At 38.7% G+C, this 57,671-nt stretch carries 55 protein-coding genes and 2 pseudogenes (1 of these 57 running past the window's edge); 16 read left to right on the top strand and 41 right to left on the bottom strand.

Translation table 11 applies throughout. From position 1 onward, the window contains the following. On the top strand, positions 1-728 hold the 3' portion of the coding sequence (nreB, locus tag RFX69_RS03950; RefSeq protein ID WP_289332492.1) for a nickel resistance MFS transporter NreB. Its footprint begins 523 nt before the window's first position; only the last 728 of its 1,251 coding nucleotides appear in the window; its start codon lies off the left edge, out of view; its stop codon occupies positions 726-728. A 40-nt stretch (positions 729-768) separates the two neighbouring features. Here nreB and RFX69_RS03945 read toward each other — a convergent pair whose 3' ends face one another. From RFX69_RS03945 to thrS, 4 genes are all read right to left on the bottom strand, one after another. Then, entirely contained in the window at positions 769-1,197 is a 429-nt protein-coding gene (locus RFX69_RS03945) for a YqaA family protein (protein WP_000954155.1), read from the bottom strand. 52 nt (positions 1,198-1,249) lie between these two features. Beyond that, entirely contained in the window at positions 1,250-1,870 is a 621-nt protein-coding gene (locus RFX69_RS03940; protein WP_000566578.1) for a glutathione S-transferase N-terminal domain-containing protein, read from the bottom strand. 205 nt (positions 1,871-2,075) lie between these two features. Next, positions 2,076-2,627 (bottom strand): translation initiation factor IF-3, encoded by a 552-nt coding sequence (gene infC / locus RFX69_RS03935; RefSeq protein ID WP_012297364.1) that lies wholly within the window; start codon positions 2,625-2,627, stop codon positions 2,076-2,078. A gap of 5 nt (positions 2,628-2,632) precedes the next feature. After that, entirely contained in the window at positions 2,633-4,555 is a 1,923-nt protein-coding gene (thrS, locus tag RFX69_RS03930) for a threonine--tRNA ligase (protein ID WP_289332493.1), read from the bottom strand. A 410-nt stretch (positions 4,556-4,965) separates the two neighbouring features. On the opposite strand from thrS, the gene RFX69_RS03925 reads away from it, so the two are divergent. Continuing rightward, entirely contained in the window at positions 4,966-6,594 is a 1,629-nt protein-coding gene (locus RFX69_RS03925) for an acyl-CoA synthetase (protein ID WP_000253045.1), read from the top strand. A gap of 61 nt (positions 6,595-6,655) precedes the next feature. Here the strand turns inward: RFX69_RS03925 and yjgA are convergent, their stop codons facing one another. The 9 genes from yjgA to mazG form a co-directional block, all read right to left on the bottom strand. Next, positions 6,656-7,192 carry a ribosome biogenesis factor YjgA gene (gene yjgA, locus RFX69_RS03920; protein ID WP_272234706.1) on the bottom strand — a complete coding sequence of 179 codons (537 nt, stop codon included), beginning with the start codon at positions 7,190-7,192 and terminating at the stop codon, positions 6,656-6,658. Between the two features lie 2 nt (positions 7,193-7,194). Continuing rightward, positions 7,195-7,464, bottom strand: coding sequence for an HPr family phosphocarrier protein (locus tag RFX69_RS03915; RefSeq protein ID WP_000567533.1), 270 nt, complete (start codon positions 7,462-7,464; stop codon positions 7,195-7,197). Further along, complete coding sequence (gene rapZ, locus RFX69_RS03910; protein WP_000821671.1) at positions 7,461-8,312, bottom strand: RNase adapter RapZ; 852 nt, start codon at positions 8,310-8,312, stop codon at positions 7,461-7,463. The genes RFX69_RS03915 and rapZ overlap by 4 nt, the downstream gene beginning before the upstream one ends. Positions 8,313-8,334: 22 nt before the next feature. Then, positions 8,335-9,183, bottom strand: a complete 849-nt coding sequence (gene panC / locus RFX69_RS03905; RefSeq protein WP_000846362.1) for a pantoate--beta-alanine ligase — start codon at positions 9,181-9,183, stop codon at positions 8,335-8,337. Positions 9,184-9,186: 3 nt separating this feature from the next. After that, positions 9,187-9,996, bottom strand: a complete 810-nt coding sequence (gene panB / locus RFX69_RS03900; protein WP_000624763.1) for a 3-methyl-2-oxobutanoate hydroxymethyltransferase — start codon at positions 9,994-9,996, stop codon at positions 9,187-9,189. A gap of 45 nt (positions 9,997-10,041) precedes the next feature. Then, positions 10,042-10,524, bottom strand: coding sequence for a 2-amino-4-hydroxy-6-hydroxymethyldihydropteridine diphosphokinase (gene folK, locus RFX69_RS03895; protein ID WP_289332494.1), 483 nt, complete (start codon positions 10,522-10,524; stop codon positions 10,042-10,044). Then, positions 10,521-11,984, bottom strand: coding sequence for a polynucleotide adenylyltransferase PcnB (gene pcnB / locus RFX69_RS03890; RefSeq protein ID WP_001194201.1), 1,464 nt, complete (start codon positions 11,982-11,984; stop codon positions 10,521-10,523). The genes folK and pcnB overlap by 4 nt, the downstream gene beginning before the upstream one ends. A 124-nt stretch (positions 11,985-12,108) precedes the next feature. Continuing rightward, positions 12,109-12,519, bottom strand: coding sequence for a ComEA family DNA-binding protein (locus tag RFX69_RS03885; RefSeq protein WP_025464588.1), 411 nt, complete (start codon positions 12,517-12,519; stop codon positions 12,109-12,111). Beyond that, positions 12,488-13,294: a nucleoside triphosphate pyrophosphohydrolase gene (mazG, locus tag RFX69_RS03880; RefSeq protein ID WP_000359489.1), complete on the bottom strand. Its 807-nt coding sequence runs from the start codon at positions 13,292-13,294 to the stop codon at positions 12,488-12,490. The genes RFX69_RS03885 and mazG overlap by 32 nt, the downstream gene beginning before the upstream one ends. 111 nt (positions 13,295-13,405) lie before the next feature. Between mazG and RFX69_RS03875 the strand changes: the two genes are divergently transcribed. Next, complete coding sequence (locus tag RFX69_RS03875; protein WP_289332495.1) at positions 13,406-14,179, top strand: SDR family oxidoreductase; 774 nt, start codon at positions 13,406-13,408, stop codon at positions 14,177-14,179. A gap of 44 nt (positions 14,180-14,223) precedes the next feature. Here the strand turns inward: RFX69_RS03875 and RFX69_RS03870 are convergent, their stop codons facing one another. From RFX69_RS03870 to cysM, 4 genes are read right to left on the bottom strand one after another with little or no spacing between them, the layout of a single operon-like run. Next, entirely contained in the window at positions 14,224-16,530 is a 2,307-nt protein-coding gene (locus RFX69_RS03870; RefSeq protein ID WP_000259109.1) for a bifunctional (p)ppGpp synthetase/guanosine-3',5'-bis(diphosphate) 3'-pyrophosphohydrolase, read from the bottom strand. Positions 16,531-16,560: 30 nt separating this feature from the next. Continuing rightward, positions 16,561-17,952 carry a 23S rRNA (uracil(1939)-C(5))-methyltransferase RlmD gene (rlmD, locus tag RFX69_RS03865; protein ID WP_289332496.1) on the bottom strand — a complete coding sequence of 464 codons (1,392 nt, stop codon included), beginning with the start codon at positions 17,950-17,952 and terminating at the stop codon, positions 16,561-16,563. Between the two features lie 9 nt (positions 17,953-17,961). Beyond that, a complete protein-coding gene (locus tag RFX69_RS03860; protein ID WP_001212165.1) occupies positions 17,962-18,780 on the bottom strand; it encodes a 3'-5' exonuclease in 819 nt (272 codons plus the stop codon). Positions 18,781-18,802: 22 nt separating this feature from the next. Beyond that, complete coding sequence (gene cysM / locus RFX69_RS03855; RefSeq protein ID WP_000072604.1) at positions 18,803-19,717, bottom strand: cysteine synthase CysM; 915 nt, start codon at positions 19,715-19,717, stop codon at positions 18,803-18,805. A gap of 172 nt (positions 19,718-19,889) precedes the next feature. Here cysM and RFX69_RS03850 point away from each other — a divergent pair, with 172 nt between their 5' ends. From RFX69_RS03850 to RFX69_RS03825, 6 genes are all read left to right on the top strand, one after another. Further along, positions 19,890-22,697, top strand: a complete 2,808-nt coding sequence (locus RFX69_RS03850; protein ID WP_000064534.1) for an ATP-binding protein — start codon at positions 19,890-19,892, stop codon at positions 22,695-22,697. A 96-nt stretch (positions 22,698-22,793) separates the two neighbouring features. Continuing rightward, positions 22,794-23,582, top strand: coding sequence for a crotonase/enoyl-CoA hydratase family protein (locus RFX69_RS03845; RefSeq protein WP_272353596.1), 789 nt, complete (start codon positions 22,794-22,796; stop codon positions 23,580-23,582). 10 nt (positions 23,583-23,592) lie between these two features. Beyond that, complete coding sequence (locus RFX69_RS03840; RefSeq protein ID WP_272411379.1) at positions 23,593-24,459, top strand: NAD(P)-dependent oxidoreductase; 867 nt, start codon at positions 23,593-23,595, stop codon at positions 24,457-24,459. Positions 24,460-24,475: 16 nt separating this feature from the next. Next, entirely contained in the window at positions 24,476-25,270 is a 795-nt protein-coding gene (locus RFX69_RS03835) for a hydroxypyruvate isomerase family protein (protein WP_272330075.1), read from the top strand. Between the two features lie 81 nt (positions 25,271-25,351). Continuing rightward, the gene (rsfS, locus tag RFX69_RS03830) at positions 25,352-25,753 is read left to right on the top strand and encodes a ribosome silencing factor (protein ID WP_001047580.1); all 402 of its coding nucleotides are present in this window, start codon (positions 25,352-25,354) and stop codon (positions 25,751-25,753) included. 251 nt (positions 25,754-26,004) lie between these two features. Further along, entirely contained in the window at positions 26,005-26,826 is an 822-nt protein-coding gene (locus RFX69_RS03825) for an SDR family NAD(P)-dependent oxidoreductase (protein ID WP_271056249.1), read from the top strand. Positions 26,827-26,878: 52 nt separating this feature from the next. Here the strand turns inward: RFX69_RS03825 and RFX69_RS03820 are convergent, their stop codons facing one another. From RFX69_RS03820 to RFX69_RS03810, 3 genes are read right to left on the bottom strand one after another with little or no spacing between them, the layout of a single operon-like run. Next, a complete protein-coding gene (locus RFX69_RS03820) occupies positions 26,879-28,333 on the bottom strand; it encodes an NAD(P)(+) transhydrogenase (Re/Si-specific) subunit beta (protein ID WP_000394402.1) in 1,455 nt (484 codons plus the stop codon). A 12-nt stretch (positions 28,334-28,345) separates the two neighbouring features. Continuing rightward, positions 28,346-28,660 (bottom strand): proton-translocating transhydrogenase family protein, encoded by a 315-nt coding sequence (locus tag RFX69_RS03815; RefSeq protein WP_000230434.1) that lies wholly within the window; start codon positions 28,658-28,660, stop codon positions 28,346-28,348. Positions 28,661-28,671: 11 nt separating this feature from the next. After that, positions 28,672-29,799: a Re/Si-specific NAD(P)(+) transhydrogenase subunit alpha gene (locus RFX69_RS03810; RefSeq protein ID WP_001165468.1), complete on the bottom strand. Its 1,128-nt coding sequence runs from the start codon at positions 29,797-29,799 to the stop codon at positions 28,672-28,674. Positions 29,800-30,037: 238 nt separating this feature from the next. Between RFX69_RS03810 and RFX69_RS03805 the strand changes: the two genes are divergently transcribed. The 3 genes from RFX69_RS03805 to RFX69_RS03795 all read left to right on the top strand — a co-directional run bounded on the left by RFX69_RS03805 (position 30,038) and on the right by RFX69_RS03795 (position 32,642). Beyond that, positions 30,038-30,964 carry a DMT family transporter gene (locus tag RFX69_RS03805; protein ID WP_000703575.1) on the top strand — a complete coding sequence of 309 codons (927 nt, stop codon included), beginning with the start codon at positions 30,038-30,040 and terminating at the stop codon, positions 30,962-30,964. A gap of 67 nt (positions 30,965-31,031) precedes the next feature. Then, the gene (locus RFX69_RS03800; protein WP_086267226.1) at positions 31,032-31,439 is read left to right on the top strand and encodes a RidA family protein; all 408 of its coding nucleotides are present in this window, start codon (positions 31,032-31,034) and stop codon (positions 31,437-31,439) included. A gap of 18 nt (positions 31,440-31,457) precedes the next feature. Continuing rightward, positions 31,458-32,642 (top strand): MFS transporter, encoded by a 1,185-nt coding sequence (locus tag RFX69_RS03795; RefSeq protein ID WP_000106687.1) that lies wholly within the window; start codon positions 31,458-31,460, stop codon positions 32,640-32,642. Positions 32,643-32,729: 87 nt separating this feature from the next. On the opposite strand, the gene RFX69_RS03790 is transcribed toward RFX69_RS03795, so the two are convergent. The 11 genes from RFX69_RS03790 to RFX69_RS03740 all read right to left on the bottom strand — a co-directional run bounded on the left by RFX69_RS03790 (position 32,730) and on the right by RFX69_RS03740 (position 43,099). Beyond that, a complete protein-coding gene (locus tag RFX69_RS03790; protein ID WP_005129655.1) occupies positions 32,730-33,308 on the bottom strand; it encodes a TerD family protein in 579 nt (192 codons plus the stop codon). A 47-nt stretch (positions 33,309-33,355) separates the two neighbouring features. After that, positions 33,356-34,069 carry a TIGR00266 family protein gene (locus RFX69_RS03785; RefSeq protein WP_005129657.1) on the bottom strand — a complete coding sequence of 238 codons (714 nt, stop codon included), beginning with the start codon at positions 34,067-34,069 and terminating at the stop codon, positions 33,356-33,358. 14 nt (positions 34,070-34,083) lie between these two features. After that, on the bottom strand, positions 34,084-35,379 hold the full coding sequence (locus RFX69_RS03780) for a VWA domain-containing protein (RefSeq protein WP_289332497.1): 1,296 nt from the start codon (positions 35,377-35,379) through the stop codon (positions 34,084-34,086). Between the two features lie 78 nt (positions 35,380-35,457). Continuing rightward, positions 35,458-36,033, bottom strand: a complete 576-nt coding sequence (locus tag RFX69_RS03775) for a TerD family protein (RefSeq protein ID WP_005129659.1) — start codon at positions 36,031-36,033, stop codon at positions 35,458-35,460. Between the two features lie 88 nt (positions 36,034-36,121). Beyond that, positions 36,122-37,186: a DUF475 domain-containing protein gene (locus RFX69_RS03770; protein ID WP_289332498.1), complete on the bottom strand. Its 1,065-nt coding sequence runs from the start codon at positions 37,184-37,186 to the stop codon at positions 36,122-36,124. A 59-nt stretch (positions 37,187-37,245) separates the two neighbouring features. Continuing rightward, the gene (locus RFX69_RS03765; protein ID WP_005129662.1) at positions 37,246-37,824 is read right to left on the bottom strand and encodes a TerD family protein; all 579 of its coding nucleotides are present in this window, start codon (positions 37,822-37,824) and stop codon (positions 37,246-37,248) included. A 93-nt stretch (positions 37,825-37,917) separates the two neighbouring features. Next, the gene (locus tag RFX69_RS03760) at positions 37,918-39,102 is read right to left on the bottom strand and encodes a TerD family protein (RefSeq protein ID WP_005129663.1); all 1,185 of its coding nucleotides are present in this window, start codon (positions 39,100-39,102) and stop codon (positions 37,918-37,920) included. A 22-nt stretch (positions 39,103-39,124) separates the two neighbouring features. After that, a complete protein-coding gene (locus RFX69_RS03755; protein WP_005129665.1) occupies positions 39,125-40,006 on the bottom strand; it encodes an HpcH/HpaI aldolase/citrate lyase family protein in 882 nt (293 codons plus the stop codon). A gap of 4 nt (positions 40,007-40,010) precedes the next feature. After that, positions 40,011-41,162 (bottom strand): cysteine protease StiP, encoded by a 1,152-nt coding sequence (gene stiP, locus RFX69_RS03750; RefSeq protein ID WP_005129667.1) that lies wholly within the window; start codon positions 41,160-41,162, stop codon positions 40,011-40,013. Continuing rightward, entirely contained in the window at positions 41,146-41,967 is an 822-nt protein-coding gene (locus RFX69_RS03745) for an HAD hydrolase family protein (RefSeq protein ID WP_025470094.1), read from the bottom strand. Before RFX69_RS03745 ends, stiP begins: the two co-directional genes overlap by 17 nt. Further along, positions 41,960-43,099, bottom strand: coding sequence for a phosphoribosyltransferase domain-containing protein (locus tag RFX69_RS03740; RefSeq protein WP_005129669.1), 1,140 nt, complete (start codon positions 43,097-43,099; stop codon positions 41,960-41,962). Before RFX69_RS03740 ends, RFX69_RS03745 begins: the two co-directional genes overlap by 8 nt. 1,040 nt (positions 43,100-44,139) lie before the next feature. Between RFX69_RS03740 and RFX69_RS03735 the strand changes: the two genes are divergently transcribed. Continuing rightward, the gene (locus RFX69_RS03735; RefSeq protein ID WP_001019261.1) at positions 44,140-46,827 is read left to right on the top strand and encodes a restriction endonuclease; all 2,688 of its coding nucleotides are present in this window, start codon (positions 44,140-44,142) and stop codon (positions 46,825-46,827) included. A gap of 144 nt (positions 46,828-46,971) precedes the next feature. Here the strand turns inward: RFX69_RS03735 and RFX69_RS03730 are convergent, their stop codons facing one another. From RFX69_RS03730 to cadR, 8 genes are all read right to left on the bottom strand, one after another. After that, the gene (locus tag RFX69_RS03730; protein ID WP_000080827.1) at positions 46,972-48,039 is read right to left on the bottom strand and encodes an ArsO family NAD(P)H-dependent flavin-containing monooxygenase; all 1,068 of its coding nucleotides are present in this window, start codon (positions 48,037-48,039) and stop codon (positions 46,972-46,974) included. 104 nt (positions 48,040-48,143) lie between these two features. Next, entirely contained in the window at positions 48,144-49,097 is a 954-nt protein-coding gene (gene trxB, locus RFX69_RS03725) for a thioredoxin-disulfide reductase (RefSeq protein WP_001191832.1), read from the bottom strand. Positions 49,098-49,115: 18 nt separating this feature from the next. Next, positions 49,116-49,820, bottom strand: a complete 705-nt coding sequence (gene arsH / locus RFX69_RS03720) for an arsenical resistance protein ArsH (protein WP_001052988.1) — start codon at positions 49,818-49,820, stop codon at positions 49,116-49,118. A gap of 4 nt (positions 49,821-49,824) precedes the next feature. Next, the gene (gene arsB, locus RFX69_RS03715) at positions 49,825-50,865 is read right to left on the bottom strand and encodes an ACR3 family arsenite efflux transporter (protein WP_000068658.1); all 1,041 of its coding nucleotides are present in this window, start codon (positions 50,863-50,865) and stop codon (positions 49,825-49,827) included. A 7-nt stretch (positions 50,866-50,872) separates the two neighbouring features. Beyond that, entirely contained in the window at positions 50,873-51,346 is a 474-nt protein-coding gene (locus tag RFX69_RS03710; RefSeq protein ID WP_000670223.1) for an arsenate reductase ArsC, read from the bottom strand. 6 nt (positions 51,347-51,352) lie between these two features. Then, the gene (locus RFX69_RS03705; RefSeq protein ID WP_000373080.1) at positions 51,353-51,676 is read right to left on the bottom strand and encodes a metalloregulator ArsR/SmtB family transcription factor; all 324 of its coding nucleotides are present in this window, start codon (positions 51,674-51,676) and stop codon (positions 51,353-51,355) included. Positions 51,677-51,731: 55 nt separating this feature from the next. Further along, complete coding sequence (gene arsC, locus RFX69_RS03700) at positions 51,732-52,166, bottom strand: arsenate reductase (glutaredoxin) (protein WP_000213577.1); 435 nt, start codon at positions 52,164-52,166, stop codon at positions 51,732-51,734. A gap of 224 nt (positions 52,167-52,390) precedes the next feature. Continuing rightward, positions 52,391-52,783, bottom strand: coding sequence for a Cd(II)/Pb(II)-responsive transcriptional regulator (cadR, locus tag RFX69_RS03695; protein ID WP_000480874.1), 393 nt, complete (start codon positions 52,781-52,783; stop codon positions 52,391-52,393). Positions 52,784-52,858: 75 nt separating this feature from the next. Between cadR and RFX69_RS03690 the strand changes: the two genes are divergently transcribed. Genes RFX69_RS03690 through RFX69_RS03680 form a run of 3 tightly spaced genes read left to right on the top strand, consistent with a single transcriptional unit; the run spans position 52,859 to position 56,257 of the window. After that, positions 52,859-54,166 (top strand): cation transporter, encoded by a 1,308-nt coding sequence (locus RFX69_RS03690; RefSeq protein WP_000537300.1) that lies wholly within the window; start codon positions 52,859-52,861, stop codon positions 54,164-54,166. 11 nt (positions 54,167-54,177) lie between these two features. Beyond that, positions 54,178-54,438: a FeoA family protein gene (locus tag RFX69_RS03685; RefSeq protein ID WP_001048218.1), complete on the top strand. Its 261-nt coding sequence runs from the start codon at positions 54,178-54,180 to the stop codon at positions 54,436-54,438. After that, positions 54,428-56,257, top strand: coding sequence for a ferrous iron transporter B (locus tag RFX69_RS03680; RefSeq protein WP_001086233.1), 1,830 nt, complete (start codon positions 54,428-54,430; stop codon positions 56,255-56,257). The genes RFX69_RS03685 and RFX69_RS03680 overlap by 11 nt, the downstream gene beginning before the upstream one ends. Positions 56,258-56,390: 133 nt before the next feature. Here RFX69_RS03680 and RFX69_RS03675 read toward each other — a convergent pair. Next, positions 56,391-57,239: pseudogene (locus RFX69_RS03675) on the bottom strand (TolC family protein); the annotation flags it as partial. Positions 57,240-57,319: 80 nt separating this feature from the next. Next, a pseudogene (locus RFX69_RS03670) lies at positions 57,320-57,511 on the bottom strand (hypothetical protein); the annotation flags it as partial. Between the last annotated feature and the right edge of the window lie 160 nt (positions 57,512-57,671).

The raw sequence follows: 57,671 nt of genomic DNA, 5'->3' as shown, positions 1-57,671 counted from the left end.
ATTTAGGCAAAGAAACCAGTCTTTTTAGTGTTGCCGGCCTACTTAGTATCTGCTTTATTCTCATTAATTTATTACATAAACGTAGCTTTCCTAAAATTGAAACTGCCAATGTTCTAGAAAGCTTAGGCGATGGCTTTCGCTTTATTTGGAAAACCAAAATAGTTCTTTGGGCAATTTCTTTAGATCTTGCCTCTGTTTTATTTGGTGGTGTAATCGCTCTACTCCCTATTTTTGCCGAAGATATTTTAAAAGTAGGACCAGAAGGCTTAGGTTACTTGCGTGCGGCTCCTTCTATTGGTGCGCTCATTACCATGATTGCTTTGACGCGTTTTCCGCCAACTCAGCACGCATGGCGTAATATGCTACTTGCAGTTGCAGGGTTTGGTGTATTTACAATCCTTTTCGCTTTCTCAAACAATATGTGGTTATCCCTATTTGCTCTGGCGATGACGGGCGCTTGCGACAGTATTTCGGTGGTAGTTAGACAAACCATTTTGCAAATATTTCCGCCAGAAAATATGCGTGGTCGCGTAGCGGCTGTAAATGGAATGTTTGTCTCATCAAGTAATGAGCTGGGTGCATTTGAATCAGGCTTGGCTGCCAAATATTTGGGAACTATTGCAGCGACTATTTTTGGTGGTTGTATGACTCTTGCAGTGGTGACATTCTGTTGGCTAAAAACCAATGATCTTTTTAAAGTCGATATTACTAAAAGCTCAGAAGATTAGTTAAATCATTTTAATAAAAGCATCTTCGGATGCTTTTATTTTAAATAAAACCTGTAATTACCCAATAAATGAAGATATAACGCCCAGCCTTAGCGATAAGGACCATAAATAAAAAGCGCCAAAAATTTTCTTTGAATAAGCCAGCAACCAAAGTAATAGGGTCACCAATCACAGGTGTCCAACTTAAAAGCAGCGAATAAAAGCCATATTTATGATAAAAGCGTTGGGCTTGTTCTAAACGTTTTTCAGAAACTGGGAACCATTTTTTATGTTTAAACTGTTCTATTTTTAAACCTAACCACCAGTTTATACATGAGCCCAATACATTTCCGAAAGTAGCAATCAGAATGAGAAGAAAAGCTGAATGTTGATTTTTTAATAATAAAGCAGCAAGTACAGCTTCTGATTGTAGCGGTAATAAGGTAGCCGCCCCAAAAGCACTCAGAAAAAGTAAAAAGTAACTTAGCATATTAAATTAGACCAAATCACCTTTCACCTTATTCATTACCCTACCAATAAACTTAGATGACTTTAATTGATAATGCTTTTTGTACTGCAGGGCGTGCTGTTAAGCGAACAATGTATTCTTGTACATACGGGTAATCCTCTAATTGAATCCCCTGCCATTCATAACGCAAAATCCAAGGTAGAATTGCCATATCAGCAATTGAGTATTCCCCTGCAACAAACTTCTGACCAATGAGCTGTTTATTCAACACACCATATAAACGCTTAGTCTCATTTACATATCGGTCTATAGCATAGGGAATTTTCTCTGGCGCAAAGCGGTTAAAATGATGATTTTGTCCCAACATAGGACCTAAGCCACCCATTTGCCACATAAGCCATTGTTCCACTTCAACTCGCTCTTGCTCGTCTGTTGGGTAGAACAATCCAGTTTTTCGCCCTAAATACTGTAAGATCGCGCCTGATTCAAATACTGAAATTGACTCACCACGTGGACCATCTTGGTCAACAATGGCAGGAATTTTATTATTCGGAGAAATTTTCAGGAAGTCTGGTTGAAATTGATCATTTTCTAAAATATTAATTGGGTAAAGGGTGTAATCCAGTCCCATTTCTTCTAAGGCAATTGTGATTTTATGTCCATTGGGTGTGCCCCAATAATATAGATCAATCATTCTATTTTCCTATTCATCGTTATCATGACTGCGTCTTGCGTTATATCATGTTTTGGGCAATACAATGATATTTCCAACACCAAAAAACACATAAAATTTGAGAATAACTTTGGATTAAAACGATATTAAACGTCAGTTTAAGAAAATAGAGCTAAAAGATGAGAGGCATAAAAAAGCACTGCTTTTGCAGTGCTTTTTTTGAGTGTTACTTTTTCTTTTTCGGTCCAAGTAACATACCCATTTGTCGACCTTCCATTTTCGGTGCTTGCTCTACAACCCCTAACTCAGCTACGTCTGCTTCAATTTTTTGCAATTGAGCTAAACCAAGTTGTTGGTGAGCCATTTCACGACCACGGAAACGTAAGGTGATCTTAACTTTGTTGCCTTCTTCAAGGAACTTCAGAATAGCACGAAGCTTAACTTGATAATCACCTACATCAGTTGCTGGGCGTAGTTTGATTTCCTTCACTTGCACTTGATGCTGTTTTTTCTTGGCATCTTTTTGCTTCTGTTTCAGGTCAAACAAGTGCTTGTTGTAATCCATGATTTTACAAACAGGCGGCTCAGCGTTTGCGACAATCTCAACAAGGTCAAGATCTGCATCCTCAGCAGCACGCAGTGCTTCATTTAATGAAACAATTCCTTTTTGCTCACCATCAGCACCGACAAGGCGTACTTCTTTTGCACGGATCTCATCATTAATTGCTGGACGGTTACTCTTTGCACCTTGTTGTTGGTTACGGTCAGGCTGTTTAATCTTTCTTACTCCACAATATACCGGCCACGTTCGGCGACGGCAGATTTCACTAAGTCAATGAAAGCATCCACTGACATAGTACCTAAATTTTTTCCTGAGCGAGTACGTACATTCACTGTACCTTCTTCAACTTCTCGATCACCAAGAACTAACAGGTAAGGAATGCGCTCTAGAGTACGCTCACGAATCTTAAATCCGATTTTTTCATTTCTCAAGTCAGAAATAGCACGAAGACCATTTTCCTTGAGTTTTGCCACAACTTGCTCACTTGCTTCAGCTTGAGAATCAGTGATATTCATGACACATGCTTGTACAGGTGATAGCCAAGGTGGCATAAAACCAGCGTAGTGTTCAATTAGTATACCAATAAAACGCTCAAAACTACCAAGAATTGCACGGTGCAACATGACAGGTTGATCACGCTCGTTTTCTTCAGTTACATAAGAAGCATCTAAACGAACTGGCAAGTTGAAGTCACATTGAATGGTACCACATTGCCATACACGACCAAGACAGTCTTTTAAAGAGAACTCAATCTTTGGACCATAGAATGCGCCTTCACCCGGCTGCAACTCCCATTCAAGACCAGCTGCATCTAAAGCATCTGCCAAAGATTTTTCAGCTAAATCCCAAAGTGCATCATCCCCTACACGCTTTTCTGGGCGAGTAGATAATTTCATTTGAACTTCTTCAAAGCCAAAGTCTTTATAAACATCTAAAGTGAGTTTAATAAAGTCTGCAACTTCTTTACCGATCTGTTCTTTAGTACAGAAGATATGCGCATCATCTTGAGTAAAACCACGAACACGCATAATACCGTGTAAAGAACCAGACGGCTCATTACGGTGACAAGAACCAAACTCAGCTAAACGAATTGGTAAATCACGGTAAGACTTTAATCCTTGGTTAAACACTTGAACGTGACAAGGACAGTTCATTGGTTTTACAGCATAGTTACGACTTTCAGAATGAGTCGTAAACATATTTTCTGCATAGTTTGCCGCATGACCAGATTTCTCCCAAAGCGTAAAATCTACGATTTGCGGAGTTTTGATTTCTTGGTAACCATTGTCTTGCTGAACTTTACGCATGTACTGTTCTAGTACTTGATAAATAGTCCAGCCATTTGCATGCCAGAACACCATACCCGGTGCTTCTTCTTGCATATGGAACAAGTCTAACGCTTTACCAATTTTACGGTGGTCACGCTTTTCAGCTTCTTCAATACGCTTGATATAAGCTGCTAACTGTTTTTTATCAGCCCAAGCAGTACCATAGATACGTTGAAGCTGTTCATTCTTCGCATCACCACGCCAGTAAGCACCAGAGATTTTAGTAAGCTTGAATGATTTTAAGAATTTTGTGTTCGGTACGTGCGGACCACGACACATATCTACATATTCTTGGTGGTAGTACAAGCCCATTGCTTTTTCTTCAGGCATGTCTTCCACAAGACGTAATTTATATTCTTCGCCGCGGTCAGTGAATACTTTGATGACTTCATCACGCGGTGTCATTTTTTTGATAACGTCATAATCTTGATCGATGAGCTTTTTCATACGCTCTTCAATCGCAGCCATATCATCTAGTGTAAAAGGACGTGGCATCCAGATATCGTAATAGAAACCTTCTTCGATGACCGGACCAATCACCATTTTTGCTTCAGGGAAAAGCTGTTTTACTGCGTGCCCTACAAGGTGTGCACAAGAGTGGCGAATGATCTCAAGACCTTCTTCATCTTTTGGAGTGATAATTTGTAAGGTCGAGTCTTCGGTAATTAAGTCACATGCATCAACTAAGCGATCATTTACTCGTCCAGCAACGGTATTTTTTGCTAAACCAGGCCCAATACTTTGAGCGACTTCCATAACAGATATAGGGTGATCAAAACTCTTTTGATCGCCATTTGGCAATGTGATAATTGGCATAAAAAAATCCTTAAGGAGTGATGCCCTATACGAAGGAGCATTTCACCGCGAGATTATGATCGAGGCAAGCCTCAAAATATAAAAACGGTGTAAATCAAAATTAAAAAACCTGAAAGATTTTACACTTGTTCAAGCCAAGTGAAAACCTTTGTACTCATAAAATCATAAATACATTTTGCTTATACGGTAAACAGCAATAAATGACTTTAATAAGGACCTGGCTAAATTTTCAGAAATACATAAATAGGATAATTATTCACCAGAACTGATTTAAGATGTTGAAAATAGCATTTTTGCTCATTTTCTGACTGGGAGGTATTTCTCTTTAAGACTAAAGCATTAATGCTTTGATTAATATTAAGTCATATTTTCAAAGAATGAATTAAAAATAGAACAAGGAGTTGTTTCACATGGTTAGTGCCTATAACGAATTACCACGCACACCCGCAAACTTTGTTGCGTTATCCCCTCTGCGCTATTTAGAACGCGCAGCTTATATCTATCCAGACCAAGCGTCTATTATTCATGGCAACCGTCAGATTTCATGGAAAGAAACTTACCAGCGCTGCCGACAGTTTGCTTCTCAACTTCAACAATTAGGCATAACTAAAAACGATACTGTTTCAGTCTTATTGCCAAATGTACCAGCAATGATCGAAGCACATTTTGCTGTACCTATGGCGGGTGCTGTTCTTAATACGCTAAACACTCGTTTAGACGCTAAAACCATCGCTTTTATGCTAGAGCATGCTGAGACTAAAGTACTTTTAGTTGACCCTGAGTTTGTTAATTTAGCCAGAGAAGCTTTATCGCTCATTCCTAACCAACATATTATTGTGATTGATGTTGCTGATGAAGAATATGAAGGCGAAAACCAATTCCTTGGTTCTTTCGAATATGAGGAATGGTTAGCTCAAGGCGATGCCAATTTTGAATGGCAATTACCTGAAGATGAGTGGGATGCAATTAGTTTAAATTACACCTCTGGAACCACTGGAAATCCTAAAGGAGTGGTTTATCACCACCGAGGTGCATATTTAAATGCAGCAAGCAATATTTTAGCCTGTGGTATGAAACCTCGAGCCGTTTATTTATGGACACTTCCTCTTTTTCACTGTAATGGTTGGTGCTTTGCATGGAGTATTGCAGCAAGTGGTGGAACCAATATTTGTCTACGTAAAGTTGACCCAGAACTGGTGATGCAGCTTATTGCCAAACATAAAGTTGATTACTTCTGTGGCGCTCCAATCGTCCTATCTATGATTATTAATCTGCCTAAGGAAAAGCAGCCAAGCATAGAACATCATGTTGAAGTTATGGTAGCAGGTGCTGCTCCACCTGTCGCTGTCATTGAAGGTATGCGAAATATTGGGATTAATGTCAACCATGTGTATGGTTTAACCGAAACCTATGGACCATCTGCGCTTTGTGCTTCTCAAGCAGGATGGAGCGATCTCTCAATTACTGAACAAGCACAACTGCATTCTCGTCAGGGCGTGCCTTATCCACTTCAAGATAGCATGCGAGTACTAGACCCTGAAACGATGCAGCCAGTTCCAAATGACGGTGAAACCATGGGAGAAATCATGTTCCGTGGCAATATTGTCATGAAAGGATATTTAAAAAATCCAAAGGCAACTGAGGAAGCTTTTGCAGGTGGCTGGTTCCACACGGGTGACCTAGCTGTTTGCCATCCAGATGGTTATGCAAAAATTACTGATCGCTCTAAAGATATTATTATTTCAGGTGGAGAAAATATTTCATCTTTAGAAGTCGAAGACGTTTTATATAAACACCCAGCAGTTTTAACAGCCGCTGTTGTGGCAAAACCTGACGAACGTTGGCAAGAAGTACCATGCGCATTTATTGAATTAAAAACTGGGGCTAGTGTCACGCCTGAAGAAATTATTGAGCACTGTCAAAAAGAACTTGCGCGCTTTAAAGTTCCTAAAGATGTGGTAATTACTGAAATTCCAAAAACCTCAACAGGTAAATTGCAAAAATTCATCTTGCGTGAATGGGCAAAAGAACGCGCTTAATCTGAATTCTATAAAAATAAAAAAGCGGCGTATCTAACGCCGCTTTTTATTAAAAACTGTATTAACCTTGATCTGACAATAGAGCAACCTGTTGTACATAGTTAATAAATTTCATTTTAGTTGCTTCAAGATCTGCTTCTGCAACTTGCTGGGTTTTATCACGATTAATTCTTAACACATGCTGACGTAAAGTATGTCGCTCGGATGCATTATAGATTTTGCTAAATTCATTGATTGCAGGGTCGCCCTGCTCGATCATACGATCTACCCAACGCATGAGTTGAGCTTGTTTCTTCGCGCCTTGCTGAGGGGTCAAATAAGATAAAATGATTGTCTCATCTTCATTGCGCAGGAGTTTACCAACACGCTGAAACTGGCGACGGCGCGCTTCGAACGAACTAATATTCTGAACTTCCAAAAGAGCATCAATTAAACGCTCATCAACAGGAAGTTTTTGAATTTGTTTGATAGAAAGTTGTGCTAACTGCTCACCTAAAGCAGCCATACGTTGAACTGCTTTTTTCTGTTCGGTTTTACTTGCACGTCCTTCTAAAGAATCAAAATCTTCTTCAGTATAACGCTTGGGACGACGTGCCACGATTAATCTGCCTCATAAAATTTTGCGGCGAATAACGCCTGTACTTCATTTAATGCCTGTTCTTCGTCAGTGCCATCAATGACTAAACGTAAAGTAGTCCCTTTACCTGCACCTAACATCAGTAACGACATAATATTCTTTGCATCTACTAAATGATCGCCCTTACCAATTTGAATTGACGAACGAAACTTTGTAGTGACCTCTATCAGTTTTCCTGATGCACGTGCATGTAAACCGAGTTTATTAATTACATCAACAGTTGTGTCTATCATGACCAGTGCTTCATTTCTCTGTGTAAGACCTGAACAGACCATTCTGCCTCAAGTGCTTGTTTTAGTCTATCTACCATATAAACTGAACGATGCTGGCCGCCTGTGCAACCTATTGAAATCGTCATATAGTGACGATGCCCTTCAGCAAATGCCGGCAGCCATTTTTTTAAGAAGTGGAGAATGTCCTCAAACATTTCATTTGCTTGTGGACTTGCTTCTAAAAATTGTTTAACTGGCTCGTCTAAACCAGAAAAGCGGCGTAATTCTAAATCCCAATGCGGATTTGGTAAATGCCGTACGTCAAAAACATAGTCAGCATCTAAAGGAATGCCATGTTTATAACCAAATGACTGCAATATAACAATCAGATTATCTGATTGTCCTAATTTTGATAGCAAGATATGTTTTAAATCGTGAACACTTTTATCTGTGGTATCAATGTGAACAGTGGCACGAAACTGAATTGGAATCAGCAACTGCTTTTCTTCATGAATACACTGTAAAAGACTTTTGAAACGATTTGCTAACGGATGTGGACGACGTGAAGCACTAAATCGTGCAATCAAATCTTGATCTTGTGTCGTCAGATAAATCACATCAACCGTACCATGTTTTTGTAATTGCTCAAAAACATGGTCGAACTCTTGCATATCTGCCCGAGTACTTCGTACATCCACCCCTAAAGCAAGCTGCTCAAGATTATTTTCATGATCTAGCTTTGCCACGATCTCAGGCAGCAATGCCAAAGGTAAATTATCAATACAGTAGTAGCCCAAATCTTCTAATACTTGAAGAGCTGAAGATTTTCCTGAACCAGACTGTCCTGTCACGATAAGTATACGCTTCATGGCATGGCTGTCCTTTTATATATTATTGAGGTGTAAAGGCAACTTGTAGATTATCAATTAAGCGCGTTCCACCTAACTTTGCCGCGACAAACAACACAATATCACGATCAAATTGAGAAGCAGCTAACAAATTAGGTTGACGAGCCTCCACATAATCCACAACAAAACCATTGTCTGTCAACAGTGTTTTCAAATCTGCCAAGACTTGTTGTAAATCTTTACCTTGGTGTAATTGCTCTTCGGCTTGTTTTAAACCTTGATAAATGACTGGTGCAACCTGACGCTGTTCAGGAGTCAAGTAACCATTTCTTGAACTCAGTGCCAAACCGTCTTCTGCACGAACAATTGGTACGCCAATAACTTCTAACGGAATATTCAAATCTTGTACAAACTGGCGAATCACTGCTAATTGCTGGTAGTCTTTTTGACCAAAGAAAGCATAATTCGGTTGCACAATATTAAAGAGTTTGGTGACAACCAGTGCTACGCCATCAAAGTGCCCCGGACGTGAGCTTCCACATAAATCATCAGTAATTTGACTGACGCTAATGTTAGTTAAGCGAGGTTGTGTACCGTACATTTGCTCAACTGATGGTGCAAAAATAATGTCACAGCCAACATCTGCAAGTAGACGACTATCCTGCTCTAACGTACGCGGATAATTATCAAAATCTTCACCCGGACCAAACTGTGTTGGGTTCACGAAGATACTCACAACCACAACATCACATAACTTTTTCGCTTCACGAACAAGAGTGAGGTGGCCTTCATGTAGATTTCCCATCGTTGGGACAAAACCAATGATTTTACGTGCAGCTCTAGCAGGATTTAAAGAAGCAGCTAAGCCTTGTATAGTGGTTTCTGTTTTCATGAATTACAGCTCAACTTGGAAAGTGTGTTCTTTAGCTGGGAACGACTGATCTTGTACAGCAGCATGAAAAGCTTTAAAAGCATCTAAAATCGCTGTTTCACCAGATTGTTCTTTCATAAAGTTACGTACAAAACGCGCAACTCGACCAAACGTTAGACCTAACATGTCTTGTACAACTAATACCTGACCATCAGTCGCATTACCTGCCCCAATACCGATCACAGGAGTATTCGGGAACAATTCGGCAATTTCTTGACCTAATTGTGCCGGAACGCATTCGAGTAATAAAACTGCCGCGCCCGCTTCAACCACCGCCGTACAATCGGCAATAAGCTGATCGGCTGCTTCACGCGTTCTAGCTTGTAACTTGTAGCCACCAAATACATGTACAGACTGAGGAGTTAAACCTAAATGTACACATACAGGCACACCATTACGTGTTAACACTTGGACAGTTTCACTTAGCCATGCACCACCTTCGATTTTGATCATTTGGGCACCAGCTTGCATAACTGTTTTCGCATTCTGCAAAGCATCGTTTAAAGTGGCATAACTCATAAATGGTAAGTCAGTCATAATTAAAGCATGCTGATTACCGCGACGGACTGCCGCTGTATGATAGGCCATGTCTTCAACAGTTACAGGTAAAGTTGAGTCACGCCCCTGAATTGCCATTCCAAGAGAATCACCAATTAAGATCGTATCAATTTCAGCAAGTTCCATTGCTTTTGCCATACTTGCATCGTAACAAGTTAGGCAAGAGAACTTACGTCCTTCGGCTTTAAATTTTCTTAAGTCACTTAGACTAATCATGATGGTATCCTCTACAGGAGTTTGCAGAACGTAATAAGTCCGGCTTTAAGCCCAAGACTCATCAGCAAGTACAGTCAGCGTTGGCTGCTGTATGAGTTCTAAATTTTTAAGTGGCTGATCATTAATATGTAGATCAGCATCTAAATCTAATAAAGGAATCACAACAAAATCTCGTTGTAATATTCCTACATGCGGCACCGTTAAGCGCTCATTTTGTATTTTTTCATTGCCATAAATCAGTAGATCAAGATCTAAAGTTCGCTCCCCCCAATGACGGAGTCTCACCCGCCCAGCTTCCTGCTCAAAACGCTGTAACTGGTCAAGTAATTCAAGCGGAAGTAACTCGGTTTTTAGCTGAGCGACTGCATTTAGATAATTCGGCTGATCTTGGGGACCCATAGGGGGACTTTGGTAAAGTTTAGATACTTTCACTTCACCAAGAGATTTAAGTTTGCCTATCGCTTCAGACAGAATCTGGCGTGAGTCACCTAGGTTACTTCCTAAGCCAATATATGTGGTTACTGTCATTGTGTCGGCCCAAAAATAACTTGGCTCAAATCACGTTGTACCCGCTTGCGCTTTAAAATTGGATGATCACTCATCACATTCGTTTGTGCTGCGGAAGATTTTTCAATAAAACGGTCAATAGACTGCTCTTGTCGTGCACGCTCTTTTTTACCACGACGGCTTCGAGGCTCTGGAACATCAACCAAAGGCTCAATTTCCGTATCAACTTTATTGCTTTCAACAGGCTCAGCAGCAACCTTACGACGACTTTTCGCCTTCTGACGATTATATTGGCTAATCGCAGCTTCTTTTTCGTCGTTTGACATTTCTTGGTAAGCTTCCCACCAGCTTCCCATTCCCTGTGTTGTGTCATCACCTGACTTTTCACGAAGTAATAAGAAATCAAACCCAGCGCGGAAACGAGCATGGCTTGCCAATGCTTCAATTTGCTGTGGTTTTGGATTAAGCAAACGGGTTTGCATTTCCCAAACTTCACGAATAAAAGTTTCGGCAAAACGAGGAATAACTGTGCGTGTTGCTTGACGTTTTAAAACATCCAAACCTGCTTGAGCACGTGCTTCGGCTGGAACAACGCCTTTTGATAAATAAAAATCACAACGCTCTAAAAATGGCTGCCACAATAAAACCGCATAGAAAAATGCCGGATTAATCGTTTTACCCACCTGAATACGTTGATCAGTATTTTTTGCTGCACGTTGAATAAATGGAGTGAGATCCGGACGAATATCAGCAAAAAGCTGTTTCCACACGCCAAAGTCAATCAACATTGGTAATACGCGTGCCAAATGCCCCATTGTGAAAAGCTTTTGAGACTCATCGTATAACCGGTGTGGTGAAACATCACGAAGTAATTGCGTCATCTCAACATCAAAAATGTCGAGAATTGCCGGATCAATTTTAAAGTTGAGCTTAGCTGCAAAACGTAATGTCCGAAGCATACGCACCGGATCTTCTTCAAAACGTTGCACAGGATCGCCCAATAAACGTAAAGTCTTACTTTTGACATCATCAATTGCTTTACAGAAATCGAGCACAATACCCTTACGCGGCTGGTAGTACAGAGTATTGATAGAAAAATCGCGTCGAGCAAAGTCCTGTTCGATGGTTCCCCAGTTGTTGTCACGTAAAATCATGCCCGAAGCACTGGTCACCGCTTTTTTAGGAGGAGCACGGAAAGTGGCAACTTCGATTAGCTCACGTCCTGAATAGACATGTGCCAATTCAAATCGACGGCCAATAATTCGGCATCGACGGCCAAAAACTTCTTTAATTTGAGAAGGTGTTGCATTGGTGACTGCATCGAAATCTTTAGGATTGAGTCCTAGCATTAAATCACGGACACCACCCCCAACAATATAAGCTTCATAGCCTGCTTTAGTCAGACTATCGATCACATCTAAAATCGAAGAAGGAAGTTGGGCTGTGGACAAACCACATTTTGACGCTCGCAAGGTTTGCAAAAGACGCTGTCTCCTACGTCAGGACGTAAATAACAAGTTGTCGCTAATCATAGCTCTAACACACACAAAGGGCAATTTGATTCTCTTAGATTGCGCAGGAAATGATAATTGACGAATAGAACTTTTATAAGGCTAAACGCGATTTATTTTTTTCAAAAATAGCTGGTCCAATTCCTTTAACGTTTTTAATTTCGTCAATATTTTTAAAACTACCGTTCTTTTGCCTGTATTCTACAATCGCTTGAGCCTTTTTCTCACCTACACCTTTTAATTGCTGAAACTCATTTACATTCGCCTGATTCAAATGAATTTGCCCTGTAGAGTCATTAAAATTTTTAGTTTGAGAAATTTTAGAACCATTAGAATGAGAAGACTTAGTGATGTTTAACTTTTGGTCATACATCTGCTGTTTAGCCTTCCATTCTTGAAAGTTTTGATCAAAAGATTGAGCGTAAACCGAAGGTGAAATTACTCCCAAGCACAACATTATTAAAACAAAATACTTATTTTTCCAAAATCTCATGCTGTATTGCATGTGGTTTTTCCCCTGATTTTAATTGTCGTTTTGCCTGATTCCACAATTCATCCATTTCGGACAAGGTCATGTCTTCCAATGTTCTTTGCTGTTTTATGGCTTGCTCTTCAATAAAAGCAAAACGACTTCTAAATTTATGTATGGTTGATAAAAGTGAACTTTCACTTGAAATGCCAAGTTTACGTCCAACATTGACTAATGAAAACAGGCAGTCTCCAAATTCATCTTGAATTTCATTACTATTTTGATTTTTAAGTGCCTGTTTAAACTCATCTAATTCTTCTTCTAATTTTGTATAAGCATCTTCTACCGTTTCAAAATCAAACCCAACTTTTGCGACATTTTTTTGAATTTCCTGCGCTTGAGATAGTGCTGGTCCATGTTTAATTTCATCTAATCTTGATTGTGGTTTGCCTTGCTTTTCTTGTTGTTTAATTTGTTTCCATAACTCACTTACTTGTTCTGGTGTTAAGTTGTTAAATTGGTCTGCTTGAAAAACGTGCGGATGACGTCGTACTAATTTTTCGCTAATTGCCTCAACCACATCTTGGAAATTGAACGCCCCCTGCTCGCTAAACATTTGCGATTGAAATACCACTTGTAATAACAGATCACCCAATTCATTCCGAATTTCATTAATGTCACCTTGACGAATGGCAGCCTCGACTTCATATGCCTCTTCAATCGCATATTTAGTCAGTGACATTGGAGTTTGCTCTTGGTCCCACGGACATTTTTCACGTAGCTCTTGCATAATTTTAAGCAATTTATCCATGTAACCCTCAAGTTCAAAAAATTGGTCAGTAACTTTAAAATCTTAATTTGCTATGATCAAAATTAAAGCGGCAAATCATTCGTCATATTGTAACGATAAAGAGAAAAAAAGATGAAACATAGCATTCTGATTAGTGGCGCAGCTCAAGGTATTGGAGCAGAAATTGCACGGGTATTTTATCAGCGGGGTTATAAAGTCGGCATTTATGACATTAATGAGTCGCTTGCTCAAAATTTAGCGCAGGAATTAGGACCGAATGCATGCGCAGGCTATCTAGATGTCAGTGACTACAGCCAGTGGCAACATATATTAAAAGAATTTACCGACTGGGCTGGCGAGCTTAATATTTTGGTGAATAACGCAGGGATTTTATATTCCGGAGTCTTTGAAAATATCGATATCAAGTCACACCAAAGAACAATCAATATTAATGTAAACGGCGTAATCAATGGTTGCCATGCTGCACTCCCTTATTTAAAGCAAGCTTGTTTTGCACGAGTCATTAATCTCTCTTCAGCTTCTGCAATTTACGGGCAAGCTGACCTCATTTCTTATTCGGCCAGTAAATTTGCAGTGAGAGGAATTACCGAAGGTTTAGATGTGGAATGGAAAAAATACGGTATTCGTGTTTTAGATGTGATGCCTTTATTTGTACAAACCGCAATGGTCAACAATATGGATGCAGGTTCTATTCAAAACATGGGAGTCGATTTAACGCCTAATGATATTGCTCAACAGGTGCTTTCACTTGTAGAGAAAAAAGCTCATTTCTGGACACCGACTCACACTCCAGTTGGTATAAAAACCAAATTGCTTTATCAACTCTCAACAATAAGCCCCCAGTTTTTAAATCGTTTAACTAATATTTATTTATCAAGAAAGTAGCTTATAAAAAAGGCCGTCAATTGACGGCCTTTTTCTCAATTTAGTTAAACACCTTGAATCATGCGTCGTGCGCTAATAATCCCCGGTTGTTGCTCTAAACGAGCTAACAAACGTGAAAGCTGAGCCAAGCCTTTTACCTCAATGAGCAACTTCATATTAGCAATACCATCTGCCTCAGAAATTGTGTTCACCTGACGGATATTAATCTGGTCAGAGAAAATCACTTGAGTTAAGTCTTTGAGTAAGCCACGACGATCATAAGCCTCAACTACAATTTGAACACTTTGACCACGAGTTGGCTGCATCTCCCAATCGGCTTCAACAGCACGTTCTGGCTCTTGCTTGATCATGCGTTGATAATCAGAACACAAGACTTTATGAATACTTACCCCACGATTCAACGTGATATAGCCAGCAATTGATTCACCATGAACTGGTTGGCAACACTGCGCAATATGTAGCTCAACATTGTCTAAACCATCAATTAAGATGCCATGCGCAGACAGAGTATGGCTGGCACGTGGGTTTAATGTTGGTTTAAGTACCAGTTCAGGTTCATCCTGATCCAGATGCATTTGACGATTAATCTGATTAATCAGAGCATGCAAACTAATATCGCCGCTGACCAGACTAACCAAAATATCATCCCCTGTTTTCACATTAAAATGTGACGAGTAATCGTTGAGATCGATACTCTTAGGGTGAATCGCCAATCGAGATAATTCTTTGTTGAGTAACTCACGACCAACTTCAAGGTTCTTACTACGGTCTTGCTGTCTGAACCAATGACGTAATTTGTCACGGGCACGAGCTGTCTTGATATAACCTAAAGAGTTCACCAACCAGTCACGGTTAGGCTCACGATCTTTCTTGGTTAAAATCTCAACCTGCTCACCTGTTTTTAGCGTATAGGTTAATGGTACATAGCGCTGGTTAACACGCGCTGCATAACATTTGTTTCCAACCTCTGTATGCACATGGTAAGCAAAGTCTAAAACTGTTGAGCCACGTGGTAGTTCTTTAATATCACCATCACGGCTAAAGACATAAATCTTTTCAAAACCTTCAAAGTCTTGAAGCTGATCAAAACCTTCCGTCTCATCTTCATTTTGATGTACTGTTGTTTCATTACGTTCTTGGTAATGTTCCAAAACAGCACGAAGCGAATGCAAACGGTGGTTAAAAGAGTGGTCGGTATTCTTTGAACCTTCTTTATAGTTAAAGTGCGAACATACCCCTAACTCTGCTTCGTCATGCATCTCATGAGTACGGATTTGTACCTCTAAAGATTTATTCTCAGCAATAACAGCAGTATGTAATGAGCGATAACCATTGGCTTTCGGGTTAGTAATATAGTCATCGAACTGATGTGGGATATGACGCCAAATCTGATGAACAATACCTAATGAGTGATAACACTCAGGTACGCTATTCACCAATACACGTAAAGCACGAATATCATAAAGCTGATCGAAACTTAGGTTTTTGCTTTTCATTTTTCGATAAATCGAATAAATGTGTTTTGCTCGACCTGTAATTTCAGCTTCAATACCATGCGCCGCCAATTCACTTTTTAAACGGTCTATCACGAACTGGATATAATGTTCACGCTCAAGACGTTTTTCATTGAGTAATGAAGCAATCTCTTTATAACGGTCTGGCGCCAAATAACGAAACGCTAAGTCTTCGAGTTCCCACTTCAGCTGTGCAATACCAAGGCGATGCGCTAATGGCGAATAAATAGTTAAAATTTCACGCGCCACACGCTCTTGACGTTCACGTGATGAGTTTGCCAACTCACGTAAAGAGTAAGTACGTTCAGCTAACTTAATTAAAACGACACGAACATCTTCGGTCACTGAAATCAGCATTTTATAAATGCCGCTTAAATGTTCCCGTTGGTTGTTATTAAAATGGTCTTCTAGTCGTTTATTTTTTTCAATAAGCTCTGAAAGCTTACCCATTGCCAAAGTACCTTTGACAAGGTTATAAACTTGCTCACCAAACTTTCGCTTTACTTCTTCTATATCAGTAATGTCCTCACGAACACTACGATAAAGCATTGCAGCAGATAAAGTATCTTCATCTACATGTAAATGCGCCAGAATATCAGCCATTCCAACACCAGTAGCAAATGTATTGGAACGATGATTAACCGTTGAATCTAACTCTTTTTGTAGGGTTAAATGCGCAACCTCTTCGAGTTGTTTAAGCTCTGCCCCATCTAATATTTCACGAACCCGATCCAACCATGAGGCTAAACCGACTTGTGTTTCGGCGGCATGCTCTACAGTCGTTTCCTCTGACAACTCAGTTAGTTGTTCAGGTAACTGTTCACGTACTGTGACCATACCATTCTCCTGGATATGTAACTCATGTTTTTAATCGTTTATCTCTTGAATTTTCTCAAATAAAGCAATCGATTCAACATGTTCTGTGTGCGTAAACATGTCCATAACCGCTGCTTTTTTTAACTGGTAACCATGTTGAACCAAAACACCTGCATCCCTTGCTAATGTTGCTGGATTACATGATACATAAACGATTCTTTTTGCTCCAAAGTTCGGCACATACTGCATAATTTCATATGCACCAGCACGAGGAGGATCAATCAATAATGCATCAAATCCTTGATTTGCCCAAGAATGATGCGAAAAATCTTTTGTTAAATCTTGTGAAAAGAAACTTGCCTGCACCAGATTATTACGCTTTGCATTATCTGTTGCCCGCTGCACCATTTCTTCACTTGCTTCCACACCTACAACCTGACCCTTTGCACCAACACATCGTGCAAGTGGAAGCGAAAAATTACCTAACCCACAAAACAGATCCAGTACTCTTTCACCCTGTTGCAATTGAAGCAATTCACATGCCAATTGCACCATTTGTTCATTTACTGTGGCATTGACCTGCGTAAAATCCAATGGCGAAAAAGCAAAATTTACATCAAATGCATTTAAAGCATAATGTAATCGCATAGCTCCCTGTTCTTCATCAATACGACGAAGACTTTCGGGTCCTTTAGGTTGCAAATACAACTGCCAGCCTTTGTGTAACGCAAATTGTCTTAATTGGTTGACATCAGCATTGTTTAGTTTTTCGATATGACGAACTAATAAAGATGTTTCATGATCACCTTTTGCTAATTCTACATGACCAATATGCGCTTTGCCTTTTAGACTTTGGAGTAAATTACGCAATTCTGGCAGACTATCTGATAACTTTTTATCCAAAACGCTACAAGTATGGATAGATGTTAAACGATTACTATGATGCTCACGGAAACCTAGAATCAAACGGTCCTGTTTTGGCAAATAGCGCACACCTATTCGAGCACGACGGCGATAATCGCTTTGCAAAGAACGAATTGGTTCTAACCATTGTTCAGGCTGAATACCAGCAAAGTGTTGCAAGTGTGATTGGAGGACATTTTGCTTTAAATGGATCTGCTCATCGGGGTGGATATGCTGCATGCTACAACCACCACAAATACCATAATGAGGACAAACTGCCTCTACACGATTTGCTGAAGGTTCTGCTAAAAGCACTACCATTTCAGCTTCTTCAAGCCGCTTAGTCTCATGCGTAATTTGGGCTTTTACTGTTTCTCCAGGCAACGCATAACGAATAAACACTTTTTTACCATGCTTATCTGCCGGATGGTCTGGATGAGAACCATAATGCGCAATTCCCCGCCCCTCATGAGAAAGAGTTTCAACCTGAAAAATATATTCGGGTTGTTGAGGTTTACGAGATTTGGCTTGCTGTTTCAAAGAATGAACCTAAAAATTTAAAGGATTAAAATAGTGGGACGTAAATTCGGTATGTTTCGATGTACGTTGCCACACCTCAAGAAAATCGGCTTGCTGAGGCATAGTCTGTAAATACTCAATACTCGAACTAATCCAGTGGTTATGCTCATCTACATTCATTTGGCCTTTGAGCAATAGCCAACGCAAATAAATAAACCATGTATTGAGCACATCACCTTCACAATAACTGGTTAACTTTAACCATTGTTCTGTACGTACATATTCAGGCACATGATAACCCGACTCACCACGTTTACCTGGTAAACCTAAAATACAGGCTACATCATCGAGTTTCTGGAAATTACGGCCATTAAACATTGCCATAACATCCATTAAATCAATATGACGGTGGTGATAACGGTTTTGGTAATTATTAAAACGCTTCTGACTATCAAGCTCGCCTTGATCAAATAACCCGGGTGCCGAAAGACCATGATACATGGCACGGAACAAAATGACGGGCAAATCAAATTGCGAGCCATTCCAGCTCACTAAAGTTGGATGGCGCTTATCAAAAATGGATAGAAACTTCTGTAAAATTTCAGCTTCCGAATAGTGTTCCCGACTAAAAGAAAATAATCTGAAACCTGATTCATCAATCCACAAACCAGAAATACAAACGATTTCATGTAAAGGCAAACGCTGAAAATCCATGCCGGATTCTTGGCGACGGATTTTTGTGAGTGCCTGCTCAACATCTGCCTCTGGCAAATCAAGATGATATAAATGCGCTCCCGCTTTTAAATCAGTTAAAGTTTCAATATCAAAAACTAAAGTAGGAAAACGCATTTTTTCTCTCAATTATGAGTCATCAGTCCTGTACTGAGAACAGGCCTGTAGACAAGTAGCGATCACCACGGTCACAGATAATGCAAACAATCACAGCATCCGGATTTTCTTCTGCAATTTTTACTGAAGCCCATACCGCCCCGCCAGAAGATGTACCTGCACTAATTCCTTCCTCACGTGCTAAACGGCGAGCCGTTTTTTCCGCTTCAATTTGCGGAATATCCATAATTTGATCAACACGCTTTGGTTCGAAAATCGTAGGTAAATATTCCTGTGGCCAACGGCGAATACCGGCAATATTTGAACCTTCAGAAGGCTGTAAACCAATAATTTGAATATCTGGATTTTGTTCTTTTAAATACTTAGAAACACCCATAATGGTACCGGTTGTACCCATTGAACTTACAAAATGGGTAATCTTTCCACCTGTTTGTTTCCAAATTTCAGGGCCAGTCGTAAGGTAATGAGCTTCGACATTATCTGGATTGCCAAACTGATTGAGGACCAAACCTAGACCTTCAGCTTGCATTTGCAAAGCCATATCTCGTGCAGCTTCCATATTCGGCGCTTCAATCAATTCTGCGCCATAAGCACGCATGGCGTCCTTACGCTCCTGACTTGAATTCCCAGGCATAATCAGTTTCATTTTATAGCCGCGCATCGCCGCAACCATAGCTAAAGCAATACCGGTATTACCACTGGTAGCTTCAACCAATGTATCACCTGGTTTAATTTGACCACGCTTTTCAGCCTGCATAATCATGTTATATGCAGGACGATCTTTTACAGAACCTGCTGGATTATTACCTTCCAATTTTGCTAAAACCGTTGCCTGCGTATGACAAGCCAAGCGCTGCAAACGGACCAGAGGTGTTTTACCTACATAGTGATCTAACAAAAATTCGTCGGCTAAAAAATCAGGTTGTGTATTACTCATGATCAACACCTAAATCGGGGTGGCACTATTGTATGAAAAAATGATCGGTACTGCATCCATTTCACTATGCTTTTTAATGAAAGTGATTAAAGCCCAGTCAGTTATAAAATGCCGTCTGTTTTAAAATAAAGCGTGATAATATGCCCTACAGAGAGATCAATCTGATGTAGCTATGTCTAATTTCAATAAAACCTTATCGAAACGCTTACGTCTGAATCATGCATATGGGCAATTAATTGCTCTTATTTTTGTGCCCATTATGATTTTAACGTGTGTTGGGGCTTTTCTGGTTTTAACTGAAACATCACGTTCTGCAAAGCAACAACAATTGCATCATGCCTCAGCGATTTTGGCACGCTACAATCAAATTGCTAAAGATCTCTACACATTAGTAGAACTACAACCAGACGAATATGATCATGCTCAACATATTATGCAAAGTATGTTTAGCGAGAAAAATCTAAAGCGTGCTGCTTTAATTGATAGTAATGGTCAGACTTATTTAAGTATCGGTTATCGAGATAATCGTTACTGGCCTAACTTCACACAAAACAATAACTTTTTTGGTCCGATCTCTTATAACCATAATAATATTTATGGAGTCCGTATCATTGATACCGCAGGAAAGCCTCCTGTCTGGCTCTTGATTGAAATGGATAATCAACCACTTGAATTAGCGCGTTATCGCATTTTGATTGCTTTAGTCATTACCGGTCTAATGACTTTATTATTACTTTTGCTCTGTCTTAACTTTTATTCTCGCCGCTGGATTGCACCCATGTATGAAATACGTATGCAATTACAGCGTCTCAATGCAGACACTTTAGACCAACACATCGTGATTAACAGTTCCGGTGAGTTAAGATTACTCCAGCGCGATATCGCAAACGTGGTGAAACGCTTACACTTTAGTTTTTTAGAGTTAAAAGAACATACCGAGCAAACAGAAGAAGACTTACGCAGAACTTTAGATACTTTAGAAGTTCAAAACATTACTTACCGTCAAGCACGCGACCAAGCTATTTCATCTAATCAGGCAAAATCGGTTTTCCTTGCCAATATCAGTCATGAACTTCGTACACCGCTTAATAGTATTGATGGCTTTATTCATTTATTACTTCGCCAACAAAATTTAAGTAACGAACAGAACCTTTATTTACAAACTATTCGCAAGTCCTCCGCCCATTTATTAGCATTAATTAATGATGTATTAGATTTCTCAAAAATTGATGCAGGTAAACTGGAACTTGAAACGGCACCTTTTGACTTAGAAGAAGCTGTATTTGATGTCATGGATATGTTGTCACCTTTGGCTGCACAAAAGCATATTGCCATGGCTTTTTATTATGCAGATAACATTCCTCAACAGGTAATTGGGGATGCTTTACGCTTTAAGCAAATTTTGACTAATTTGATTTCCAATGCCATCAAGTTCACGCCAGACGGTGAAATTATTGTTCGTGTACGTATGGAACATGATGACATCGGTCAGTGCTTGCTTCATTTTAGTGTTCAGGACAGTGGTATTGGTTTAAGCGGTACAGACCGTAAAAAATTATTTGAGTCGTTTTCGCAAGGCGATGCATCTGTTACCCGCCAATTTGGTGGTACAGGCTTAGGTCTGGCAATTTCTAAACAATTGGTTCATCTCATGCATGGCCAAATTGGCTTTGAAGATAACCAAGAACGTGCCCCAACAGAAAAAGGTTCAACATTCTGGTTTACTGCACAGTTTGCTGTAGATGAAGAACATGAAATTGAACATCCTCACTTCGAACATTTACAGGTGGTGTCTTATTTAGCCCACCCTGCAACAGCCAGTGTTTTACGCTACTATCTTGAAAATTATCAAGTACCACATATCGAAACTCAATCTATTCTGGACTTGTTTAGCCGCTTAAAACATCTCGACCAGAAAGACAATACATGGCTCATTGTTGATCATAGTGGTGATACTGAAGCTCTACTCAAAGAAATTCGTAGCCGCTATCAAGGTAACTTAGCAGTTTACGGCTATCAAATGACGCTTGAGCCAAACATGCTCACCGAATATCGCGCTCGCCCTCTTTATCAGCCATTAAGCCGTAGTGGCCTCATTCAATTATTAAGTGACCAACCTATCTTTGAAGAGGAACAACAAGACTTTAATGGGCAGGGTTTACATATTTTGGCGGTTGATGACCATTTACCTAACTTAATTGTTTTAGAAGCATTATTAGGTGAGTTAAATGTCAAAACTACTAAGGCCTTAAGTGGACAAGAAGCGCTTAATATTATTCAAGAAAGAATTGATCAGAAGCTTAAACCATTTGATTTGGTATTTATGGACATTCAAATGCCGGTTATGTCGGGCATTGATACCACACGTGCGATCCGCTCTTTAGAATCCACTTTAGATGGGGAAATGCAACTTCCAATTATCGCTCTAACAGCCCACGCGCTTGCAGATGAAAAGCAAAAGCTTCTTAAAGTTGGTATGAATGACTATGTCACCAAACCAATTCAAATGGAGCAAATCATTCAAATTTTAACGCAATGGACGAAAAACAACTTCACTGCGCAAAATCTAGCTAAAGATCATCATGTGGTTGCAGAAGCGTTAGATCCAGAAATTTTAAATTGGCAACAAAGTTTACAACTGGCAGCAAACAAAGAAGATTTAGCTCAAGATCTTCTCAAAATGTTGGTAGATAGCTTCCCAACCGAGCTAGAAGAAATGCAGCAACTCATTGAGCTTGAAGACTTTCCTCAGCTTGAGCATGTACTACACCGTCTTTATGGTGCTACACGCTATGTAGGCACACCAAAACTTCAACAAGTGACAGGTGACTTTGAACAATTTATTTCTACGCTACGCAAAGAACGCCGTAGAGCTGACGATGGCTTCATTGAAGAAGTCATGAGACGTTTCGATGAATTAGGTCTCGTCATTAAAGAAGTTGAGAGTGCAGCTCATCAAATTTTAGTCATACCAGATTAAATAATAGTTGTTAAATAGGCATGACTGACCTGTCATGTTTCCAATTTCCAGCCATGCTATGCTCCGCTTATCGATAAAAAAATAAGCGGGAATTTCATGGCACTTTTACGTATTGAAAAAAATAATGGCATTGCAACAGTTTATCTAAACCGTCCTGATAAACGTAACGCTATGAGTTTTGCTCTACTCAAAGAACTTGTAACAACGGCTAAAGCTATACAAAAAGACCGAGATATCCGCTGTGTAATTTTGACAGGTGAAGCACAAGTGTTTAGTGCTGGTATTGATTTATCTGACTTAAACAATCCTAAGAACTCTGCATTTGCCATTTGGGAACTTGTTAAACCAGGACAAAGCCTTTTCCAAAAAGCTTTTCTTATTTGGCAAAATTTGCCCGTCCCTGTTATTGCCGCTCTTGAAGGTTATTGTTTTGGGGCAGGTATGCAACTTGCACTAGCTGCCGATATCCGCATTGCCCACCCAGACACCAAAATGTCGATTATGGAAAGCCGTTGGGGTTTAGTACCAGATATGGGTCTTACCCGTTCGCTCAAAGGCTTGATTGGAGTTGACCTTGCAAAAGAGCTGACTTTAACTGCCCGTGTTTTTGACGGAAATTATGCAAAAGATATTGGACTTGTGACTCACTTAAGTGAGAACCCATTAGAAAAAGCAAATGTGATCGCTTCGGAAATGTTACAGCGCTCACCTGATGCATTGACTGCTGCAAAACGTGTACTAGATGCAATGGAACATCAACCAGAAAAATCATTACGCTTAGAAAAAATCTGGCAACTTAAATTATTACTTGGTAAAAATAGCAAACTTGCTCGTAAAAAAGACAAACATCCGGAAGTTAAATTTTTACCACGCCAATATAGATAAGAGCTTTATTATGAATTTTGATCGTAATACTCCTATTGCTTTTTTAGGCATAGGACTTATGGGAAGCCGTATGGCAAGCCGTCTTATACAAGCCGGCTTTCAGGTCGCAGTATGGAATCGAACAACATCTGCTTGTGAAGAACTTATTGATATTGGCGCGCATGCACTCGATCTTTCCAACATCGGACAATACCCTCTCATTTTAACTTGCCTAGCCGACGATAAAGCTGTGCAAGCAGTATTTGATCAAATTCAAACAAACATAAAAGCGGGTCAGGTCATTGTCGACTTCTCAAGTCTCTCTGTTGCTGCGACAAAAGCACTTGCTCAGGCTGCTGCTTTACAAGATGTGATATGGATTGACTCCCCTGTTTCAGGCGGTACAACTGGGGCAGAACAAGGCACGCTAGTCATTTTTGCAGGTGGCGATGCTCAAACTATTGAAGCTTTAAGTCCTGTTTATAATGTTCTTTCCCAACGTGTCACACGAATGGGAGATACAGGCACAGGACAAGCAACTAAAATTTGCAATCAACTCATTGTGGCAGCAAACAGTGCCCTGATTGCCGAAGCAGTTGCACTGGCAGATCGGGCGGGCGTAGATACCACTTTACTCGCTCCTGCCCTAGCTGGCGGATTTGCTGACTCAAAACCTTTTCAAATACTGGCACCACGTATGGCGACTCATACTTTCGAACCTGTTCAGTGGAAAGTTCAAACATTATCGAAAGACCTTAACAACGCAGTAACATTGGCTAACAATGTTAATTTAGACATCCCCGTTGCACAAAAAGCTCTATTACAGCTACAAACTCACCAAAAAAATGGCTTTGCTGAGAAAGATTTAGCTACTATGATTCAAGTAGTAGAGCAATAATAAACGGAGTTTGTGTATGGGTCGTCTTGCCGTTAACTTATCCATGATTTTTACCGAAGTTCCTTTAATTGAACGCTTTGCATTAGCCCATGCAGAGGGCTTTGAACATGTAGAAATTCAATTCCCATACGAGCTTGCCATTTCTGATATTCAAGACCAACTTGAACGTTACAACCTAAATTTATGTTTAATTAACGTTCCTACTGGTGACCTTATGCAAGGTGGAAATGGCTTAGCAGGTATACCGGGTCAAGAGGCAGCATTTCGTGAAGCATTACAGTTAGCGATTCGCTATGCCACAGCATTAAAAGTACCACGTGTTAATATTTTGGCAGGCAAGCAACCTCAAGACTCTGACTTACTTCCTTGCCTTAAGACACTTGCAAGCAACTTAAAATTAGCCTGTGATTTACTGACAGAACACGATATTGAACCTGTATTTGAAATGATTAATGGCACAGATATGCCACGCTTTTTGGTACAGAACATTGCGCAAGCCCAAGAAATGCTAGAAGCAGTCAATCACCCTGCCTTAAAAATGCAATATGACTGTTACCATATGGCAATGATGGGTGAAGATGTACTTGAAGGTTTACAAGAAAATATTCACCAGATTGGCCATATTCAGTTTGCAGATTGTCCGGGACGTCATGAACCCGATACGGCTCAAATACCGTATGAGCAAATTTTTTCATGGATTAAGCAAAGTGCTTATGAGGGCTATATTGCGGCAGAATATAAACCTAAAAATGGCTCAAATCAGTCATTTACATGGAAAAAGAAATATTTTTCCGATGATGTAAATATATAAACTGTTACTAGTTTTGTTTGAAATTCTGAGTGAAAACCACTATATTAGATAGTGAGTAATTGTCAGGAAAATATACCCTATATGAATTTAGAACCATCGCCCAGCGTGTCTAATTCTCACGATTTCGCAATGAACACCTCAAATAAAGACGTACAAGCTTGTCTTAAAGTCGTCCATGACGCTTTAGTTGATGTAAAAGCAAAAGATATTCTACAGTTAGATGTTAGTTCTATTAGCAATGTTGCTGATGCTATTGTCATCGCGAGTGGTACTTCTACTCGTCACGTCAAAGCACTTGCTGACAATGTTGCAGAAGAAGCTCGAAAAGCTGGTTTCCGCCCGATTGGCGTTGAAGGCGAACGAGATGCCGAATGGATCTTAATCGATCTTGGCTTTGTTGTAGTACATGTGATGCTACCAACTGCCCGCAAATTCTATGATTTAGAAAGCTTATGGCGTACTGCTCCAGAGTCGGTCGCATAAAATTTTGCTTTTTAAAAAAGCGGCTCTTTTGAGCCGCTTTTTGTTTATACACTTACTGAAACTTTTATTATTTAAACACCCACCTTTACCCTCATGTTCTATGAAAAGCTGGTAACTCAACAAAACTTTAATAACACTAACAAGCAAGTCATCACTCTTATTTAAAATTGACATGACAAATTGTCAGAATTCCAGCACTATACCAATTCTTATAGTCTCATCAATAAATAGCATAACCGGAGCACTAAAAAGTGAAGATACTCATTACAGGCGCCAACACAGGTATTGGTTTTGCCACAGCAGAACAACTTGTAAAACAAGGACAACATGTCATTTTGGCATGCCGAAATCCTCAAAAAGCACAAGAGGCACAAAACAAACTACGCTCACTCGACCAAGGAGAAGTCGATGTCGTTTCTCTCGACTTAAACAGCCTTGAATTAACTCAAAAAGCTGCCGAAGAAATTGCAGATAAATATGGCAGCCTTGATGTACTTATTAATAATGCCGGTCTATTTTCAAAAACAAAGCAACTCACCGTAGATGGGTTTGAACAGCAATTTGGCGTTAACTATTTAGGTCACTTTTTATTAACTCAAAAACTACTCCCCGTTTTAAAGCAGTCTCCTCAAGCACGTATTATTCATCTAGCGTCTATTGCTCACTGGGTTGGCTCAATTAAGCCTAATAAATTTCGTGCGGAAGGTTTTTACAATCCCCTGTTCTATTATGGACAATCCAAGCTTGCAAACTTACTGTTCAGCAATGCATTAGCTGAACAACTAGCAGACAGTTCAATTACCAATAATGCATTACACCCCGGTGGTGTTGCTTCCGATATTTATCGTGATTTACCAAAACCAGTTTATGCAGCCATGAAAGTAGGTTTAGTTCCAACATCGGTTCCTGCAAAGCTCATTACAGAAATGGCGACTGGCGACACATGGCAAAACCGCAATGGTGAATATGTCAGCGCGCATATGCCTGACTGGAAATCCTCTCATGCCAAAAACCAGCAATTAGCACGCGACCTCTATCAGCAATCTATGAATCTAGTGGAAAAGTTCCTCTAACCCTCAAAAAATAAAAAACCACCCGAAGGTGGTTTTTTTATATCAAAGCAACTTAGTGGCCTGTACCATTAATTGCTTTCGTCATATCTTCAACAACTTTCTTAGCATCACCAAAGATCATCATTGTTTTTTCGTTATAGAACAAGTCATTATCAAGTCCAGCATAACCTGTCGCCATAGAACGCTTAATCACCATGATTGTACGTGCTTTATGTGCTTCAAGAATCGGCATACCATAAATTGGTGAACCTGGGTCATCTTTTGCAGCAGGGTTCACAACGTCGTTTGCACCAATAACAAGTACTACGTCAGTTGCCGGGAAGTCTGAGTTAATCTCATCCATTTCCAAGATGTCTTCATATGCTACGTCTGCTTCAGCAAGCAATACGTTCATGTGACCAGGCATACGACCTGCAACCGGGTGAATTGCGAAACGGACGCGAACACCTTGCTCTTTTAGAATTTCGCATAACTCTTTTACAGCATTTTGTGCACGACCTTGCGCCATACCATAACCCGGTACAATCACAACGCTGTCTGCATTTGACATTAAGAAGCCAGCGTCATCAGCAGAACCTGAACGGTAGTTACGTTGAACTTGTTCACCTTTAGCAGCTGTAGAAACTGCTGCACCACCCATTGCACCACCAAACAATACGTTGATGATTGAACGGTTCATTGCTTTACACATGATGTATGACAGAATCGCACCAGATGAACCCACAAGTGAACCCGCAACGATCAACATGTTGTTTTCAAGGGTAAAACCAATACCTGCTGCTGCCCAACCAGAGAACGAGTTAAGAAGCGATACCACTACAGGCATATCACCACCACCTACTGGTGCAATCCATACCCAGCCAAATGCAAGTGCAAGTGCGGTCATTGCCCAGAAAGCAGTCATGTTGCCAGTTGTGAAGAAGTAGAAACCACAAGCCAACATCGCAACAAAAATAAGTGCTTGAACAGGTTTAACCCATGCACCAGAGATTGTTTTAGCCCATTTTTTCGCAGCCAATTTACCGTAAGCAAACACAGATGCTGTAAAGGTAATCGCACCAACGAAACAACCAACAAACAATTCAAATAGGTGAACCTTACTCATGTGTGCATGTTGCACGCCAGCCGCTGTTAATGCTGCCTCATTTTGAGCAAACAATGCTGTAAGCTGGTTGTTATGCAAAATTGCTGCAACTGCAATCAAAACCGCAGCCAAACCCACCAATGAGTGCATAAGTGCCACAGTTTCAGGCATTTGAGTCATTGGTACAGTACGTGCACGTGCAATACCCACAATCGCACCAAGCACCATTGCACCACCAATCATCCAAATAACCGGGTTATTGGCAACAAAGAAGGTTGTTACAACTGCAATCGCCATTGCGATCATACCGTAACGGTTACCTTGAATTGCTGTTTTAGGACCAGATAGGCCGCGAAGCGTCAAGATAAAGAGAATTGCGCCTACAAGGTACAACCAGTTTGCATTTGCTTGAATAAATTCCATGTCAAAGCCCTCTTATTTCTTTTGCTTAGGCTTGAACATTTCCAACATGCGTGCAGTTACTGCGAAGCCGCCGAAAATATTAATGCTTGCTAAAAATACTGCAATCGCACCAAGTACGCTCACAACATTCACACTTTGAAATGCAACATTTGCATCTACACCAAGTACAGGCAGGCCAACTGTTTGTAACATCGCACCAACAACAATAATCGATGACAATGCGTTGGTTACCGCCATAAGTGGCGTGTGCAAAGCTGGTGTAACACCCCAAACAACGTAATAACCTACGAAGATGGCAAGGACGAAAATTGTAATAGTTTCAACCATGAGAAATCTCCTTAACCACGCTTAAGCAGCACTTGACCGCCATGAGTGACCAATAGGGCTTTTTGGATTTCGTCTTCTTGATTAATCGCAAAGTTTTTCTCTTTGTCGAATAAAGTCTCTACGAAATTAAAAACGTTACGTGCATATAATGCAGAAGCTTCTGTCGCAACAGTGGCTGGAATATTTGGAATACCCAAAATTTTTACACCATTTTCAGTGACAACAGTTTCGCCAACTTTAGAACCTTCAACGTTACCGCCTGTTTCAACTGCCATATCTAAAATGACAGAGCCTGGTTTCATTTTGGCAACAGTTTCAGCTTTGATCAGACGCGGTGCGTCACGGCCTGGCAACAATGCTGTTGTAATCACGATATCGGCATTCGATACAGCTTTATCTACAATCGCAGCTTGGTCTTTGATGTATTGCTCACCCGGCATCCAGCCATAACCATTTTTTGCTGCATCTGCTGCACGTTGCTGTTCTTCTTCAGACATTGGTACGTCTAACCACTTACCGCCTAAAGACTCAACCTGATCTTTTGCCGTTGGACGTAAATCTGTTGCTTCAACAATTGCACCCAAACGTTTTGCAGTAGCAATCGCTTGAAGGCCTGCCACCCCAACACCCATAATCACAACACGTGCAGGCTTTACAGTACCAGCAGCAGTCATAAGCATTGGGAACATGCGTTGATATTCAGCAGCTGCAAGCAAAACTGATTTATAACCAGCTAAGTTTGCTTGAGAAGACAACACATCCATGTTTTGTGCACGAGAAAGCGTACGAGGAAGCAATTCCAGAGCAAAAGCAGACACTTGCTGATTCGCAAATTGGTCTAGCTCGGTATTACGATAAGGATCAAACATTGCTACAACAGTTGTATTTGCTGCAAGTTTTTGAATTTCCCCGCCTTGTGGCGCACGAACTTTCAAAATAATTTGACTACCTGTATAGGCATCATCCGTAATGGTTGCACCGACCTGTTCATAAGCACTGTCAATGTACGCAGCCTTTACACCAGCACCACGTTCAATCACAACGCTATGACCAGCGCTAATCAACTTCTTTACTGTCTCTGGCGTAGCAGCTACACGATTTTCACCGACGACAGTTTCGGTTGGGATTCCGATCTGCATGAGCGTTCCTCAAGCTAATTTCTCATTGTCAAAAACATTGCAACCCGCAATGTTTCCCCCATGTGTATTCTTTGTACAGAATTTGGATTCTAATTGAACTTTTTGAAAATACCACCCACTATTTATTTAATAAATACCCATATTTTGAACTGATGATTCACGATATTTAACATGAGGTGTAATATAGGAGGATTTTTCTTTTTTTGCAGACAATAGTCTCTCTTATACAGTCCTGTATATGAAAATTTCTTTATCTTCGTTTCAAATTGGGTCTTTTTTTGCGCTCTGCTCTGCTTTTCTATTCAGCACAAAAGCGATTTTTATTAAACAAACTTATGCCCTTTCTCCATTAGTAGACGGTACAGTCCTGATGGCTTTACGGATGTTAAGCGCTTTACCGTTTTTTCTATTAATTTGCTGGTTCAATAGGCATCATAATCAGGGCATAAAAAAGAAGGATTGGCTAATTTTAATTTTTGCCGGTCTATTAGGCTACTACTTTGCCAGCTGGCTCGATTTCATGGGCCTCATGTTTATTAGCGCTTCTTTAGAGCGAATCATCCTATTTTTATATCCCACACTTACCGTGATCGCTTCAAGTCTGCTCTACAAACAAAAATTAGATGTAAAAAGTTTATTCGCCATTTTTCTTAGTTATGGTGGAACCGTGTTAGTGATGCTGCAAGAGCACAAAAATGCACCAATTCAGGGCAACTTTTGGCTCGGAACAAGTTTTGTATTTGCTAGCGCTGTAGCTTTTGCCGGTTATTTACTGCTGACTCCACCATTAATTAAAAAATTTGGCTCTTGGAATTTCACAGGGTTAGCCTTAACTGTGGCTTGTATCGGCACATTAACTCATTACGTATTAAGCACACCTCAACCTATTCAACTTCTATTACAACTCCCCTCTAGTGTAATTTGGTACGGGATTGGCTTAGGTTTTTTAGTCACTGTCTTACCTACCGTTATGCTTATGCAAAGCATTGAGCGACTCGGAGCATCTCAATCTGCAATGATTGCTTCGATCGGACCAGTTTTAACGATTTTGCTTGCCGTTGCTTTTTTAAATGAAAACCTAAATATATGGCAATGGTTCGGTTGTTTCCTCAATATAGTCGGCGTAATGATGATTACTTTAAGAAAGAAAAGACTAAAACACTAAATGCTCTTGACCTCAACTTAAGTTGAGGTTGGATACTCATCTAAATTTTATTAAACGGTTGAGTTCCATGAACAAAGAAATTTTTAAAATCATAAATCCTTCTACTTTATATGACCCAACACCTAACGCTTATAGTCATGTCGCTGTAGTAAGCAATTTTAACAATATTATTCATATTGCAGGTCAAGGTGGCGAAGACAAACAAGGTCAATTAAGTTCTCATTTCAGCGAACAAGTCCTACAAGCATTTGAAAATATTAACTATGCGTTAGTGGCTGCCAATGCAGAGCTTACGGATATTGCTGTTTTAAGAATTCTAGTTGTTGACCATTCGGTAGAAAAACATGAGATTTTGATTAAAATTATGAAGGATTTATGGAAAAATCATCCTTTTCCAGCCTGCACACTCATTCCTGTGCCGCGTCTTGCACTAGAACATATGCTCATTGAAGTCGAAGCAACGGCATACACTTAATAAAATCGAGAGAACATCATGTCTACCCCTGAAGATATCAGTCAAAATAAACCTTTACTTTGGTTGATGGCAGCAGCATGTGGCCTATGTGCAGGTGTGAATTACTATTGCCAACCCCTTATTCACTCTATTCAGCAAGATTTTGCTGTAACTCAGGCACAAGCTGCTTTAACAGTAACATTTGCTCAGGTGTCTTATGCCTTAGGTTTACTCTTTATTGTTCCGATGGGTGATATTGTCAATAAAGCCAAAGCTATTCCGTTTTTGATGATGCTTTGTGCAGTTGGCCTATTTACCTCTGCTTTTGCTGTTAACTTACCTATGCTCTGGATCGGTACAATTTTAGCGGGTTTGTTTTCAGTTGCAGCTCAAGTGCTTATTCCTCTTGCAACAATGACGGTTAAACCTGAAAAAACTGGTGAGATTATTGGCTTCTTAATGAGTGGCTTATTGGTCGGGATTTTACTCTCTACCAGTCTGGCTGGCTTATTTTCCAACCTTTTCCACTGGAAAGTCGTTTATGCCATAAGCGGTATATTAATGCTTCTGTTGGCCTATACCTTAAAAAGCCGCCTGCCGTATGTCATGCGTATGAAACTGAACTATGGACAAATTTTTGTTTCCATGGCTCAGCTTTTAAAAGAGGAAAAGCGACTTTTATTAAGAGCGCTTACAGGTGCATTCGCCTTTGCGTCAGTGAGTATTTTGTATTCAACAATCGCGTTACTACTGACCTCGGCACATCATTTACCCGATCTATTTATTGGGCTGGTACCTTTAGTTGGTATCTTTGGTGCGTTATCAACACGTTATATCGGTAAATATGCCGACCAAGGCTACACACGTTTACTCACCTGGATGGGTTGCGGGCTATTTTTGGTAAGCTGGATTTGTTTCTATTTCGGACAAACTCTACTTTCAGCTTATGTTATTGGTTTTGCTTTAATTCAATTGGCACTTGCCCTTGTCCACACCAGCAACCAAAGTATTATTTTCCGCTTACGTCCCGATGCCAAATCTCGTATTAATGCTATTTATATGACTACTTATTTTATTGGTGGTGCAGCTGGTTCGGCATTAGGGATTTTTGCATGGAATCGTGGTGGATGGACCATGACTTGCCTAGCAGGTGTTGGACTCGTTGTATTTTGTATTTTATTTAGCATGATTGATGCTTTCTTACAAAAAAAGCAAATGGCTTAGCTATAAGGTAATTTGTTAAAAATCATTTTAATAAAACCCACCATTGCTTTGAACAATGGTGGAGAAACTACTTAATTAGCTAAAAAATTAAATATGAGGTAAAACATTAGGAACGATATCTTGAAAGGTACGACCATGTACGTTTTCACCAATTGCATGCATTTTCCACACATCATTATGGCGATAAATTTTTGCAATAATTAGGCCAGTATGGGCACCTTGTGAAGAAAGTTTATAACTTGCAATTTCTTGATTAGTTGATTGATCAACCAAACGACAGAATGCATTTTCCACTTTCTCAAAACTCTGACCGCGAAAACTATTAACAGTAAATACTAAAGATTTTACTTGGGCAGGAATTTGATTAAGATTCACACGAATTATCTCATCATCCCCACTTCCCTCACCAGTTAAATTGTCTCCCGAATGACGAATGCTTCCATCTTTACTTTGTAATTGCCCAAAGTAGACAACATCAAGCATTTTTTTATTTTCATCAAATAAAATGACCGAAGCATCAAGATCAATATTACCACTGCCTCCAAATCCAAAAAATCCTTTACTTTTTACTACATCCCAACCTACACCTAAGAAAACTTGTTGAAGACTACTACCATCTGCTTTTTGCAAATTGATTTTTTGACCTTTTTCTAAATTAATTGCCATATTATGGATCTCTCTATTAGGACTATAAAAACGATGACTTTTACTTTTTAATGAGACTGTTGACGGTTTAACTTTGACATCAACCACTGTAAAAAATTATTTCGGTTTCTTGAGCAAATAATGACTTTACCAGCACCTGAAAAACGCAACACCATGCCTTCACCACTCGTTACACTATTGACTAAATTGCCAAGGAAACCACTATTCTGTGAAGTTGAAACAGATAAATGATAATTTAGACGTGAATCCCAACAGACTACATGCCCATTATCAATAACAACCTCTTTATTCGGCTCTACTTCTAACTCAAATAAAGTCCCACAGCCAGAAACTACAACTTGTCCCTGACCACTGGTTTCCATAACAAGAAAACCACCTGTATTCCCCAAAAAAGCCCCTCCAAGACTAGTATTTAATCTTGCTTTTACATTGACTGAATCATGGGCGGCAACAAATGCACCATCACTCAATATATATTGAGTAGCACCTACATCGAGAATTTGCATATCGCCATCTAGTGAAGCAGACAATAAACAGTCACCATCTCCACGTACAGCTTCGATATGCTGCTGAAATAAGGATTCATCATTAGCAAAACGGCGTAATAATGATTGCATTAAGCCACCCTGTAGTTTTCCCTTTAACTCAAGGCCATCTTCCATCATGACCATTGCATTACTTTCACAATAAATTCGATCCCCGCGACGCATTGCAACATGTAAGAATGGCTCTGGTGAACCTACTAAACTAAAGTGTGCCATTTTTATTGACCTTTTTAATTTCTAACAATTCGATGATGTTTGGCCGCATTTAACCAATCAGGAAATTCTTGCAGTAACAATTCATATAAGCGCTCATCCGAAACGCTATCAATCCGGTCTAAACTAAAAAAATTACAGTTATCAACAATACGACCTGACATTTCATCCAACTTTTCAAGTGCCCCGTAATCACGTCCGCCAATCCCAACAAATTGCCAAAAAATGGGAAGCTTGGCAGCTTGAGATAATATTTTTTTCATTTCTCGACGACTTCCAACTCCACCATCAGAAATAAATAAAACATAAGTTGGAATTTGATCATTAAATTTTTGGAAATAATTAATCACAGCTTCAATTGCTGGTATTTCCTCATTATACCGTGCGCCAACTGACCAGTTTTTCCAACCTCGATGAGTCGTATTAATAAAATCATTAACATTAGTTAAAACAACATCATCGAGCTGTGTTGTTTTTGCGGCAAATGCCCAGCACTCAAAACTTCCATTATCATCAAAATGGATTGCTAATGGCATCAAACGATCAACTACTTTTTGCACATCCCCACGGCGATATTGCCAATCCATTGATCCAGAGGCATCAAGAACGAGTGCAACTCTTGCTGTTAAATCTAGCAAGTTTTTTTTCTCTAGCTGAATCAGAGATTTTTTAGTTAGATCAATAATTGAAGCATTCCCTGTTTTTTCTGCTTTTTCCAGAGAAAGTTTTTTCTTTAGATCAACACTTGATGGTTGCACTATAGAGTCTTTCTGTGCAAAGCTTTCATCTGCAACTTCACCTCCGAAATGGCGAATTAATGCAGCCAACCCCTCATTAAAACCTTGTCCAATTGCAGCCAAACGCCACACACCATCTTTACGATAGATTTCAATAAGCATAGTGGCACGTTCTTGATCAAATAACTGGCTATTGAGTTCTAATTCAGCAATAAGCTGATTTTGTAGATTCATTATTTTGACAGTTATTTTCTGTACACTAGACATGACAGCATGACCATCAATTGCAGCAGTTAAAATTAAATGATGAATGCTCAAAGGAAGTTTTTGAAGACCAACTTTGAAATAGCTAGACTCAGTATTATTTTCAAGCAAACCTACAGCCTGACATGGCGTTTCAGGTTGATTATAAAATGTCATATATCGCTCATCACTTAAACGATACTGTGAATCAAGCCCGAAAGTAGCGATATCTAGTTCAAAATCTGCTTGATATTGAATTTGGATATAAAAAGAGGGTTGCCCCTGTAAAATATCATTTAATTTTATTTTTTGTCCGCGAACTAGGTTCAACATATAAAAAATAACCTATTTTTATCATTTATAAATATAAAAAAGAAAGATAGTGCCTAAACACTATCTTTCAAATGTCTCTTAAACAGAAACACCATAAGAGGCTGCTAAAGGCCCTAAACCACCAGCAAAACCTTGACCAATTGCACGGAATTTCCATTCACTGCCATGTTTGTAAAGTTCGCCGAAGATCATAGCCGTTTCCGTGCTACTGTCTTCAGATAAGTCATAACGTGCGATCTCACTACCACCCGCATCATTAGTTACGCGAATATAAGCATTAGCAACTTGACCAAAGTTTTGGTTACGAGCTTGTCCATCATAAATCGTTACAGCAAAGATTACTTTTGAAACATCAGCAGGAACCTTGCTCAAGTCCACACTTAATGTCTCATCATCACCGTCACCCTCACCTGTACGGTTATCACCATTGTGAACTACTGAACCATCAGATGATTTTAGGTTATTAAAGAAAATAAAATCATTATCTGCACGAACCTTACCGTTTTCATTAACTAAAAATGCAATAGCATCAAGGTCAAAAGCAGTTCCATCCGTCACGCGTGGGTTCCAGCCTAAGCCCACAGTTGTTTTGGTAATGCCTGGTGCTTCTTTTGTTAAACTAACGTTACCGCCTTTAGTTAAACTAATTGCCATGTGAGTTACTCCTTATTAAATTTAAACTCATTATTTATTTGATTAGAATAATGGAGATCATAATAAATGATATATCCATTAATTTTTATTAAGCTTGTGTCTGATTTTTACTATAAGCAATCGAAGATAATACAGCCCATGTGATGAACGCTATTCCAATTAAGCCTGTTATGACCTCAGGAACATGCCCACCTGTTCCAGTGTACAACATAATTGCAGCCAAAGCTCCGATTGCGTAATGCGCCCCATGTTCTAAATAAATAAAGGCTTCTAAAGTACCTTTTTCAACTAAATAAATAGTCATAGAACGGACAAACATTGCACCAATTGCTAACCCCAACATAATAATTACAACATCATTTGTGATCGCAAAGGCACCAATAACACCATCAAAACTAAATGAGGCATCTAAAACTTCCAAATAAAGAAAGCCGCCAATACCGGCCTTAACAAGATTACCTGACTTGCTAGATTCCTGCTCTTCATCAGATTCATCGCCACTGCTTTCGAGCAAATGACCAATGACCTGAACCCCAATGTATACCACGATGCCCCAAATACCAGCTACAATCACAATTAATTTCTGTTCTAAAGGAACAAATGCGGACATAACAAGTAGAGCAATTAAGGATACAAATACTGACATTGCCGGGATATTAGCCAAATTCGAAAGATGTACCTCTAACCAGTGGAACCAATGCGTATCTTTGCCATCATCAAATAAAAAATTTAAAAATACCAATAGCAAGAACATACCACCAAAAGCTGAAATTTCAGCATGATGGGCGAGTAGTTTTTCTGAATACGCTTTGGGATCATTTAGTGCCAATTTGGCAACTTCGATCATTCCCATATCAGCAGTTACGCCAACGATTAATAAAGGGAAGACTAAACGCATACCAAATACGGCAACCAAAATTCCCACTGTAAGGAAAATCTTTTTCCAGAACTCATCCCAGTTTCTTAATACTGAAGCATTCACCACAGCATTATCAAAAGATAAAGAGACCTCCATTACCGCCAATACACTTGTAATCAACAATGCTTTAAGCATCATAGAGAAACCAGCATTTGTTCCATGAGTTAACCCCCACCATGCCGATAATCCTAAACAAATCACGGTAAAAAAAATTGAGAAACGAAAATGTTTCATTTTTTTCCTTTTATTAAAAATTTAAAAGTGCTCATCATTCATTTGTTGAAATGATAATTTCATCCAACCTGAATACCATACTGTTGACACATTGCAGCCAATCCCCCAGCGTAACCTTGACCGACTGCTCTAAATTTCCATTCCCCATTATGGCGATACACTTCTCCGAACACCATGGCCGTTTCGGTAGAATAGTCCTCGGCCAAATCGAAACGTACGACTTCTACATTTGTATCTTGGTTTACTACTCGAATAAATGCATTTGCAATCTGCCCAAAGTTTTGGCCTCTTGTCTGAGCATCGTGAATGGTTACTGTAATTGCGATTTTTTCAACTTCAGGAGCAACTTTTGAAAGGTTAACCAATATAGTTTCATCATCACCATCGCCCTGACCCGAACGGTTATCCCCTGTATGCTCTACCGAACCATCCTGTGATTTAAGTTGATTATAAAAAATAAAATCGTGATCTCCACGGACCTTACCTGTAGCTGTTAATAAGAAGGCACTCGCATCTAAATCAAATGCAGCCCCATCCGTCGCTCGCTCATCCCACCCTAATCCAATTAAGACGCGGACCAAATTAGGGTCTGTTTTACTTAAGGATAAATTTCCACCTTTATTTAAACTAATTGCCATTTTGTATTTTCTCCTCGTCTTAACAATCGACAGTTCACAATCTCAATGATTCGTATATAAGTAAGTCTTTCTGTTTTATCTTTAATTTAAATGTTATTTGCTACCTGCAACCCAACGTAAACCGAAACTAAACGCTTGATCTAGCTCTCGATGACCTGGTACATAACGCACATGGCGTTGGACTTGAATACTACCGCTCTGATTCACTAACTCAACAATACCGCACATACCTAAAGGCTGTCCTTCAGTCAAACGAATCTCAATTGGTGGCTGATCGGGAACATAAATCGTCACTACTGCATCTGTCTCAGCCCAATTGGGTACACCTTCATAAATGAAAGCAAATAAGACCACTCGACGAATTTGTTGCCAATTCTGTCCATTAATTCGAAGCCATTCACCCTCTTTTAATGCGCCAGTACGGTCATCTGCAGAAAGCTGGATATATGGAAAATCGTTAAAACTACCAAATCTCTTTCCTAATGCCTGAACAACCGATTTAGTACCATCTTGCATTTCAAAAAGGCATCCCAAATCGAGATCAATTCCCTGATTCTGATTAAGAAGCTTTTTAAAGAAACCACCTGGTTGTGTCTGCTGAGAACTCTGATTCCAATTCAGATTAATTTTGATCTCTCCAAACCCTTGTGCCTGTTTTTTTAAATTAATCTGACTATTACGTTTATCTAAAGTAATTTTACTTAAATTAATTTTCGGCTGCGTTACAGGAGTAGGTGGTATAGGTGCAGAAGGTTGATCACTAATTTCGACACCAAAATATTCAGATAAAGGCTTTAAGCCCCCATTAAAACCCTGATTTACAAAACGTAATTTCCATTGATCTTTATGGCGATAAACTTCCGCCAAAATCAGTGCCTTTTCTGTTTTTTCGGCACTCTTTACAGTTGCAGTAGCAGTGAGCTGCCCATTTTCCCATAATTCTATTTGAATATCCTGAATGGTATTTAGTACACCTTCACCATCAACCGTCGCACACATAGCGATTTTGTGAATATCAACATCCAACTTTTGTGTATTAATATTAAATTGTGCTAAATAAGGCACTTTGTAGGTCGTTTCAATTAACTCAACACTACAATTTGGTGTCTGCTTTTGGCCATAAAAAACCATATCAGCATCACCACGCACTTTACCTTGAGAGTTTAATAGATAAGCGGTTACATCTAGACCAATATTCGTTGGCAAGGTGGTTTTAACTTTCAAATGAAATTGTGCAGAGCTTAAGACCAGATTGGCGCCCGTAATGAGTTGTTGCATTGAATTCTCTCCCATTTTAATTTTATATTTTTAACCCAAATATTCTTGATCTTTCCAGAATTCTTTCTGCCCAACGACGATGTGTAGCTGGCTCCAACATACTTCCATGACATGCGAATACGGCTTTACCTGTATCTAATAAAATATCTTGGGCCTGCTTTAGTTCAATTTCATTAACCTGATACGCTTGATGAACAATTGAAATTTGAGCTGGATGGATCACTGTTTTGCCTGATAAGCCATGCTGTAAATCTAAATACAACTCATCTTGCAATAATTTCACTTGACTAAAATGCTCACAAACTGGCGCACTTAATGCAAAACCATGAGGTAAAAATTGACCGGCTAGATTCGCAATTAATGTACCTACTGGGGTTTGATATAAGGTGATATCATTTGGACGACGCAAGGCCAAGCAATTTAGTAAGTCATTCCCCCCAATTCTAAGAACAATAATTTTGTGAAATTCAGGCAGGGCTTCTCTCAACTCTTTCATTTGTCCAACATCAAAACACTCTGCTGTCTCAAGGGTAGGCATATAAGCAAGTTCTGGTGGAAGTACCTCCACCCACTGCTTAAAATTAGTCAAACCAAACTTTGGCAATACCATTCCATCTAAGGCACGAATTTCTGACCATTCCGCCAACTCAGCAGCCATCATGATATGACGAGGGCGAATGAAAATCTTAGGATGTTGTGCCCTATGTTGCCGCTGTTGAATTTGCTGTAATAATAATTTGAGATTTTTCTTGGCAAATTCAATTTCATGCCCAGCAACTGCATCTTCTAAACAAATTACTAAAGAGCGGAGCTCAGGATATTTTTCACCATTTACCACTTGCCACAAATCTGGACGAGTAGCTGGCATATATAAAGTTGCTCCTAGAGATAATGCAGACAACATGAAGCTAACCTTTTCCCAAATTTTGAATTAATGTGATCGCTTTATAGGGAGCGATTTGATCACCTACAATTTGCACAGGTGTTTTTGTGATACAAGTCAAATGGCGTAGTAAAGCAGTATCTGGATCATCTGCATCACGCAGTAAAACCAGTTCAGGTACACGTCTTAAAATAGCTCGGGTTGCTTCAGCAATACTTGGTTTTATACGGTTAATATTTTGAATATTATATTTTTTTGCCAGTTCTCGTATTACATGCTGGCTTTGGGTTTGCTGCACTTGTTGATATGCTTCTGTCCAGACAGCATTACTTTGGGATTTTAATGACCTTCGGAGCTGGTTGATTTGCTCAATAAATTGCTGAGACGTATCAAATTCTTTTAAATGAGGATACTCAATACAACTATGCCATTGATCGATATTATTAGCGTTAAGCTCTTTGGCACTCAAGACCTCACCCTCACAGATACTTCGGGAAATTAATCCAGAAACTGTAGAGCCTAAAATACCCGATGGAATCAGCCAATCCTCTCCACTAGCGGCCAGCCATGCACAACCTGCAATATCTGATAACACAACTAATGGTATAGGCTTCCCATTAAAACGGGAATCATTACTTAAACTACGCTGTAATTCTTGACGGATAGCACCTTTACCTGTCCAACCATCCACAAACACAATCGAATCATGTCCATGTTTAGCAATAATAGTTTCCAATGCGGCAAAATCGATGCCACGATCTCGAATAATACTAATACCGTAATGTATACATTCGTACCCCAAGTCTCGTATAGCATGATAAAGCAGTACACCTAAAGGTACTCCTGCCCGCACAAAACTTACTAAAACGATTGGTGCAGTAAAATGACTAACCAAGGCCTGTGCCAATTGCTGAACTTCTTTTGCTAGGCGCTGCTGCCCTTGTTGCATTGCTTGCTCAAATAATTGCAAATGTCGTTCTGTTGGTGCACTTTCCACACTAATCATCTGCGAATAATGCTTTTCTCCAGATTGAATCAGTCGCTCTTTTTTAATTGTATCTATTGGCTCAATATAGGTACGTTTTAATAGAAAAGTAACTTGTTTTTTCTGATAACTACCACTAAACCCATGCTTTAAAACTAATTCACTTGCCCTGTCTTTACTGATAATCGCCATAATATCCTTCTTCTTTGTATTGCTGTGTCAAATTATGTGTCACCCAACGATTTAACTGACTATGGTTAGGCATTCCCCACCAATGACATAAGTTCAAAAACTCGACATCCGATAAACTATCGCCAAAACCAAGAATTGGACGTTGTTGAGATGCGAATCGTTGCAATAAAAAACGAGCAGCATTGGCTTTACTGACTGGTTTTGGAATTAACGCTAAATTATTGCCATTTAAATGAAAATAGAAATCTTCTAGAAGCGATGGACTTAATGTATTTAAGAGTTGTGGTAAGAAATTCGGTGCATAAGGATTATCATTTTCTGTATTTTGTTTAGCCACCACGTATAAACCCAAGCCCTGCTCATCAACAACCCAAGTTCGAATAGAACCAAACTCAAGGGCTTGCTTCTGTAGCACCTCAATTAAGATCTGCTGTTTTTTTTGATAAGGTGCTAGTGCACACTGCATTTGTATATGCCATTCTCGATTCACACTGAAATCCGCATTTAATACTGTTCCGCCATGTGAACACACAGCACCGTAATCAAAAGGTAAATGTACACGGGACAATGCTTCTGCGCTTCTTGCCGTTACTGGAATTAAATGCGTATTATGTAGCAACCATTGTACAAAATGCTGTTGAATCGGGTTCATGTATGCCAGGGGTTGTCCTTGCTTATCCGTTGTCACCATCTTAAAGTCAGCTTGAGGAGTGATACGACGATGGGTCTGAAATAAAGTATCATCCAGATCGACTAGCATTAAAGGCGTCAACATATTAGGCGCACCAGATAAAAAGTTATTCATTTGCACCATACAAATTCACAGTTTGATGTGGAAACTCTACTGCACTGATGACTTCAGCATTTGGAATTGCCTCTAATAAGCTCGTTGCGACCGAGTCAGCAGAAGTTTCCACAGTAATCAGGACACGGTCATATTCTAAAGGGTTGATATTGTAAACAAAATTTTGAATACCTAATCCATAGTTATCTGGAAAAGCTAAAGCAGACTGGATCGCGTGCCCTATGGCAATAGGTGAGCGGGTAATGGCACTAAATTTCACTTCAGCACCTTGTCTTTGCAAATCTTCTGCCAATAAAAAAGAAGACCAAACATATTCACCACTTCCTAAAACTAAAATTCGCTCTGCGGGTTTAGTTTTTAAACGAATATAGGCAGAGGTATCATAAACCGGTACACGCCCCCAAGTAGGTTCCGGTAAGGTATTAAATTCTCCAAATGCCACAGTGTCGACTTTTGGCATAGTAATAGGAGGAGAATTTTCTGCATCTTGCCATTTCCATTTACCCTTCATCAAAGCAATACATTGACAATTTAATCCCGCAATATGAATTCCTGATGACCAGTCTGCAAGCGTCGCCGTAACAATATGTGAGAGCTGATCTAAACCAGCGGCCCGAAGAGCTGACACAAGATTAATAAAGGTTTTCCCTGTAGATGCCTCATCATCTACCAAAACAATACTTTTACTGGCCAAAATCTTCTTTTGGATATCTGCATCAGGTGATCCATACAATAATTGATCCTGCGCATGGCTATGCTCTTCCAGAAAACGGGCCAGCAAAGGCACATCTTTAACTGGATGGCGTGTCGTCGTTACATAAATTGCATTGGGATAGCGCTTTTGTAAAACTTGATGTACTCCCGCCCCTAAACCAACTGCTGTTTCAGCCATCCCAATCACAATAATGGGTTCAGGCAAGTCATCTGGAACCAGCTCAGCCAAATCAGTAAAAGCATGACGCATTACATCAGGACTGACTGGAATATGCCGACCTAGTACTTTAGAAACAAAAAGAAAGGCCCGCTTTGGGTTTACCCGTTCAGCAAAGCCCAACAAATCCTGCCATTGCCAACAGCTATTTTTATCAGGTTGTAAATATAATTTCCCACGCTGTAATTCGATCTCAATCATTTAATTCTTAAATCTAAATTAAAAAAGTATACATAACGGTCTTTATATTACACAAATACTAAAAATTATGCTTCGCATAGTGATCATTACTTTACATTTTTTTAATAAATAATTAATTTTTAAGGTAAAAACAATTAAACTATATATGTTAATTAATTTATGAACAAACTTCTAAAGGCTTGAAATTAGTTATAGAGTATATAAATTTATGTAAAAAATTATAGTTACTTATATAAATGGCTGAGTTCATAACAGTTTTAATCACATTCAATTTAAATGGCCTGAACAGCTTAACAGTGACTTTGTCTTAAATTAAATACTAAATTTATTTGATGCTTTCTTACAAAAAAGCAAATGGTTTAGCTAAAGGTAATTTGTTAAAAATCATCTTTCTATATTTAATATAAGGGCGGTTATAAATTACGCAGTTAAATGCCACTGTCGATTCAGAGCTAAACCCCGTATAATGCTGCCCTTTCTTTAATTTAGCGACTTTTGGGTCTATCGGTTATGCAATCACTTCAATCGTTACCACCTCGTATTTCAGTAGCCCCTATGATGGATTGGACACACAATTAAAATATTTTTTAAATTATCATAATCTTAAACAATTTTTAGGATTTCATGGTGTAAATTAGGTGTAAATTTCAACTTAACTAAAAAACTATTTGATTCAATTATAACTATCTATCTCTGAAACGAGTGAAGATTCCTACGAATACTCGCTAAACCTATGTCATCGCATATCTATATAAGAGTAAATCTTTAAGACTAATATTAGATTTAAGGACCAAGCAATCCTACTACAATATATTAGATACCAACACACCTCGAAGTAGCCACAGTGCAAAAACAAAAAAACATACAACCTTTTGTTTTTTAAAAAATTTAATAAAATTACTTAGATAATAAACTTTTTATATATCTCATAATCTAACCATAACCTAATAAGAAATTTATTAATTTTAAAGTATTTAAGAGTAGTAAAAGTTTTGATAAGGTTATGACAGCAGAAAATAATTAAATCTTGAGTATTTCTAATGAATATTGAAATTTGTACTCCTAACTCCGCTACAACTAAAGAAAAGGGTGATTTACTAGAAAAACTGTGTAAAAAAATGCTTGAAGCACAAAATTATCTAGTGACAGAGGAAGTGCGAAAGACTGGCAGTGAATTAGATTTATTATGTGAACATAAAGTTTCTGGGAAAAAAATTTATGTTGAGTGTAAAGCATATAGAGATAAAAAAATTGATGCCCCAATCATAAGACAATTATTTGGTACAGTTGTATTTGAGAACTATAGTGAAGGCTGGTTAATAGGTACTTCAGAATTTAGTAAAGATGCGAAAGGATTTTGTGAGGAGCTACCTAGTCGACCACTTGGTGATCGTATAGTAGTCTATTCATCAACAGATATTATTGAATCACTACAAGCATCTAAAATTATTAGCTCAATACCTCGTGAACATCTCGAACAACACCTTGATATAAACAGCATTGGTGAATGGTTTTTATTAATTACAACTTTTGGAAATTTTTGGGTAAGTACAATATTAAGTGCAGGCATTCCAACAAATGCTGTATGTTATTATGCAAAAACAGGCGTCTTAGTTGAAGATCAAGAACTACTAGATAACATTGCCTCTACAGATAGTAGTCTTTCTAAGTTAGATTTTTCTAAAATTATAAATACAAAAAAAGAGATGAAACCTTTGTTTGACTCTCAAATTGAAGTTGTAGAAGTTCAAAGAGGCGAAGATTGGAATGACTATCGACCTGCACGTCCACAGGATTTCGTAGGAAGAACTAAGGATATTCAAGAGATTTTTGATTTTTTTAAGAAGATTAGAGCAAATGAAATAAATACTAGGATTTTTGCTATTACTGGTAATTCTGGATTAGGCAAGAGTTCTTTGATTATTACTCTTTCTGAAAAAGCTAAAAATCGTCATCAAAAACAAAAATTATTTCTTTACGCTATTGATGTTCGTGCGGCTAAATCACCAGAATATATTTACTCCGCATTGTTAAAAACTTTACAAGAGGCCCAAATAAAAGGTTTTGGTGATCCAACTATTAAATTACAAATAACTAACGTAAACCATCCTTTAGAGTCTGAATCTATAGCTAAATACTTGAATAGCCTTGAAAGATCAAAGCAATTAGTAGTATTAGTTTTTGACCAATTTGAAGAATTGTTTAGCAAACCAGAGCTATTCGAACTATTTAATAATGCAACGAACATTCTATTAGATGCCGCTAGTTTAAAAACAAATTTATGCATAGGTTTTGCATGGAAGACTGATAGTACAACCCACTCGGAACATCCTGCTTATTTCTTCTGGCATCGTTTGTCAGATTATCGAATTGTAAGAAAATTAAATCCATTTTCTGTTAGAGAATCTAATGCTGTCATAAATAAGTTTGAGGAAGCAATTGGAGAAAAAGTTCATAGCGACTTAAGACATAACTTAATTGTAAGTAGTCAGGGTTATCCATGGTTGTTAAAGAAACTATGCATTCATTTACATGAAAAAATATTGTCAGGCCAAAAACAAGAGGAGCTTTTAGAGAATAAATTAGATATCTCAAGTCTTTTTGCTAGCGATTTAGAAGAGTTAAATCCTAATGAAGTTAGAGCTTTAAAATTTATTGCTCAAAGAGCACCTGTTGATCTTGTTGATACAATTGATACATGTGGAGAAGATGTAGTCACAAACCTGCTTCATAAACGACTAATCATTAAAAGTGGTATTAGATTAAATATTTATTGGGATATTTTTAGAGAATATATATTAACAGAGAGTATTCCTATTATTTCTCTTCGCTATTTACCATCAAATGATTTTCTAGCAATCTGGAATGTAGCGCAACATTTAACAGGCACTCCAATTTCCATTCCCGAATTGGAAATTAAAACGAATTTATCTGATGGTACTATTCAAAATATTGGTACAGACTTACTGACATTTGGCATTGCGGTAAGGGAGAATAGCCAATATTCATTGTCAGAGGAAATCTTAGCTACAGGGAATTCCATGGAAAGTATTCTCTCATTAATGAGAGAAAAATTTAAAAAACATATTATTACTTTAAGTTTAAAGGACTTACCTAATGGCACAAATATTACTTTGGCTTTCTTTATAGACTTAATGAAAAGTATCTACTCTAACAATGATTATGCAGATAAAACATGGAGATACTATGCTATCAGAATGTGTAAATGGCTAGAAATTACAGGCTTTTTATCTCGGTCAATTGAAACATACACATGGTTTTATAAAGATATAGGTTCTGTAAAAACATCTGTCAGTAACGTTAGACGCCAGCAATCTTCTTTTTTCATACCAAGAAATAGTCCTCAATTAACTATAAATATTTATAATGAACTTAAGGGTAAGAAAATTTCTGAATACAAAAATGGTAGTAGTAATGCCAAAGCTGTGGAAATTTTCAAGAGATATAATTTAGTTGATGATGATAATAAAATTAGAGAGGTTGAAGATATCGAATCTTATCTTTACGATGCGATTTCAAATGAGTTAAGTATCCAAGAAACCATATTAATAAAGAAACTGTATTCAGGAACTAAAAAATTAACTGCATCATTCGTTGGGCAGCTCCTGAGAGATAAGCATGATATTAAGTGGGCTGAAGGTACTGTGGAGTATGCAGGTAAAAAGCTAAACAGTTGGGCTAGCTGGTATGAAAATTTCGATTTATAAATTTTGGATACCAATTACCTTCAAGCCCTCCCACCTAACAGAACTCAAACCTTTGATAATCTAGTTTTCGTCGATTAGGTATTTAACAATGAGTAAATGAGATGTTTTCTGGGGAGTAAGTAATTTATCTCCCCCTTCAACTATTTAATCTATAGCTAAGTAAACAGCTATTTCATCGACTACTGCTTTGGCTGTTCTAGAAACCCCAATTAATGTTGCCGATGCCATGCCTGTCCATTCACCATAACCAACTAGCCAAAGGTTGTTTATTTTTATTGAACGCCCATCATTGACAGCAACAGTCTGATTAGGTTCTATCACTCCTAGACTCCTTAAGTGATTTAGGGATGCTTTGAAGCCTGTACACCAAATCACAGCATCAACCAATTGTGTTGAACCATCCTCCCAAACAACCGAATATTCTTTAAATGCTTTAAAGGGTTCTCTGCTATGTAATACCCCACGTTCACGTGCATCTTTGACACTATCAATCATGACAATATCCCCTAGACCACCAATGGGTTGATCAACTATTCGTCCCTCCTGTTGTGCCTTCAAACGTTCTGTTGCTCGAAGGAATAAAACACGCCCATCAACATCATCCGATAAAAATTGAGGAGGATTTACTGTGATCCAAATAGTGTCTGCAACTTCTGAAACTTCAGCAAGAATTTGAGCACCAGAGTTACCTCCTCCTATCACTAGAACCTTTTTATTAATAAAAGGTTCTGGATTAACATAATGTGCTGAATGGGTTTGTATTCCTTTAAATCTTTCTAATCCTTCGTAATGTGGAATATAAGGCTGACTCCATGTACCTGTAGCACTGACAACGGCCTTTGCTCGCCAATATTTATCACCCGCATATACATCTAAGCAGTCATTTTTTTTCTCAATATGATCAACATGTATAGGTCGAATGACAGGAAATTGATAGCGTTGTTCGTATGCAGATAAGTATTGAATCACCTCATTCCGCGTTGGATAAGTTTGTTCAGTTTTTGGCATCATCCAGCCCGACAACGAACTCCAAGTATTTGGAGAAAAAAGACGTAAAGACTCCCAAGCATGTAACCATGCACCACCTGCCTGATTTTGGTCATCTAAAATCACAAATGGAATTTTCTTACGTTTTAAAAAATAGGCTGTAGCAAGAGCTGCTTGTCCACCACCAATAATGACTACATCTACTTCAGCTTGTAATTGAGACAAATTATCTCTCCCTCTTCTTTATTGTCATAAACAAAATCAAAAGCCCAGCCTGTTTAACAGACTGGGCTTATTTCTTAAAACTTTCAAGTGATTGAATTAGCTTTTCAATCGTTCAATTGATCTAGATATTTTTCAGCATCTAGAGCAGCCATACAGCCTGACCCAGCTGAAGTAATCGCTTGACGATAAATGCTGTCAGCGACGTCACCAGCAGCAAAAACACCAGCTACAGAAGTTGCTGTTGCATTACCAGAAGTACCGCTTTGTACTTGGATATAGCCATCACGTAAGTTTAATTGACCATCAAACATTCCAGTATTTGGTTTGTGGCCAATTGCAACGAATAGACCATGAACCTCTACGTCTTGCTTAGACTCATCTTGAGTTGATTTAAGGCGAACACTTGTTACACCAGTATTGTCACCCAATACTTCTTCAACTTCGTGATTCCAGATAATGCTGATTTTGCCTTCTTTTTCTTTAGCAAATAAATGATCTTGCAAAATCTTTTCAGAACGTAAGCTATCACGGCGGTGTACTAGCGTTACATGTGAAGCAATATTTGATAAATAAAGCGCTTCTTCAACAGCAGTGTTACCACCACCTACAACCATTACTTTTTGGTTTTTGTAGAAGAAACCATCACATGTTGCACATGCGCTTACGCCTTGTCCCATAAAGTTTTGTTCAGACTCTAGGCCAAGATATTGAGCTGTAGCACCAGTTGCAATAATCAAAGCATCACATGTGTACTCTTCCATATCACCTTTTAGAACAAAAGGACGTACGTTTAAGTCCACTTCGTTAATATGGTCATAGACGAGTTCTGTACCAAAGCGTTCAGCATGTGCTTGCATACGATCCATTAATGCAGGACCAGTTAAACCTTCAGGATCGCCCGGCCAGTTGTCAACTTCGGTTGTTGTTGTAAGTTGCCCACCTAGTTGTAAACCCGCAATTAAAGTAGGTTTAAGGTTTGCACGCGCTGCATAGACAGCTGCACTATAGCCCGCAGGGCCAGAACCGAGAATTATCAGACGTGAATGTCTACTTTGCATTTAGTTCTCTCCAATGTGTTACAGACTACGCTGGTTAACACGTTTAGATAATTCTTCAGCAGATTCTTTACGCTCAGAATATCGATCAGTTAGATACAGGCTTTGTCCACGCGTAAGTAATGTAAACTTATAGAGTTCTTCCATCACATCTACTATACGATCGTAATAAGAAGATGCTTTCATACGTCCATCTTCTTCAAACTCTAAAAAGGCTTTAGGAATTGAAGATTGATTCGGGATTGTAATCATCCGCATCCAGCGCCCCAAAATACGCATCTGGTTAACGCTATTAAAAGATTGTGAACCACCACTAACTTGCATAAGTGCTAAAGTTTTACCTTGCGTCGCACGTATTGCACCACCAGCCAAAGGAATCCAGTCGATTTGGGATTTAAAAATAGAACTCATAGAACCATGACGCTCAGGTGAACACCAAACCATACCCTCTGACCAAGCCAAAAGTTCATGCAATTCTTTTACTTTTGGATGTTCAGTATCGGCATCTTCTGGCAAAGGCAATCCTTTCGGATGAAAGATTTTCACCTCAGCACCAAACTCCTCCAAGATTCGTCCTGCTTCCATCACCGCTAAACGACTATAAGAACGTTCACGATTCGAGCCATATAACAATAAGATGCGTGGTGCATGATCCAGTGCTTTAGCTTGAACTTTCTCTAAAGTAGGTCGATCAAGAAGATTCATATCAACATTTGGGAGATTCATAGATTTACACCGATTCAAAATACTTTTTTCTTAGCCATAAAGAGACACTGACCAAAGCAATCAAAACTGGTACTTCAACTAATGGCCCAATGACTGTAGTAAATGCCACAGGCGATGCTAAACCAAAGGTTGCAATGGCTACAGCCAGTGCTAACTCAAAATTATTACCCGCAGCAGTAAATGAAATTGCTGTAGTTTTTGGGTAGTCATTACCCATCCACTTACTCATAAAGAAACTAATGAAGAACATTACGATAAAGTAAATTGTTAATGGAATCGCAATTCGAATTACATCCAAAGGCAGACTCACTACATCTCCACCTTTGAGACTAAACATAGCAACAATAGTAAACAGTAATGCCAATAGACTTAATGGACTGATCTTCGGTAAAAAGACATTTTGGTACCACTCTAAGCCTTTGGCGTTGACTAAGATCAAACGGGTCAAGAAACCAAGAAAAAAAGGAATACCCAAGTAAATTAATACCGCGTGGGTAATCGTCCAAAAATCCACATTGATTACTTGCCCAGCAATACCAAAATAAGGTGGTAAGAAGGTAAGAAATAACCAAGCATAAGTACTAAAGAACAAAATCTGAAAGATACTATTGAATGCAACCAATGCTGCTACATATTGGTTATCGCCGCAGGCTAAACCATTCCAAACTAAAACCATTGCAATACAACGAGCTAATCCGATCAGGATTAGTCCAGTCATATACTCTGGATAGCTATGCAAAAAAATAATTGCTAATGCAAACATTAATACAGGAGCAATAATCCAGTTCTGTACTAAAGACAAAGTTAATGTTCTTTTGTCTTTAAATACTTGTGGTAGAGCTGCATAGTCCACTTTGGCTAACGGTGGATACATCATCAGAATCAAACCAATCGCAATTGGAATATTGACAGAATCCACACTCATTTTGTCTAAAGTAACGGAAGCTTGAGGTAAGAAGACACCTATCGCAATCCCCAACCCCATCGCAATGAAAATCCATAGCGTCAGGTTACGATCTAAAAATGACAGTCTTTGTTGAGCCATGATTTTCTCATTCAATATCTGATATGTGATTGATTGCAGCAATTAATTCAGGACGAGACATATTTGCTGTATCAAGTGCAAATAAAGCATCTAAACGACGGTTGATATGGTCTACTGTCACTTGGAAAGCTTTTAATTTTTCCTCTTTAGGCAAGTCTAAATGTGATGGATCAGCCAAGCCCCAATGTGCCTTGATCGCTCCCCCCAAATAAAGAGGACAAGCTTCTTGAGCTGCTGAATCACACACAGTAATCACTACATCAGGTTTATATTGCTCACAGTCATCAATGGTTTTACTCCATAAACCTTCTGTTGAAAGACCAAGGTTTTCCAAAGTTTCAATAGTCAATGGATGCACCTGTCCTGATGGCTTACTACCTGCACTGTATGCTTTCCAGTCATGAGGAGCACGACTGTTAAAAAGCACTTCAGACAAAATGCTACGACAACTATTTCCAGTACACAAAAAAAGGAATTTCATAATCTATTACTCACAATAACTATTTATAGAAAGCGTGTTGGTATTGCTTACAACTTGACTAGATGATGTTTTTTTTAAAGTATCTAGAATTTCAAAACACCATGCTGGAAGTTGTTGATTAATGCTGTAGTACACCCATTGGCTTTGTCGTCTGTCTTGTAAGAGACCAGAAGAGCGTAATAAAGCTAAATGCCTAGAAATCTTTGGTTGACTCAGTTGTAGCTTTTCTGTCAGATCACAAACACAGAGTTCTTTATTCTCAGCAATTAAAGTGACAATATTGAGACGGGTTTCATCTGATAAGCATTTAAAAAAATTAACTTGATCCATCTTTGCTACCTATAAATTTGGATATGCAGATAATCACATACAAGAACTAAATTTTTTAATTTACTCTCTGACCATTTTCGTCGATCACTTGTTCACCATCTTCTTTAGTGAAAGCACCTTTTTGTGGTAATGGCAGAATATCCAAGACAACTTCTGAAGGACGACTTAAGCGAGTACCTAATTCAGTAACAACAAATGGTCGATTAATCAAAATAGGATGTTCAAGCATAAAACTGAGTAGTTGTTCATCACTCAAATCACTACGATCAAGCTGTAAATCCCGATAAGGATCTACATTCTGACGAATAGCCTCTCTTACTGTTAAGTTTGCATCCTGAATCAATTTAACTAATTCGTCATGACTAGGTGGTGTAATGAGATATTCAATAACGGTTGGTTCAATTCCTGTATTGCGAATCAAAGCCAAAGTATTCCGAGAGGTGCCACAAGCAGGATTGTGATAAATCTTTACATCTAATGAAGTTGTCATGAAACTGGGACCTCTAATATATTAATATCTTTATATATGAATTAGCATATATATGCAACTTCATATATGATGGTCTGCAAAATACAATCCATTAAATAAGCTAGTTAAATTTGAAAAACTGCTGTAAACAATTCATTTTAGATTAAGAATTTAGCAATAATATTAAATAAGCCAATATACGTATCAGTAAGTTTGAGAAACAAATGTGATCACTAACTTTTTATTCAGGCTAACTTCTTCAGTACACCACATTTGTCCACTGTACATAACCCATCACAAGTCTTTCTTATTTCTAATAGCTGCTGTATGAGTTTCTGCTGATTCCGAATATTTTCCTCTACATCGTTAATATGTGAATCGATAAGCTCATTCACATCAGAACAATTTAGATTAGGCAGATCCTTATAATTTAGTAATTTTTTGATTTCAATTAAGTTCATATTCAAAGAACGACAATTTACAATGAATTTCAACCGATCAATGTAATCTTCAGTATATAGTCTATAGTTACCTTGAGTTCGATCAGGTTGCGGGATTAAACCTTCTTTTTCATAAAACCGTATTGTCAGTACTGAGCACGACGTTTTCTCAGAGAGCTCTCCTATCTTCATAAACATTAGAAATACTCAAAATCCAACTTGACTCTATAGTAGCTATAGAGATTTTAATATGCAATAAGTAAAGATATGACTATGGGCACATCAATGAGTGGTTGCGGTTGTAATAAAGAAAGTTCTTGTGAAGACACTAAGCAAAATCAAAATGAATCAGAAACAAATTCTGGTAACAGTAAAGATTTAACTGCTGAAGAAAGTAAAAGCTCTTGTTGTGGTAATGAAGTACCACAACAATCTAAGCCAGATGAAAAAGATTCTTGTGCTAGTACTCAGCCATGTTCTACGCAGTCAAACTCATGTTGCACCCCAGATTCAATAAGTTCACCTGAGATAATCAGTGATAATGAGGGTGTAGCGACTTTCATCAGTGACTATAAAATCCCTAAAATGGATTGTTCCGCAGAGGAACAAATGGTTCGGATGACTTTATCTTCTTTGGTAAATGTTAAGAGGCTAGTTTTTGATTTGCCGAATCGAAACCTAAAAGTTATGCATAATGGTGAAAGTAATGAAATCACTGCAAAACTTGAAGCTCTTGGGTTTGGCGCTAAATTAAATAAAACTGAAGCCTATGTAAATAAAGAGCATGCAAAAGAAATCAGTACGTTTCTGATTCCGAAAATGGATTGCTCTGCTGAGGAGCAAATGGTTCGTATGGCATTGTCTCCAGTGAGTGAGGTCAAAGGACTAATATTTGATTTACCTAATCGGAAATTAAAAGTTTTTCATAATGATGGTCTTAATGAAATTACTAGCAAACTTGAAGCACTTGGTTTTGGAGCCAAACTTGAAAGTACCGCTGCCTCTGTGGGTGAAATGCCTGAAAAAGCAGATACGTCTGAACAAGCAAAAGTTTTAAAAATTCTTTTAGCGATTAATCTCCTATTATTCTTTATAGAGTTTATCAGTGGTTTGGTAGCTGCCTCTACAGGCTTGATTGCTGACTCATTGGATATGCTTGCTGATGCCACAGTGTTTGGTATAGCACTGTTTGTTGTTGGTAAAAGTGTAAAAAAACAATTAAAAGCAGCGCATCTTTCAGGCTGGTTACAGTTAATTCTCGCTACTTCTGTAATTGTAGATGTTGTGCGTCGGTTCATTTATGGTAGTGAGCCAGAGTCTTTCTTGATGATTGGAATTGCTGCTTTAGCGCTAATTGCCAATTTTTATTGTATATACCTAATGTCTCATCAAAAAAATGATGGTGCACACATGAAGGCTAGTTGGGTCTTTTTATCCAATGATATCATAGTCAATTTTGGTGTGATTTGTGCAGGGATACTAGTTGCTTTGACAGGTTCCGCATATCCAGATCTTGTTATAGGAATAATTGTTTCACTTTTCGTACTTAACGGTGCTCGAAAAATTTTGGCATTGAAATAAGAGTATTAAAAATGAATTTATTCCAAGTTAAACCAAACGAATTTGTCAAAATTGTTGACCTAAAAAAAGGTAACCAATATTTAGATAAAAATGATCCAGTTCTCGAACGACTTGAATTGTTAGGTTTCAGAATTGGTGAAACTTTACAAGTTCTAGCTAAGGGACTTTTCGGTGGTGATCCAGTATTGGTTCAAATTGAAACTTCTCGATTTGCGTTAAGAAAGAATGAAGCTGAACGAATTTTTGTAGAGATTGTTTCAAATGAACAGTAAAAATATTGCACTTATTGGTAACCCAAATTGTGGGAAAACATCTCTCTTTAATACTTTAACAGGTACTCGTCAAAAAGTAGCTAATTATGCTGGTGTTACTGTTGAGCGGAAAGAAGGTTTTTTTAAACTACCTTCTGGTGAATCAGTTCGAGTTTTAGATTTGCCCGGCACATACAGCTTAAAGCCTACGAGTCTAGATGAAGAGGTAACAAGGGCTGTATGCTTAGGTGAGCTTGAGGGTGAGGTTCTACCTGATATATATGTATGTGTGGTTGATGCCACTAATTTACATTTACATTTAAGTCTTGTGCTTGAAATAAGGGCATTGAATCGACCAATGCTTCTTGTTTTAAATATGATGGATGAGGTCAAAAAGCGTGGTATTTCGATAGATATTAATAAGCTATCAGAATTGTTGGGTATCCCTGTTATTGAGGCTGTTGCCGTTAAAACTAAAGGCGTGCAAGAACTACTAAATCAATTAGATCAAAAAAATCTATTTGTCACTCCTTATCATTCTGATCTGAATCATTTTGATCAGATTAAAAATATTACTAAACAGGTAATTTTAAAAAATGATAACGGTGATGCAAGAACAGCTTTCTTGGATAAAATTTTCTTACATCCTGTACTTGGTTTAGTCATCCTAACGCTTACCATGTTTGTCATGTTCCAAGCCGTTTTTATCTGGGCACAACCTTTTATCTCATTAATTGAAAATGCAATTGCTTGGTTAGGTAATACAATTGGCCCGCTTATTACTCATCCATTACTTAGAAGTCTTATTGTTGATGGGGTAATCGCTGGATCGGGTAGTGTTTTGGCTTATATGCCGCAGATCCTTATCTTATTCTTCTTTATTTTAATTTTAGAAGAATCAGGTTATTTGCCACGAGCAGCATTCCTTTTGGATAAATTAATGTCCAAAGCTGGTTTAAGTGGACGTTCCTTTATTCCACTATTGTCTAGTTTTGCCTGTGCTATTCCTGGTGTCATGGCAACACGAAGCATTAGTTCGGAAAGAGATCGTCTAGCAACCATTATGATTGCGCCATTAATGACTTGTTCTGCAAGATTACCTGTTTATGCTTTGCTAATTGCGGCATTCATTCCAAACAAATTAGTTTATGGTTGGTTGAGCCTACAAGGTTTAGTTCTTTTTGGACTATATATGGCTGGAATTGTTTCAGCATTATGTGTTTCTTTATTTTTGAAACTAGTTAGAAAAGATAAAACAGAAAGTATTTTTATCTTTGAGTTGCCTACTTATCGATTGCCAGATATTCGAAACGTTGCATTAGGACTTTATGATCGAGCTACGATCTTTCTAAAAAGAGTTGGTGGTATTATCGTAGCATTATCTATATTGCTTTGGGTATTGGTGACGTTCCCTCAACCACCTGAGCATGCCACGATGCCTGCTATCAACTATAGTTTAGCTGGACAACTTGGACACATTATTCAGCCTATATTTGCACCTATTGGCTTTACTTGGGAAATCTGTATCGCATTAATTCCTGCTATGGCTGCAAGGGAAGTTGTCATTGCTGCTTTAGGTGTAATTTATGCTATGTCTGGAGATGAAGATACTGTAACTCAAACATTGTTGAGTCAAATCTCTGGTCCTGATGGTTGGGGGCTAGCTACAGGGATGTCATTATTAGTTTGGTACATTTTCGCACCACATTGTCTTGCAACATTAGCGACCATTCGTCGTGAAACTGGTAGCTGGAAACAGCCTGTTATTATGGCGACTTACTTATTTGGGCTTGCGTATTTCTTTGCCTTCATTACATATCAGCTTATTAGTAGACTTTAATCAAAATAAGAATATTTCATAAAGAAAAATGGATGCCTTCGCATCCATTTTTCTTTTAAGTATCAAACTGATTATGAGCTTTTTTTCACAGCAACAATAATCTGACTCTCACCCTCTATTTTTAATTCGAAGTCCAATCTGGTTTCTGTAAAGCCTGAGCTTGCTTCAGTTTTGCTTCAGCAGTTTGCTTTTCTGCCTGAAATGCTTTTAATTCAGGATGTTGATGCAAATGATGATATAGCTTTGATGTATCAAGGTAGATAGATGGTGCTTGGTCAGGTAAGGTTTCAATTTGAGAGAGATTTTCAGTAGGTTCTGCACTGACTAACCGATGCAACTCTAACTTGGCTTTATTTAAATCACGAAGTAAATCATCCTTCTGGTCAAGCAATACCGTGGCTTCTTGTCTTGGATCAAGTGCATCGGCAATGATTGTACGACCAGAGATGACCTGTGTTTGAGTAATTTGAGAAAGTAATCGATTCTCTGAAAACAGTTCATCATATAGTGCTAATTTACGTTCAAGATAAAAGCGCTTAAGCCAAGCAGATGCGACTTTCTGACGTAACTCAATACGCAGAATCTCAGTTTGAGCATTGGCCGAACCTAGTTCAGCTTTTGCTAAATCGACCTCAGCTTGTCTTTTGGCACGATTTGGAAAATCTTGCATCACGCCAATTTTTTGCATAGTCATACCTTCGCGTGTGACTGACCATGCGGCATCGCCGGATACAGGGTAATTATCTAAACCTACAAATAATTTAGGGTTGGGTAAAATACCTGAAGCTGAAACTACATTCTCGGCCCCTTCAATCTGGGCGCTATTTGCTCTTAGGGTAGGTGAATATTGCTCAGCGAGATTCAAAGCTGTATCCAAGGTCAGTGGCTGGGCATAAGCATGACCATAGGTCAAAGAGAAGCAGACCACAGCTATTGACCATCCCCCCCATTTTCGAGACAGTTTTTCTTTATAAAAGTCCATATTTCTAGCTCTAAAAAGATGTACACGCGCGCGTGCAGAACATCCATAGAAAAATCTATGAATGATAAAAAATCATCAGATTAGTTAGAGCGTGGGGGTTTCCATAAACCAGAAGGGTATGGAGAAGGAAGGTTTTGATCTGGAGAATAAAAAATAGAGCGTTCTATTGGAGAGAACACAATTGAGTGCGAAATATCTTGAGCAGTGTTGGCATAAGCAATCTTGGCAAAAGACATAATACAATCTTGCTCAGACATACATGATGGATCATGTGTACTAGCTCAAACCTGATCTGACAGTTACCCATTGGGACTGTTCTAAATTTTGTGTAAGTACTTAATTTTCATTTATCCTTCAGAGGATAATTACAAAAGGTACTTCACATGGATGAAGCAACAATCAAAAGTATGGCTGACGAATTGGCTAAAGGTC

The organism is Acinetobacter sp. 148, assembly GCF_031196675.1.
Lineage (GTDB): Bacteria > Pseudomonadota > Gammaproteobacteria > Pseudomonadales > Moraxellaceae > Acinetobacter > Acinetobacter baumannii.
The sequence above is the reverse complement of the archived record's forward strand: the minus strand, read 5'-3'. Positions and strand labels throughout refer to the sequence as shown.

Excerpts from the sequence above, each read along its gene's own strand:
- thrS (WP_289332493.1), bottom strand. The coding sequence starts at position 4,555 with ATGCCAATTATCACATTGCCAAATGGCGATCAAAAGAGTTTTGATCAC.
- RFX69_RS03760 (WP_005129663.1), bottom strand. The coding sequence starts at position 39,102 with ATGCAACAACTCATTACGGGCGCCAATCTGGTCTTAAGCTCTGCACAA.
- RFX69_RS03940 (WP_000566578.1), bottom strand. The coding sequence starts at position 1,870 with ATGATTGATCTATATTATTGGGGCACACCCAATGGACATAAAATCACA.
- RFX69_RS03845 (WP_272353596.1), top strand. The coding sequence starts at position 22,794 with ATGGCACTTTTACGTATTGAAAAAAATAATGGCATTGCAACAGTTTAT.
- arsC (WP_000213577.1), bottom strand. The coding sequence starts at position 52,166 with ATGACAACTTCATTAGATGTAAAGATTTATCACAATCCTGCTTGTGGC.
- panC (WP_000846362.1), bottom strand. The coding sequence starts at position 9,183 with ATGAAAACAGAAACCACTATACAAGGCTTAGCTGCTTCTTTAAATCCT.
- RFX69_RS03850 (WP_000064534.1), top strand. The coding sequence starts at position 19,890 with ATGTCTAATTTCAATAAAACCTTATCGAAACGCTTACGTCTGAATCAT.
- panB (WP_000624763.1), bottom strand. The coding sequence starts at position 9,996 with ATGATTAGTCTAAGTGACTTAAGAAAATTTAAAGCCGAAGGACGTAAG.
- arsH (WP_001052988.1), bottom strand. The coding sequence starts at position 49,820 with ATGAATCTCCCAAATGTTGATATGAATCTTCTTGATCGACCTACTTTA.
- RFX69_RS03945 (WP_000954155.1), bottom strand. The coding sequence starts at position 1,197 with ATGCTAAGTTACTTTTTACTTTTTCTGAGTGCTTTTGGGGCGGCTACC.
- RFX69_RS03685 (WP_001048218.1), top strand. The coding sequence starts at position 54,178 with ATGAATTTATTCCAAGTTAAACCAAACGAATTTGTCAAAATTGTTGAC.
- RFX69_RS03925 (WP_000253045.1), top strand. The coding sequence starts at position 4,966 with ATGGTTAGTGCCTATAACGAATTACCACGCACACCCGCAAACTTTGTT.
- RFX69_RS03740 (WP_005129669.1), bottom strand. The coding sequence starts at position 43,099 with ATGATTGAGATCGAATTACAGCGTGGGAAATTATATTTACAACCTGAT.
- arsB (WP_000068658.1), bottom strand. The coding sequence starts at position 50,865 with ATGGCTCAACAAAGACTGTCATTTTTAGATCGTAACCTGACGCTATGG.
- RFX69_RS03775 (WP_005129659.1), bottom strand. The coding sequence starts at position 36,033 with ATGGCAATTAGTTTAACTAAAGGCGGTAACGTTAGTTTAACAAAAGAA.
- RFX69_RS03690 (WP_000537300.1), top strand. The coding sequence starts at position 52,859 with ATGGGCACATCAATGAGTGGTTGCGGTTGTAATAAAGAAAGTTCTTGT.
- mazG (WP_000359489.1), bottom strand. The coding sequence starts at position 13,294 with ATGGATAAATTGCTTAAAATTATGCAAGAGCTACGTGAAAAATGTCCG.
- RFX69_RS03885 (WP_025464588.1), bottom strand. The coding sequence starts at position 12,519 with ATGCAATACAGCATGAGATTTTGGAAAAATAAGTATTTTGTTTTAATA.
- cysM (WP_000072604.1), bottom strand. The coding sequence starts at position 19,717 with ATGAGTAATACACAACCTGATTTTTTAGCCGACGAATTTTTGTTAGAT.
- RFX69_RS03860 (WP_001212165.1), bottom strand. The coding sequence starts at position 18,780 with ATGCGTTTTCCTACTTTAGTTTTTGATATTGAAACTTTAACTGATTTA.
- RFX69_RS03705 (WP_000373080.1), bottom strand. The coding sequence starts at position 51,676 with ATGGATCAAGTTAATTTTTTTAAATGCTTATCAGATGAAACCCGTCTC.
- RFX69_RS03805 (WP_000703575.1), top strand. The coding sequence starts at position 30,038 with ATGAAAATTTCTTTATCTTCGTTTCAAATTGGGTCTTTTTTTGCGCTC.
- RFX69_RS03780 (WP_289332497.1), bottom strand. The coding sequence starts at position 35,379 with ATGTTGAACCTAGTTCGCGGACAAAAAATAAAATTAAATGATATTTTA.
- stiP (WP_005129667.1), bottom strand. The coding sequence starts at position 41,162 with ATGGCGATTATCAGTAAAGACAGGGCAAGTGAATTAGTTTTAAAGCAT.
- folK (WP_289332494.1), bottom strand. The coding sequence starts at position 10,524 with ATGACAGTAACCACATATATTGGCTTAGGAAGTAACCTAGGTGACTCA.
- RFX69_RS03815 (WP_000230434.1), bottom strand. The coding sequence starts at position 28,660 with ATGGTTGAAACTATTACAATTTTCGTCCTTGCCATCTTCGTAGGTTAT.
- RFX69_RS03735 (WP_001019261.1), top strand. The coding sequence starts at position 44,140 with ATGAATATTGAAATTTGTACTCCTAACTCCGCTACAACTAAAGAAAAG.
- RFX69_RS03870 (WP_000259109.1), bottom strand. The coding sequence starts at position 16,530 with ATGGTCACAGTACGTGAACAGTTACCTGAACAACTAACTGAGTTGTCA.
- RFX69_RS03710 (WP_000670223.1), bottom strand. The coding sequence starts at position 51,346 with ATGAAATTCCTTTTTTTGTGTACTGGAAATAGTTGTCGTAGCATTTTG.
- RFX69_RS03915 (WP_000567533.1), bottom strand. The coding sequence starts at position 7,464 with ATGATAGACACAACTGTTGATGTAATTAATAAACTCGGTTTACATGCA.
- trxB (WP_001191832.1), bottom strand. The coding sequence starts at position 49,097 with ATGCAAAGTAGACATTCACGTCTGATAATTCTCGGTTCTGGCCCTGCG.
- RFX69_RS03795 (WP_000106687.1), top strand. The coding sequence starts at position 31,458 with ATGTCTACCCCTGAAGATATCAGTCAAAATAAACCTTTACTTTGGTTG.
- RFX69_RS03790 (WP_005129655.1), bottom strand. The coding sequence starts at position 33,308 with ATGGCAATTAATTTAGAAAAAGGTCAAAAAATCAATTTGCAAAAAGCA.
- RFX69_RS03680 (WP_001086233.1), top strand. The coding sequence starts at position 54,428 with ATGAACAGTAAAAATATTGCACTTATTGGTAACCCAAATTGTGGGAAA.
- RFX69_RS03840 (WP_272411379.1), top strand. The coding sequence starts at position 23,593 with ATGAATTTTGATCGTAATACTCCTATTGCTTTTTTAGGCATAGGACTT.
- RFX69_RS03810 (WP_001165468.1), bottom strand. The coding sequence starts at position 29,799 with ATGCAGATCGGAATCCCAACCGAAACTGTCGTCGGTGAAAATCGTGTA.
- RFX69_RS03770 (WP_289332498.1), bottom strand. The coding sequence starts at position 37,186 with ATGAAACATTTTCGTTTCTCAATTTTTTTTACCGTGATTTGTTTAGGA.
- RFX69_RS03820 (WP_000394402.1), bottom strand. The coding sequence starts at position 28,333 with ATGGAATTTATTCAAGCAAATGCAAACTGGTTGTACCTTGTAGGCGCA.
- RFX69_RS03745 (WP_025470094.1), bottom strand. The coding sequence starts at position 41,967 with ATGAATAACTTTTTATCTGGTGCGCCTAATATGTTGACGCCTTTAATG.
- rsfS (WP_001047580.1), top strand. The coding sequence starts at position 25,352 with ATGAATTTAGAACCATCGCCCAGCGTGTCTAATTCTCACGATTTCGCA.
- RFX69_RS03875 (WP_289332495.1), top strand. The coding sequence starts at position 13,406 with ATGAAACATAGCATTCTGATTAGTGGCGCAGCTCAAGGTATTGGAGCA.
- RFX69_RS03765 (WP_005129662.1), bottom strand. The coding sequence starts at position 37,824 with ATGGCAATTAGTTTAAATAAAGGTGGAAATTTATCCTTAAGTAAAACA.
- cadR (WP_000480874.1), bottom strand. The coding sequence starts at position 52,783 with ATGTTTATGAAGATAGGAGAGCTCTCTGAGAAAACGTCGTGCTCAGTA.
- RFX69_RS03785 (WP_005129657.1), bottom strand. The coding sequence starts at position 34,069 with ATGGCACACTTTAGTTTAGTAGGTTCACCAGAGCCATTCTTACATGTT.
- RFX69_RS03835 (WP_272330075.1), top strand. The coding sequence starts at position 24,476 with ATGGGTCGTCTTGCCGTTAACTTATCCATGATTTTTACCGAAGTTCCT.
- RFX69_RS03755 (WP_005129665.1), bottom strand. The coding sequence starts at position 40,006 with ATGTTGTCTGCATTATCTCTAGGAGCAACTTTATATATGCCAGCTACT.
- rapZ (WP_000821671.1), bottom strand. The coding sequence starts at position 8,312 with ATGAAGCGTATACTTATCGTGACAGGACAGTCTGGTTCAGGAAAATCT.
- RFX69_RS03800 (WP_086267226.1), top strand. The coding sequence starts at position 31,032 with ATGAACAAAGAAATTTTTAAAATCATAAATCCTTCTACTTTATATGAC.